Source organism: Pseudomonas sp. QTF5 (assembly GCF_000512695.2).
In the GTDB taxonomy this organism is placed as follows: Bacteria; Pseudomonadota; Gammaproteobacteria; order Pseudomonadales; family Pseudomonadaceae; genus Aquipseudomonas.
Window position 1 is genome coordinate 230,687 of the sequence record NZ_AZRW02000001.1, and the last position, 53,979, is coordinate 284,665.

Annotated in this window: 60 protein-coding genes, 4 tRNA genes and 1 pseudogene (2 of these 65 only partly in view); 14 read left to right on the forward strand and 51 right to left on the reverse strand. The window is 59.0% G+C overall.

The genetic code is table 11. The annotated features are described in order from the left end of the window. The 9 genes from lon to IC37_RS01195 all read right to left on the reverse strand — a co-directional run. Window positions 1–1,579 carry the 5' portion of an endopeptidase La gene (gene lon, locus IC37_RS01155; protein WP_030130871.1) on the reverse strand. Its footprint begins 818 nt before the window's first position, so 1,579 of the gene's 2,397 nt are visible here — the first part of the coding sequence; its start codon is at window positions 1,577–1,579; its stop codon lies beyond the left edge, outside the window. A 251-nt stretch (window positions 1,580–1,830) separates the two neighbouring features. Beyond that, a complete protein-coding gene (gene clpX / locus IC37_RS01160; protein ID WP_007901798.1) occupies window positions 1,831–3,114 on the reverse strand; it encodes an ATP-dependent Clp protease ATP-binding subunit ClpX in 1,284 nt (427 codons plus the stop codon). Between the two features lie 112 nt (window positions 3,115–3,226). Next, a complete protein-coding gene (gene clpP / locus IC37_RS01165; protein ID WP_008062468.1) occupies window positions 3,227–3,862 on the reverse strand; it encodes an ATP-dependent Clp endopeptidase proteolytic subunit ClpP in 636 nt (211 codons plus the stop codon). Window positions 3,863–3,955: 93 nt separating this feature from the next. Beyond that, window positions 3,956–5,266, reverse strand: a complete 1,311-nt coding sequence (gene tig, locus IC37_RS01170) for a trigger factor (RefSeq protein ID WP_030130870.1) — start codon at window positions 5,264–5,266, stop codon at window positions 3,956–3,958. A 129-nt stretch (window positions 5,267–5,395) separates the two neighbouring features. Next, on the reverse strand, window positions 5,396–7,099 hold the full coding sequence (gene ltrA / locus IC37_RS01175) for a group II intron reverse transcriptase/maturase (RefSeq protein ID WP_030130869.1): 1,704 nt from the start codon (window positions 7,097–7,099) through the stop codon (window positions 5,396–5,398). A 1,408-nt stretch (window positions 7,100–8,507) separates the two neighbouring features. Next, a tRNA-His gene (locus IC37_RS01180) sits at window positions 8,508–8,583 on the reverse strand. A gap of 75 nt (window positions 8,584–8,658) precedes the next feature. Continuing rightward, window positions 8,659–8,743: transfer RNA gene (locus IC37_RS01185), tRNA-Leu, on the reverse strand. Between the two features lie 57 nt (window positions 8,744–8,800). Further along, a tRNA-His gene (locus tag IC37_RS01190) sits at window positions 8,801–8,876 on the reverse strand. A gap of 32 nt (window positions 8,877–8,908) precedes the next feature. Beyond that, window positions 8,909–8,985, reverse strand: a tRNA-Arg gene (locus IC37_RS01195). 274 nt (window positions 8,986–9,259) lie between these two features. Between IC37_RS01195 and folD the strand changes: the two genes are divergently transcribed. Both folD and IC37_RS01205 read left to right on the forward strand, forming a co-directional pair. After that, window positions 9,260–10,114 (forward strand): bifunctional methylenetetrahydrofolate dehydrogenase/methenyltetrahydrofolate cyclohydrolase FolD, encoded by an 855-nt coding sequence (gene folD, locus IC37_RS01200; RefSeq protein ID WP_030130868.1) that lies wholly within the window; start codon window positions 9,260–9,262, stop codon window positions 10,112–10,114. Between the two features lie 335 nt (window positions 10,115–10,449). Then, window positions 10,450–10,728 (forward strand): hypothetical protein, encoded by a 279-nt coding sequence (locus IC37_RS01205; protein ID WP_030130867.1) that lies wholly within the window; start codon window positions 10,450–10,452, stop codon window positions 10,726–10,728. 205 nt (window positions 10,729–10,933) lie between these two features. Here IC37_RS01205 and IC37_RS01210 read toward each other — a convergent pair. The 34 genes and pseudogenes from IC37_RS01210 to IC37_RS01375 all read right to left on the reverse strand — a co-directional run bounded on the left by IC37_RS01210 (window position 10,934) and on the right by IC37_RS01375 (window position 40,214). Then, window positions 10,934–11,474: pseudogene (locus tag IC37_RS01210) on the reverse strand (lysis protein). Further along, on the reverse strand, window positions 11,465–12,124 hold the full coding sequence (locus tag IC37_RS01215; protein ID WP_030130866.1) for a glycoside hydrolase family 19 protein: 660 nt from the start codon (window positions 12,122–12,124) through the stop codon (window positions 11,465–11,467). Before IC37_RS01215 ends, IC37_RS01210 begins: the two are co-directional and overlap by 10 nt. A 55-nt stretch (window positions 12,125–12,179) precedes the next feature. After that, entirely contained in the window at window positions 12,180–13,220 is a 1,041-nt protein-coding gene (locus tag IC37_RS01220) for a phage late control D family protein (RefSeq protein WP_030130865.1), read from the reverse strand. Between the two features lie 72 nt (window positions 13,221–13,292). Next, window positions 13,293–13,502, reverse strand: coding sequence for a tail protein X (locus IC37_RS01225; RefSeq protein ID WP_030130864.1), 210 nt, complete (start codon window positions 13,500–13,502; stop codon window positions 13,293–13,295). Beyond that, window positions 13,477–14,322, reverse strand: coding sequence for a phage tail protein (locus IC37_RS01230; RefSeq protein ID WP_030130863.1), 846 nt, complete (start codon window positions 14,320–14,322; stop codon window positions 13,477–13,479). The genes IC37_RS01225 and IC37_RS01230 overlap by 26 nt, the downstream gene beginning before the upstream one ends. Before the next feature lie 9 nt (window positions 14,323–14,331). After that, window positions 14,332–16,839: a phage tail tape measure protein gene (locus IC37_RS01235; RefSeq protein WP_030130862.1), complete on the reverse strand. Its 2,508-nt coding sequence runs from the start codon at window positions 16,837–16,839 to the stop codon at window positions 14,332–14,334. A 132-nt stretch (window positions 16,840–16,971) separates the two neighbouring features. After that, window positions 16,972–17,289 (reverse strand): phage tail assembly protein, encoded by a 318-nt coding sequence (locus tag IC37_RS01240; RefSeq protein WP_030130861.1) that lies wholly within the window; start codon window positions 17,287–17,289, stop codon window positions 16,972–16,974. 11 nt (window positions 17,290–17,300) lie between these two features. Further along, window positions 17,301–17,804, reverse strand: coding sequence for a phage major tail tube protein (locus tag IC37_RS01245; protein WP_030130860.1), 504 nt, complete (start codon window positions 17,802–17,804; stop codon window positions 17,301–17,303). A gap of 12 nt (window positions 17,805–17,816) precedes the next feature. Then, window positions 17,817–18,977, reverse strand: a complete 1,161-nt coding sequence (locus IC37_RS01250; RefSeq protein ID WP_030130859.1) for a phage tail sheath family protein — start codon at window positions 18,975–18,977, stop codon at window positions 17,817–17,819. A gap of 67 nt (window positions 18,978–19,044) precedes the next feature. Further along, window positions 19,045–20,622: a phage tail protein gene (locus tag IC37_RS01255; RefSeq protein WP_030130858.1), complete on the reverse strand. Its 1,578-nt coding sequence runs from the start codon at window positions 20,620–20,622 to the stop codon at window positions 19,045–19,047. Window positions 20,623–20,676: 54 nt separating this feature from the next. Beyond that, entirely contained in the window at window positions 20,677–23,511 is a 2,835-nt protein-coding gene (locus IC37_RS01260; RefSeq protein ID WP_030130857.1) for a hypothetical protein, read from the reverse strand. Beyond that, entirely contained in the window at window positions 23,492–24,019 is a 528-nt protein-coding gene (locus tag IC37_RS01265; RefSeq protein ID WP_030130856.1) for a hypothetical protein, read from the reverse strand. The genes IC37_RS01260 and IC37_RS01265 overlap by 20 nt, the downstream gene beginning before the upstream one ends. Continuing rightward, on the reverse strand, window positions 24,016–24,654 hold the full coding sequence (locus IC37_RS01270; RefSeq protein ID WP_030130855.1) for a phage tail protein I: 639 nt from the start codon (window positions 24,652–24,654) through the stop codon (window positions 24,016–24,018). The genes IC37_RS01265 and IC37_RS01270 overlap by 4 nt, the downstream gene beginning before the upstream one ends. Continuing rightward, window positions 24,647–25,537, reverse strand: coding sequence for a baseplate J/gp47 family protein (locus tag IC37_RS01275; RefSeq protein ID WP_030130854.1), 891 nt, complete (start codon window positions 25,535–25,537; stop codon window positions 24,647–24,649). Before IC37_RS01275 ends, IC37_RS01270 begins: the two co-directional genes overlap by 8 nt. Further along, entirely contained in the window at window positions 25,534–25,860 is a 327-nt protein-coding gene (locus IC37_RS01280; protein ID WP_030130853.1) for a GPW/gp25 family protein, read from the reverse strand. The genes IC37_RS01275 and IC37_RS01280 overlap by 4 nt, the downstream gene beginning before the upstream one ends. A gap of 4 nt (window positions 25,861–25,864) precedes the next feature. Beyond that, window positions 25,865–26,071, reverse strand: coding sequence for a hypothetical protein (locus tag IC37_RS01285; protein WP_051414840.1), 207 nt, complete (start codon window positions 26,069–26,071; stop codon window positions 25,865–25,867). A gap of 56 nt (window positions 26,072–26,127) precedes the next feature. Continuing rightward, window positions 26,128–26,709, reverse strand: a complete 582-nt coding sequence (locus tag IC37_RS01290) for a phage baseplate assembly protein V (protein ID WP_030130851.1) — start codon at window positions 26,707–26,709, stop codon at window positions 26,128–26,130. Then, entirely contained in the window at window positions 26,706–27,254 is a 549-nt protein-coding gene (locus tag IC37_RS01295; protein ID WP_033864917.1) for a hypothetical protein, read from the reverse strand. The genes IC37_RS01290 and IC37_RS01295 overlap by 4 nt, the downstream gene beginning before the upstream one ends. Continuing rightward, on the reverse strand, window positions 27,229–27,609 hold the full coding sequence (locus IC37_RS01300) for a hypothetical protein (protein WP_030130849.1): 381 nt from the start codon (window positions 27,607–27,609) through the stop codon (window positions 27,229–27,231). Before IC37_RS01300 ends, IC37_RS01295 begins: the two co-directional genes overlap by 26 nt. Then, the gene (locus tag IC37_RS01305) at window positions 27,609–27,923 is read right to left on the reverse strand and encodes a capsid cement protein (RefSeq protein ID WP_030130848.1); all 315 of its coding nucleotides are present in this window, start codon (window positions 27,921–27,923) and stop codon (window positions 27,609–27,611) included. Before IC37_RS01305 ends, IC37_RS01300 begins: the two co-directional genes overlap by 1 nt. A gap of 69 nt (window positions 27,924–27,992) precedes the next feature. After that, on the reverse strand, window positions 27,993–30,059 hold the full coding sequence (locus tag IC37_RS01310) for a ClpP-like prohead protease/major capsid protein fusion protein (protein ID WP_030130847.1): 2,067 nt from the start codon (window positions 30,057–30,059) through the stop codon (window positions 27,993–27,995). Further along, window positions 30,040–31,530: a phage portal protein gene (locus IC37_RS01315; protein ID WP_033864919.1), complete on the reverse strand. Its 1,491-nt coding sequence runs from the start codon at window positions 31,528–31,530 to the stop codon at window positions 30,040–30,042. Before IC37_RS01315 ends, IC37_RS01310 begins: the two co-directional genes overlap by 20 nt. Before the next feature lie 5 nt (window positions 31,531–31,535). Further along, the gene (locus IC37_RS01320; protein ID WP_030130845.1) at window positions 31,536–31,751 is read right to left on the reverse strand and encodes a hypothetical protein; all 216 of its coding nucleotides are present in this window, start codon (window positions 31,749–31,751) and stop codon (window positions 31,536–31,538) included. Beyond that, window positions 31,742–33,802, reverse strand: coding sequence for a phage terminase large subunit family protein (locus IC37_RS01325; RefSeq protein ID WP_030130844.1), 2,061 nt, complete (start codon window positions 33,800–33,802; stop codon window positions 31,742–31,744). Before IC37_RS01325 ends, IC37_RS01320 begins: the two co-directional genes overlap by 10 nt. After that, window positions 33,765–34,319 carry a terminase small subunit gene (locus IC37_RS01330; RefSeq protein WP_030130843.1) on the reverse strand — a complete coding sequence of 185 codons (555 nt, stop codon included), beginning with the start codon at window positions 34,317–34,319 and terminating at the stop codon, window positions 33,765–33,767. Before IC37_RS01330 ends, IC37_RS01325 begins: the two co-directional genes overlap by 38 nt. A 186-nt stretch (window positions 34,320–34,505) precedes the next feature. Next, window positions 34,506–35,246, reverse strand: a complete 741-nt coding sequence (locus IC37_RS01335; protein ID WP_030130842.1) for a hypothetical protein — start codon at window positions 35,244–35,246, stop codon at window positions 34,506–34,508. Window positions 35,247–35,263: 17 nt separating this feature from the next. After that, window positions 35,264–35,587 carry a phage holin family protein gene (locus tag IC37_RS01340; protein WP_030130841.1) on the reverse strand — a complete coding sequence of 108 codons (324 nt, stop codon included), beginning with the start codon at window positions 35,585–35,587 and terminating at the stop codon, window positions 35,264–35,266. A gap of 256 nt (window positions 35,588–35,843) precedes the next feature. Continuing rightward, on the reverse strand, window positions 35,844–36,233 hold the full coding sequence (locus tag IC37_RS01345) for an antiterminator Q family protein (protein ID WP_030130840.1): 390 nt from the start codon (window positions 36,231–36,233) through the stop codon (window positions 35,844–35,846). 4 nt (window positions 36,234–36,237) lie between these two features. Beyond that, window positions 36,238–36,552 (reverse strand): hypothetical protein, encoded by a 315-nt coding sequence (locus IC37_RS01350; RefSeq protein WP_030130839.1) that lies wholly within the window; start codon window positions 36,550–36,552, stop codon window positions 36,238–36,240. Further along, window positions 36,524–37,852, reverse strand: coding sequence for a site-specific integrase (locus IC37_RS01355; protein ID WP_030130838.1), 1,329 nt, complete (start codon window positions 37,850–37,852; stop codon window positions 36,524–36,526). Before IC37_RS01355 ends, IC37_RS01350 begins: the two co-directional genes overlap by 29 nt. Further along, window positions 37,849–38,058: a hypothetical protein gene (locus IC37_RS30290; protein ID WP_030130837.1), complete on the reverse strand. Its 210-nt coding sequence runs from the start codon at window positions 38,056–38,058 to the stop codon at window positions 37,849–37,851. Before IC37_RS30290 ends, IC37_RS01355 begins: the two co-directional genes overlap by 4 nt. Beyond that, window positions 38,051–38,731 (reverse strand): replication protein P, encoded by a 681-nt coding sequence (locus IC37_RS01365; RefSeq protein ID WP_030130836.1) that lies wholly within the window; start codon window positions 38,729–38,731, stop codon window positions 38,051–38,053. Before IC37_RS01365 ends, IC37_RS30290 begins: the two co-directional genes overlap by 8 nt. Next, entirely contained in the window at window positions 38,728–39,501 is a 774-nt protein-coding gene (locus IC37_RS01370) for a helix-turn-helix domain-containing protein (protein ID WP_030130835.1), read from the reverse strand. The genes IC37_RS01365 and IC37_RS01370 overlap by 4 nt, the downstream gene beginning before the upstream one ends. An 11-nt stretch (window positions 39,502–39,512) precedes the next feature. Beyond that, complete coding sequence (locus IC37_RS01375) at window positions 39,513–40,214, reverse strand: phage antirepressor KilAC domain-containing protein (protein ID WP_256580609.1); 702 nt, start codon at window positions 40,212–40,214, stop codon at window positions 39,513–39,515. Between the two features lie 146 nt (window positions 40,215–40,360). Between IC37_RS01375 and IC37_RS01380 the strand changes: the two genes are divergently transcribed. Then, a complete protein-coding gene (locus tag IC37_RS01380) occupies window positions 40,361–40,681 on the forward strand; it encodes a hypothetical protein (protein ID WP_051414839.1) in 321 nt (106 codons plus the stop codon). Between the two features lie 31 nt (window positions 40,682–40,712). Here the strand turns inward: IC37_RS01380 and IC37_RS01385 are convergent, their stop codons facing one another. Both IC37_RS01385 and IC37_RS01390 read right to left on the reverse strand, forming a co-directional pair. Beyond that, window positions 40,713–41,135, reverse strand: a complete 423-nt coding sequence (locus tag IC37_RS01385; protein ID WP_030130832.1) for a phage regulatory CII family protein — start codon at window positions 41,133–41,135, stop codon at window positions 40,713–40,715. Between the two features lie 66 nt (window positions 41,136–41,201). After that, on the reverse strand, window positions 41,202–41,411 hold the full coding sequence (locus IC37_RS01390; RefSeq protein WP_030130831.1) for a hypothetical protein: 210 nt from the start codon (window positions 41,409–41,411) through the stop codon (window positions 41,202–41,204). A gap of 89 nt (window positions 41,412–41,500) precedes the next feature. On the opposite strand from IC37_RS01390, the gene IC37_RS01395 reads away from it, so the two are divergent. Both IC37_RS01395 and IC37_RS01400 read left to right on the forward strand, forming a co-directional pair. Next, complete coding sequence (locus IC37_RS01395; protein WP_051414838.1) at window positions 41,501–42,313, forward strand: S24 family peptidase; 813 nt, start codon at window positions 41,501–41,503, stop codon at window positions 42,311–42,313. A gap of 346 nt (window positions 42,314–42,659) precedes the next feature. After that, window positions 42,660–43,112, forward strand: coding sequence for a hypothetical protein (locus tag IC37_RS01400; protein WP_143519134.1), 453 nt, complete (start codon window positions 42,660–42,662; stop codon window positions 43,110–43,112). A gap of 50 nt (window positions 43,113–43,162) precedes the next feature. On the opposite strand, the gene IC37_RS01405 is transcribed toward IC37_RS01400, so the two are convergent. Both IC37_RS01405 and IC37_RS01410 read right to left on the reverse strand, forming a co-directional pair. Beyond that, complete coding sequence (locus IC37_RS01405; RefSeq protein WP_030130828.1) at window positions 43,163–43,474, reverse strand: DUF1654 domain-containing protein; 312 nt, start codon at window positions 43,472–43,474, stop codon at window positions 43,163–43,165. 861 nt (window positions 43,475–44,335) lie between these two features. Beyond that, on the reverse strand, window positions 44,336–44,854 hold the full coding sequence (locus tag IC37_RS01410) for a DUF1993 family protein (protein WP_030130827.1): 519 nt from the start codon (window positions 44,852–44,854) through the stop codon (window positions 44,336–44,338). 216 nt (window positions 44,855–45,070) lie between these two features. Between IC37_RS01410 and IC37_RS01415 the strand changes: the two genes are divergently transcribed. Next, window positions 45,071–45,433 carry a hypothetical protein gene (locus tag IC37_RS01415; protein ID WP_030130826.1) on the forward strand — a complete coding sequence of 121 codons (363 nt, stop codon included), beginning with the start codon at window positions 45,071–45,073 and terminating at the stop codon, window positions 45,431–45,433. Window positions 45,434–45,514: 81 nt separating this feature from the next. After that, entirely contained in the window at window positions 45,515–45,823 is a 309-nt protein-coding gene (locus IC37_RS01420; protein ID WP_030130825.1) for a hypothetical protein, read from the forward strand. Between the two features lie 65 nt (window positions 45,824–45,888). Here IC37_RS01420 and IC37_RS01425 read toward each other — a convergent pair whose 3' ends face one another. Then, entirely contained in the window at window positions 45,889–46,338 is a 450-nt protein-coding gene (locus IC37_RS01425) for a hypothetical protein (protein ID WP_030130824.1), read from the reverse strand. A gap of 129 nt (window positions 46,339–46,467) precedes the next feature. Here IC37_RS01425 and yejK point away from each other — a divergent pair, with 129 nt between their 5' ends. After that, complete coding sequence (yejK, locus tag IC37_RS01430; RefSeq protein WP_030130823.1) at window positions 46,468–47,475, forward strand: nucleoid-associated protein YejK; 1,008 nt, start codon at window positions 46,468–46,470, stop codon at window positions 47,473–47,475. A gap of 1 nt (window position 47,476) precedes the next feature. On the opposite strand, the gene IC37_RS01435 is transcribed toward yejK, so the two are convergent. Beyond that, entirely contained in the window at window positions 47,477–47,773 is a 297-nt protein-coding gene (locus IC37_RS01435) for a hypothetical protein (RefSeq protein ID WP_143519135.1), read from the reverse strand. Between the two features lie 101 nt (window positions 47,774–47,874). On the opposite strand from IC37_RS01435, the gene IC37_RS01440 reads away from it, so the two are divergent. Beyond that, complete coding sequence (locus tag IC37_RS01440; RefSeq protein ID WP_030130821.1) at window positions 47,875–48,237, forward strand: hypothetical protein; 363 nt, start codon at window positions 47,875–47,877, stop codon at window positions 48,235–48,237. Between the two features lie 533 nt (window positions 48,238–48,770). Here the strand turns inward: IC37_RS01440 and IC37_RS01450 are convergent. Then, entirely contained in the window at window positions 48,771–49,514 is a 744-nt protein-coding gene (locus IC37_RS01450; protein WP_143519136.1) for a hypothetical protein, read from the reverse strand. 347 nt (window positions 49,515–49,861) lie between these two features. Here IC37_RS01450 and IC37_RS01455 point away from each other — a divergent pair, with 347 nt between their 5' ends. The 5 genes from IC37_RS01455 (at window position 49,862) to pbpG (ending at window position 53,791) form a co-directional block, all read left to right on the forward strand. Beyond that, window positions 49,862–50,569: a morphogenetic protein gene (locus IC37_RS01455; RefSeq protein WP_030130818.1), complete on the forward strand. Its 708-nt coding sequence runs from the start codon at window positions 49,862–49,864 to the stop codon at window positions 50,567–50,569. A gap of 61 nt (window positions 50,570–50,630) precedes the next feature. Beyond that, window positions 50,631–50,819 (forward strand): hypothetical protein, encoded by a 189-nt coding sequence (locus IC37_RS01460; RefSeq protein ID WP_030130817.1) that lies wholly within the window; start codon window positions 50,631–50,633, stop codon window positions 50,817–50,819. 50 nt (window positions 50,820–50,869) lie between these two features. After that, window positions 50,870–51,301, forward strand: coding sequence for a hypothetical protein (locus IC37_RS01465; RefSeq protein ID WP_030130816.1), 432 nt, complete (start codon window positions 50,870–50,872; stop codon window positions 51,299–51,301). A gap of 228 nt (window positions 51,302–51,529) precedes the next feature. Beyond that, on the forward strand, window positions 51,530–52,723 hold the full coding sequence (locus IC37_RS01470; RefSeq protein ID WP_030130815.1) for a site-specific integrase: 1,194 nt from the start codon (window positions 51,530–51,532) through the stop codon (window positions 52,721–52,723). A gap of 129 nt (window positions 52,724–52,852) precedes the next feature. Further along, window positions 52,853–53,791: a D-alanyl-D-alanine endopeptidase gene (pbpG, locus tag IC37_RS01475; RefSeq protein WP_030130814.1), complete on the forward strand. Its 939-nt coding sequence runs from the start codon at window positions 52,853–52,855 to the stop codon at window positions 53,789–53,791. 57 nt (window positions 53,792–53,848) lie between these two features. Here the strand turns inward: pbpG and IC37_RS01480 are convergent, their stop codons facing one another. Then, window positions 53,849–53,979, reverse strand: partial view of a hypothetical protein gene (locus IC37_RS01480; RefSeq protein WP_081729360.1) — the 3' portion only. 94 nt of this gene lie beyond the right edge of the window; only the last 131 of its 225 coding nucleotides appear in the window; its start codon lies off the right edge, out of view — the gene reads right to left on this strand; it ends in the stop codon at window positions 53,849–53,851.

Sequence of the window (53,979 nt, forward strand, 5' to 3'; positions counted from 1 at the left end):
TGTCGCGGATCGCTTCGGCGTCGAATTCCAGCTCGCCTTTCTTCAGACCGTTGGCGGTAATCTGCTTCGGCGAAAGGTATTTGACGGCGATGTTGATCTTTTCGTCTTCGGTGTAACCCGGCAGGCGAATCACTTCCATCCGGTCCAGCAGTGCCGGCGGAATATTCATGGAGTTGGAGGTGCACAGGAACATCACATCGGACAGGTCGTAATCGACTTCCAGATAGTGATCGTTGAAGTTGTGGTTCTGCTCGGGATCGAGCACTTCCAGCAACGCCGACGCCGGGTCGCCACGCATGTCGCTGCCCATTTTGTCGATTTCATCGAGCAGGAACAGCGGATTGCGGACGCCCACTTTTGTCATCTTTTGAATCAATCTTCCTGGCATCGAACCGATATAAGTCCGGCGATGACCACGAATTTCCGCCTCATCGCGCACACCACCGAGGGCCATGCGCACGAATTTGCGGTTGGTGGCGTGAGCGATCGACTCCGCCAGCGAGGTTTTACCCACCCCGGGAGGACCGACCAGGCACAGCACCGGCCCACGAATCTTCTTCACGCGCTTCTGTACAGCGAGGTATTCGAGGATCCGCTCTTTGACTTCTTCCAGACCATAGTGGTCGGCATCGAGAATGTCTTCGGCACGGGCAAGGTCCAGACGCACCTTGCTCTGAGCTTTCCACGGCACTTGAACCAGCCAGTCGATGTACGAACGCACCACCGTCGCTTCCGCAGACATTGGCGACATTTGCTTGAGCTTGTTCAGTTCGGCCTGAGCCTTGGCCAACGCATCTTTCGGCAGACCGGCGGCATCGATACGCTTTTTCAGCTCTTCGATTTCGTTGTGGCCTTCATCGCTGTCGCCCAGCTCTTTCTGAATGGCCTTCATCTGCTCATTCAGGTAGTACTCGCGCTGGCTGCGCTCCATTTGCTTTTTAACGCGGCCGCGAATGCGTTTTTCGACTTGCAGCAGATCGATCTCGGCATCCAGCAACGCCAGAACGTGCTCGACCCGGGCCGACAAATCGATGATTTCGAGGATTTCCTGCTTCTGCTCGATCTTCAGGGCCATGTGCGCGGCCATGGTGTCTACCAGGCGGCCTGGCTCGTCGATGCTGTTAAGCGACGACAGGACTTCAGCGGGGACTTTCTTGCCCAGCTGCACATATTGTTCGAACTGAGCCAGCAGGCTGCGGACAAACACTTCCGACTCGCGCTCAGGCGCGTCGGCTTCGTCGATCAGCGAAACTTCGGCACGGCAGTGGCCGTCGACTTCGCTGAAGCGCTCCACGGCGCCCCGTTGCTCGCCTTCGACAAGAACCTTGACCGTGCCGTCAGGCAGCTTGAGCAGCTGCAGAACGGTAGCGATGGTGCCTACGCGATAAAGTGCTTCTTCACCGGGATCGTCGTCAGCAGGATTTCGCTGAGCCAGCAGAAGGATCTGCTTGTCGCCCGTCATCGCAGCCTCGAGGGCTTCGATGGATTTCTCGCGCCCCACGAACAGCGGGATAACCATGTGCGGATAAACCACGACATCACGCAATGGCAGGAGAGGCAATTCGATGGTTGTCTTCATGATTTCGCCTCTACGGCGGCCATAAGGCCGTAAACAGATGGAAGTAAGCTTGAAACCAAGATGGGGGCTGTTCTGGAAAAAAACAAGCTGATAAAAGTATCAGTTAAATGATTGGTGCTTGCGATGGCCCGAGCACAACCGAAAACAGGCAGCCTTCACTGGCAAGCCAGCTCCTACAAGCCAGCTCCCACGCCGGACCCACAATAGCAAAGGGGCCCGAAGGCCCCTTCTTTATTCCAGCCGAGTGACGCTTAGGCGTCCGGCGCTGCCTTGGCAGTCGGCTCACTGTTTTCGTAGATATACAGTGGCTTGGACTTGCCTTCTATAACGCTTTCATCGATCACTACTTTACTCACCTCGGACTGCGAGGGGATTTCATACATAGTGTCGAGCAATACACCCTCGAGAATCGAGCGCAGTCCACGGGCACCGGTTTTGCGTTCCAGAGCACGTTTGGCGACTGATTTCAGCGCGTCGGCCCGGAATTCCAGGTCCACGCCTTCCATCTCGAACAGCTTGGCATACTGTTTGGTCAGAGCATTTTTCGGTTCGGTGAGAATCTGCATCAACGCAGCCTCATCGAGCTCATCCAGAGTGGCAAGCACCGGCAGACGACCGACGAATTCCGGGATCAGACCGAACTTGACCAAATCGTCAGGTTCGACTTCACGCAGGGACTCACCGACTTTCTTGCCTTCTTCCTTGCTGCGCACTTCCGCGTTGAAACCGATGCCGCCCTTGGTGGAACGGTTTTGAATAACCTTTTCCAGACCGGAGAACGCACCACCGCAGATGAACAGGATGTTACGGGTGTCGACCTGAAGGAATTCCTGCTGCGGGTGCTTGCGACCGCCCTGAGGCGGAACGGAGGCAACCGTGCCTTCGATCAACTTGAGCAGGGCCTGCTGTACGCCCTCACCGGAAACGTCCCGGGTGATCGACGGGTTGTCAGACTTGCGCGAGATTTTGTCGATCTCATCGATGTAGACAATGCCCATCTGGGCTTTTTCTACGTCGTAATCGCACTTCTGCAGCAGCTTCTGAATGATGTTCTCAACATCTTCACCTACATAACCCGCCTCGGTGAGAGTGGTTGCGTCGGCGATGGTGAACGGAACGTTCAGCAAGCGGGCCAGTGTTTCGGCAAGCAGGGTTTTACCCGAGCCTGTCGGGCCGATCAGCAAGATGTTGCTTTTGCCGAGTTCGACGTCGTCATTCTTTTTGTCACGCTGGTTCAGACGCTTGTAGTGGTTGTACACCGCTACGGCCAGAACCTTTTTCGCACGCTCCTGACCAATCACGTACTGATCAAGGATGCCGCTGATTTCTTTAGGCGAAGGCAATTTATGCGCGCTGCTTTCGGCCTGGGCTTCCTGCACCTCCTCACGGATGATGTCATTGCACAGGTCGACGCACTCGTCGCAAATAAAGACCGAGGGGCCGGCAATCAATTTGCGTACTTCATGCTGGCTTTTGCCACAGAAGGAGCAATAGAGCAGCTTGCCGTTGTCCTCGCCGTTGCGGGTGTCAGTCATTCGTTCGATCCAAATCCGATAGGCTTGCAACACAAGATGAAGGCTATTGCGGGCTTTTTCAAGCCCGCTGGTGATCGGACCCGCCGACCAACCTTATTTTGAGCTGCTTATTTTAAGCGGGGCGCTGGTTGATCACTTCATCGATCAACCCGTATTCACGCGCTGCTTCTGCACTCATGAAATTATCGCGGTTGGTATCGCGCTCGATTTCTTCAAGAGTGCGCCCGCTATGCTTGGCCATCAGCGTGTTGAGACGCTCACGAATGAAGAGGATTTCCTTGGCATGGATTTCGATATCCGAAGCCTGGCCCTGGAAACCGCCCAGTGGCTGGTGAATCATCACACGCGAGTTTGGCAGGCAGTAACGCTTGCCTTTGGCACCGGCCGTCAGAAGAAACGCGCCCATGCTGCACGCTTGACCGATACAGGTGGTCGACACGTTTGGCTTGATGAACTGCATGGTGTCATAGATCGACATGCCCGCCGTCACCGAACCGCCCGGCGAGTTGATATAGAGATGGATGTCCTTGTCCGGGTTTTCCGCTTCAAGGAACAGCAGTTGCGCACAGATCAGGTTGGCCATGTAGTCCTCTACCGGACCAACCAGAAAGATCACTCGCTCCTTGAGAAGGCGCGAGTAGATGTCATAGGCGCGTTCGCCACGAGCAGACTGCTCGACAACCATCGGGACCAGGCCGCCTGCGGCCTGGATATCAGAGTTCTGCTGAATATACGAATTACGGAACATGCTCTGCAGTCACTCCCAAATAGTTATGTCTTGAATACGCATAAGCCAGCACGAAGGCTGGCTTATGGTGTGTACTTCTTACCGCAAAAACAATCAGTCGGCTTGTGGAGCTTCTACCGGCTTGACCGCTTCTTCGTAAGAGACCGATTTGTCGGTCACGCTAGCTTTCTGCAGAACAGTATCCACAACTTGTTCTTCCAGCACAACCGAACGGACTTCGTTCAATTGCTGGTCGTTCTTGTAGTACCAAGACACAACCTGCTCAGGCTCCTGGTAAGCCGAAGCCATTTCCTGAATCATCTCGCGAACGCGGGCTTCGTCAGGCTTGAGGTCGAATTGCTTGACCACTTCAGCCACGATCAGACCCAGCACAACGCGGCGCTTGGCTTGCTCTTCGAACAGCTCGGCCGGCAGTTGGTCAGGCTTGATGTTGCCGCCGAACTGCTGAACAGCCTGCACGCGCAGACGGTCGACTTCGTTGGACAGCAGAGCCTTTGGCACTTCGATCGGGTTGGTGGCCAGCAGACCATCCATCACCTGATTCTTGACCTTGGATTTGATCGCCTGCCGCAGTTCGCGCTCCATGTTCTTGCGAACTTCGGTGCGGAAGCCTTCCAGGCCGGTTTCCTTGATGCCGAATTGAGCGAAGAACTCTTCGGTCAGTTCTGGCAGTTTAGGCTCGGAAACGGTGTTCACGGTCACGGTGAACTCAGCGGTTTTGCCTGCCAGATCGAGGTTCTGATAGTCCTCTGGGAAGGTCAGGTTCAGAACGCGCTCTTCGCCGGCTTTAGCGCCAACCAGACCGTCTTCGAAACCAGGGATCATGCGGCCGGAACCCAGCACCAGCTGGGTGCCTTTGGCGGAACCACCAGCGAACACTTCACCGTCGACCTTGCCGACGAAATCGATGTTCAGTTGGTCTTCGTTCTGAGCCGCGCGATCGGCGACTTCAAAACGGGTGTTCTGCTTGCGCAGGACTTCCAGCATCTTGTCCAGATCGGCATCAGCCACGTCAGCGCTCAGGCGCTCTACGGTGATACCTTCGAAACCGGCAACGGTGAACTCAGGGAACACCTCGAAAACAGCGACGTATTCCAGGTCCTTGCCAGCTTCCAGGGATTTTGGCTCGATCGACGGCGAACCAGCCGGGTTCAGCTTCTGCTCAACCACAGCCTCATAGAAGGAAGACTGGATCACGTCGCCTACAGCTTCCTGGCGAGCGTCAGCACCGAAACGGCGCTTGATTTCGCTCATTGGCACTTTGCCTGGACGGAAGCCAGCAATCTTGGCCTTTTGGGCAGTCTGCTGCAGACGCTTGTTGACTTGGCTCTCAATGCGCTCAGCCGGCACGGTGACGCTCATGCGGCGCTCAAGAGCAGTAGTATTTTCAACAGAAACTTGCATGGATATTCCTCGTTGCACAGACGTTAGCCGGCCGTTTCCGACCCCAGAATGTCGGGTAGAGATGGGCCATTACTGGCCCACCTCCCCCTAAGAACCGTACGTGCGAGTTTCCCCGCATACGGCTCGGGCCTAATCAAAACCCCCGGTAAGGGGAGCCGGTTTGTTCACTGTCAATCCGCGAGCGTGTAGCCGCTGGTGACAAAGGGGGTGCAATAGTACCCGGTTATTTAGGGAGTCTCCACCGCCTTTTGTGCGGTACAGAATGTGGTGATCATGCCACCCCGTCTCCTTCGTAATCGGTAACTTACATATTGGACACAATCCTTTCTGACTCTGAAAAAGGCTCAAGATTTGCTTACGGTACGCCAGCCTTTTGAGCATCTGTTCCATACGCCTTTTCTCACCCATTTCCTCCATAGAAGGATCGAAGGGGTTGTACTCCCCACTCACCTTCTTGTGTCGTTCGATCGGAGTGCTCGCTAGCGAGTACAACTCGATCGTTCGCATCTCTCCCTTGTCATTCATCGTCGCGGTAGCAAACACCCCTTTCCGCCCCTTCATGGGTTTAAAGTATTTCGCTCCGATCCACTGGAGTGTTTTCTTAGGGTGTCGCCGTTTTGCCCAACGCCATAGAGCCAGAAAGATCATGTAATCCATGCGGCTATACGCTTTCTTGGCTACCACAGGCTGGTGATAGAACGCCCAGCCACGCAGTATCGGATTCAGCTGTCGGATCAGATCCTCCTGCCTTACCGTTTTGCTGGTACTGATGACCTCCCTTACCTTGCTATAGAACGCTTTCACGTTTTTCTTGCTTGGCTTGATCAGAAGCTTCCCATCGTACTTGCGGAAATTCCAACCTAGAAAGTCAAAGCCTTCATTTATATGGACGACACGCGTCTTCTCGAGTGACAACTGCAGCCCCCGCACTGCTAGGAACTGCTCTACCCAAGGTCTGACTTCAGTTTCCAGCACCTCTCGCGAGGTTCCGGTTATCACAAAGTCATCCGCATAACGCACCACATTGATTTTCAGCTTCTTGGCCTTGGTCACACCCAGATGTTGCTTAAGTTGTGACTCCAGCCCATCCAGCACCAGATTCGCCAAGCTGGGCGAGACAATCCCGCCCTGTGGCGTACCGGCATCCGTTGCCTGTAGCTGGCCTTTATGAATCACGCCAGCTTTCAACCATTTTCGGAGAACCACCTTATCCGTTGGGACGTTGGTGATAAGCCAGTCATGATTGATATGGTCAAAGCAGCCTTTGATGTCCGCCTCCAAAACCCATTGGGCCGAAACCTTCTTGGATAGGCATACGAACAACTGCCCCATTGCATCCGCCGTAGATCGCTCGATCCTAAAGCCGTAGCTGTTTGGATCGCCGGTGGTTTCTGCAATGGGTGCCAGAGCAAGCAAATACAACGCCTGCATTGCCCTGTCCGTCATGGTCGGAATGCCCAGAGGGCGCTCCTTTCCATTTGACTTCGGAATAAACACACGCCGTAAAGGCCGTGGTTTATAACCGTGGCGCTTCAACCCATTTGCCGCCTTCCATTTGGCATCGGGTGTATCCCAGAGCACGCGGTCGACTCCCGCCGTGCGCTTACCCTGGTTTTCAGTGACTCGCCGTACGGCCAAGTATCTGGCCGAGCGTGAGCGGGTCAGCATCCGCTGCAAGGCTTTCACCCTGCGCCAGTTGCCTTCCCGACAAGCCTTCGCAATCCGTATCTGCATCGCCCGGACATTCCGCTGAACACGCCACCAATCGATGTCATGCCATTGTTGCGGAGCGCCGGAAGGCGCAGACACGGCCAATTGGCTATGTTCTAACATGCTGCCTTCCTCTCAAGTTGCCCCAAGCGAAAGACGCACACATCCCCTGACGGGAATGGACGCTCCCGCCAGGGTTGGATTAATAGAAGATCCGTTACAGCTGGATCTCTAGGTTTATTGAGACAGGTTCACTCAGAGTTCATGCGACGAAAGACCACGCAGAAGTCTGCCCGGTTTCCCGTGGAGCGATGTTCCAGCCCCTATCCGGGCCATTACAGCCCGGCTTTCGCTTTCTCTGCGATCCCATACCCGCACAGCCAACGGATCACCTTGCGGTTCACCTGCCCGAAGGCAGCCATACGGGCTTACCACGTTCCCTGCCTGTCACACGACTGGGTTAGAGTCTGCCTATTCGCCGGCGACCTTATGTGACGACGTGTTCCGACCCTTGACCAGAACAACCGGTCGCATCACCTTTTTGGTTAATGCCTATCAGCAGATTAGGCACCGTAATGCTGACGACGTTTATTAGCAGTTCACTTGTGTTACCCATACCAGCCAGCCTAGCGCCTCAACCCGGTACTGCTCCGAGCATCTGCGCTCCGCCTCACGGCGAAGACGCACCCATACGGGGGCTACATTGTTGGAAGAGCTTCACACCCCACCGTTACCAGTGACGCATGTCTTCCTAGGCTATCGTTGGTCGCACAACGAGTCCGCTGCCACTCCGAACAGGCAATGGTTGGACAATGACAGACAGAGCTTTCGCTCATGTCTCCGGTTTGATGTGAACAGGGACTGCCGAGGCAGCATGCTCAAAGAATTGTTACCTCCTGTTTCAAAAGCAGGAGGGAACCCCAGCGGGGATTCTCTCCCGCATGGGTTTAGCCCTGAATAGGGCTGATGTGTAGTAGGCACTCCAATACCGGAAATCCAGTACTGCGGTCGAGCCACCGAGCGCTAATCGACCTTGAGTTTGCCACCGCCGCTGCGGCAAGTCCTTGAAGGCATTGGACTTCTGGGAGGGTTTTGTTTCTTGGGATTGGGCACCCAAGCTCTCGGCTCTCTTTCGAAAACCCTTCAAGATGACTCTACACCTCGAAGTTTAGGAGACACGCCACGCGTGTCGCACCAAGGGCATGCATTCTAGTGGGTCAAACTCAAGAAGTCACCCTACTGAAAACGGGTAAAAAAGCAGCAGGCAATTTATAGGCGGGGACAAACGGTTGTGCCTCGCCCTGTTAGCAAATACAGCTAGTCATGCCGGGGCTCTGCACCAACCCTTCTATATATAGAAGAGACTGCCAACAATCTCCCTGACAGCCGATCTTGCGAGCAAGGCCGGCGGGCAGCGCGGCATCATCGAGAAACATAAATACGACGAAATGCCCCGCCGCTGCGACCCAGAACCTGCGGCCACTGAAACAAAAAAGGCGCCAGACTGTTAAATCTGGCGCCTTTCGAAATATGGGGTGGACGATGGGGATCGAACCCACGACAACGGGAGTCACAATCCCGTGCTCTACCAACTGAGCTACGCCCACCATATTGCGTTACAAAGAATGAACGACTTCTTTGTTGAACCCCAATCATGCCACTGGCATGAGCGAAGTTTTATTTGGTGCGGATGAAGAGACTCGAACTCTTACGCCTCGCGGCGCTGGAACCTAAATCCAGTGTGTCTACCAATTCCACCACATCCGCGAATCAAAGCTGTTAAAGCAAAGGCGCCAGACTGTTAATCTGGCGCCTTTCGAAATATGGGGTGGACGATGGGGATCGAACCCACGACAACGGGAGTCACAATCCCGTGCTCTACCAACTGAGCTACGCCCACCATATCGCGCTACTTGTGCCAAAGCTGCCTAATGGCGCACCCGGCAGGACTCGAACCTGCGACCATCCGCTTAGAAGGCGGATGCTCTATCCAGCTGAGCTACGGGCGCCTTGTTAGCTGTAACCTTGAAGGACTACAAACTAAGTGCTTTTCAGTCTTGCAGAACCTTGATTCCGCTCGACCTTCTCAACCAGTGCTAGGCTGTGCCCGACAAGTGCGACGAATAGTATAGAGCCCCCCAAAGGGCGTCAAATCCTTTTTATAAAAAATTCATTTAATTAAAGGGGTTAGGGGAATTTGCAGACCAAGCGCCTTTGCCCTCACCTCATGACATGCGAGAATGCGCTCTCTTTTTTTCCCCTCTCGATGGTTAATCACGCGCAATGACTGCACAACTAATCGACGGCAAATCGATCGCCGCCAGCCTGCGCCAGCAGATCGCCAAACGAGTCGCCGAGCGTCGCCAGCAAGGCCTGCGCACGCCCGGCCTCGCAGTGATCCTGGTCGGCAGCGATCCTGCCTCTCAGGTTTATGTCTCGCACAAGCGTAAAGACTGTGAAGAGGTCGGCTTCCTTTCCCAAGCCTATGACCTGCCTGCCGAAACCACTCAAGAAGCACTGACCGATCTGATCGATCGCCTGAACGACGACCCGGCGATCGACGGCATTCTGCTTCAGCTGCCTTTACCTGAACACCTGGACGCCTCCAAATTGCTGGAGCGCATTCGTCCTGACAAGGACGTCGACGGTTTCCACCCTTATAACGTTGGCCGCCTGGCCCAGCGCATTCCGCTGCTACGCCCGTGCACGCCCAAAGGCATCATGACGTTGCTGGAAAGCACCGGTGCCGATCTATACGGGATGGATGCGGTCATTGTCGGGGCTTCCAACATTGTTGGCCGCCCGATGGCGATGGAACTGCTGCTGGCCGGTTGCACCGTGACCGTTACCCACCGCTTCACCAAGGATCTGGCGGGCCATGTCGGTCGCGCCGATCTGGTGGTGGTTGCCGCCGGCAAGCCGGGCCTGGTCAAAGGTGAATGGATCAAGGAAGGCGCGATCGTGATCGACGTCGGCATCAATCGCCAGGAAGACGGCAAGCTGGTCGGCGACGTGACCTACGAAGCCGCCCTGCCCCGCGCTGGCTGGATCACTCCGGTTCCGGGTGGCGTTGGGCCGATGACCCGCGCCTGCCTGCTGGAAAACACGCTGTACGCCGCGGAAACACTGCACGGCTGAGTTCACGCTTGCTTGCAGCGCCGCATAAAAGAACCCCGCCAATCGCGGGGTTTTTTTCGCCCACAGAAAAAGCTCGACCATCCGCCGGAAAAGCCTGTTTTTCTCAGGTTCAGAGGCACTTTCACCTGAACATCGAACAACCATCGACAGTTCTTCAGCCATACTCCTAATATTAAAAATGGGTTTTGCTGGGTTCCCCTGAGTGACAAACCCCAATGTTTATTGGGGTTTGCCTACCCTGCGACACCCACCAAACTGATGCGAAACACACGCAGTGGTACAAAAATTGGTACGGACTTCCGACCGCCCTCGGTTGATTTAACGTTGAGGCAAATATGGATATTGAAAAACTCTCGCTCCTGCTGAAACCCTGGCTACGTGTGGACACTTGGCATACCGGTCATCCGATGGACGACCAGCGCTTCCACCGTGCGTTGAAAGCAGCATTTGATGAGCTTGGCGTACAAATAAGCTCGGAGGATTTTCGGAAAGCAATCGCGTCCTGCCTGAAAGAGCACCGCCCAGGGGACGTGGGGGCATTCGAAAGCGATATCGAAGAGTTCGCGCAACGTGGCGAGTATATTGCCAGTTACCTGTTTGACCTGAAACCTTAGGAATTCGCAGTCGCGGGCGGTTCTGGGTACCACCATGTCAAGGTGACCATGAGGCAGACGTAACCTATTGATGTAAAGGAAAATGAAGGGTATCGGCGGAGGTACAAAACAGCCATATAGCTCTATAAGAATCAATAACTTAGCGTTGGATATTCCTACAGTAGTCTCCCTTATCTCCGGCGTCCTGCCGACCGAAACACAATCCCTATTTATGCAGTTCCCGCACGTACGCTTGGCACGCCGCCAACGCTATCAGTCCTTGGTCGCCGGCGTCGGTGATGGCGACAATTCGTTGAGCATGCGCGGGGTCAAGTTCGGCTCTTGTGGCTCCATGAACCACGCCGCTGGCGCTGGCAGTTGCTGACAGCCCGTCACCGCCGGCTCGGCCGGGGCCGGTGGCAAGAAGGACTGACAGCCGGACAGTAGCAGTGGCAAGGCCATCAGACAGGCGTTGCTGAGTTTCCTTTGCATCCTTGAGCACCTTGTAGTGGGTTTCATCGCTGGTCTTTAGCCGGCCCTCCAGTGCCAGCCGCTTGCCCTGCTCGATCGCCAGCGCGGCCAGGGCATCCTCGGCGCGCTTGAGCGCCGCCTGATCGACCTGGCCGGCCTTGCTCGGCCAGTTCCTTGCCATAACGCCAGTCCTGCACCTGCCAGGCGCCGCTAGCGGCTGCGCCGGCGATCGCCAGCAGCACCAGGGCCACTGCCCAGGGTCGCAGCGCCGGCGGAATCAGATCGATCAGGCGCATAGCACCGCCTTGGCCTTAGCCCACAGCTCGCGGCGCTCGGCCCGGCCATTGCCGCCGCCGTTGATCATGCTGCTGATGCCGTCGAACATCCCGAGGTCGGCCTTTTCGCTCAAGTTGCGATCCCACCAGAACCAGGCCGCCGACAGCGCCGCGTATTCCGCCTGCTCCAGCAGCTCGGGTTGCTCGACCAGGGGCACACCCAGGGCCTTGCCGCACAGCCGGTAGTTGTCGTGAAAGGTGATGCCGATCAGGCCGCGCGCGCGGTACTTGTAGCCGTCGCCGGACACCTCGGGACCGTTACCGTAACGGCCGCCATAAACCCGGTTGGCCAGCTTTTCCGAATTGCGCACATAACCCTTGGCAAACTCGACTTCGGCCGGATCGACGCGGCCGTTGTGGTTCAGGTCAAAGCCATACTTGAACAGCTGCGCGACCCGCTCGGCGTCCTTGTAGTACAGGCTTTCCGACAACTTGGTCAGCTGCGCCGACTCGTGGCCGATCTGCGCCAGAAACGCCGCCTGGCGTGCCCGGGTGTTGATATCAAAGCGGGCCATGGCGCGGTTGAGCGCCGGCAGGAAGACACCGACCACCGGCCGGCAGTTGGGCAAGATGGCCAGCAGGTGCTGTTGGGTAAGCGGAAGGTAAGCCATTGCATGAACTCCAGGCATAAAAAAACCGCCCGTAGGCGGTCAGAGAAAAAGGGGATCACAGCGGGGAAACGACTCTCAGCGGCGTGGCGGGCTTCTTGCCTTTAGCCTTGGCCTTGCCCTGCTTGCCGCCGTTGCATTCAACGGTGGTCGACCAGCCGGACTGGGTGAATACCTGCTCCAGGGAATCCACCAGGTACTCACCATCGAGCCCGACCTTGAAGCCCGAGGCGTTAATTACCCGCTCGGCAAACAGGTCGGTACGCCCGGGCATTTCCAGGCGCACGGCGGCAGTCGAGCGGTTGAACGCGGCCAGGCGTGCCTTGACGGCCTGCTCGGCGGCGGTCTTGTTCGGGTGAATATGCCGATCGGTATGCACCGGCGGCAGGCCGTCCGGTGCGTCGGCATTGCCCAGGCTGACCACCGTCAGCTTGCCGGTGGCCTGGTCCTGGTACTGGGCGTTAACCGCCTGGTGGGTCGAGCGATCTCCGAGGCGGAATGAAAAGCGGCTGACATCGGCCCGGGTGATGGTCACGACGCCAAAGGCCTTGCCGCTGGCCGTGATGCCACCCTGTCGCGGCATGACCAACAACTTGCCGTCCGCCACCTTGGCGGTGCAATCGTGCTGCCGGGCCAAGCGGGTGATGAAATTAAAATCCGATTCGCCGAGCTGGTCAGCCCGGGGCACGATCGTGCCCACGGTACAGGCCGGCTCCCAGCCGTTGCGCCGGGCGACGGTGGCCACGATCGCCGCCAGGCTGACGCCTTCCCAGCTGCCGTTGCGGGTGGTCTTGCCACTGCCGCGCATGTCGCTGGCCTTGCCCCGGATCACCAGGGTATCCGGTGGGCCGGACAGCTCGATCTCGTCGACCGAGTAACGCCCCAGGCGCACCAGGCTGGTTTCGGCATAACCTAAATAGATTTCGATGCTGGCCCCGCGCTCGGGTAGCGACACGGCGCCGTCACGGTCATCAATGCGCAACTCGAATTCGTCCGACTCCATACCGGGCTTGTCCAGGGTGCGCAGCAACAGCAGGCGGTCGTTGATCAGGCGGGTAATGTCGCTGCCGTTGGCAACGATACGAAACAGGGGGGTCATGGCGGCTCCAAGAAAAAGCCCCGCACTTAGGCGGGGCTCGGGGGAATTTCAACAGGTCGTTACACGTAACGCTTAGGACCACAACTGGATCACCTGGTCATCGCTGGCCCGGGCCAGCTCGGGCAGCACGATCAGCAGCCCGCCGCGATACGGCTGGACCTCGACCGACAACCCGGGGTTGGCCTCAAGGACCGCCTCGACGCTGCCGTCCAGGTGGCCGTAATAGTTGTGACAGAGGGTGTACAGCACGTCCCCGTCAGAGGTTCTGCAGGTCCTCGCCATAGCGGACAAACTCCAGGGTAAAGGCTTGTTTGCGCGGGATACCACCCTGCAACAGGGCGCTTTGTTCTTCCTCGATACTGGTCAGGCACCAGTCGCCCAGGACCAGCCCGTAACCGGTAGTCAACCCCAGCGGCAGCAACTGGTTGCCGATGCTGCGCAGGGTGTCCAACTGCTTGAGCCCGCCCTTGTGCCCGGGAAAGATCGCGCCCTTGAGGGTCATTTTCTCATCGCCGATGCCGACCGCCTGTTGCGCCTGGCGCCGCGTCAGCCGCTCCTGGCTTGCCCAGCGGAACGCGCTTTGCCGACGCAGCTCGTCAAAGGCGGCCGTGTCCAGGTTGAAGTAATACGGCTGCGCGCTGGTCTTGTGCGGCTGAAGAATCAGCAGGTGCGGAAAGGCCTTGATCGCCTCCACCGCCGGCGTTTCGTTCGGGGCAAACACGCTGGTGGGCAGGATGTCGCCCAGCGCCGGATTGAGCTTGCCGGCGATCTGGTTGATCGCGCTTTTGGCCCGGGCCGCCTGCACGCCCAATACGCCCAAACGCTCATCGATCTGCGAGACGGCGCGCGTGGCCTGGTTGTAGACCGCCACCACCCGGCCGACATTGGCCTGGGCGGTGCTGATGCCGCGCATCACCCGCTGTAGTTTCTCGCCAACGATCGGCCCCACGATCGGCAGGCTTTCCAGCTCCGACGCGGCGCCGGTGATTTCGCTGATCGCGCCGTTGACCGGACCCAGCATGCCGTCCAGGCTGCGCCGCCCCGCCTCACCGGCCGACGCCAGATAACCGAGGGTGCTTTGCATCTGTTCCATGTAGGCCATGGCACCTCCTTACCCGACGTGCGGGCTGTCGTACAGTTGGCGAGCATTGGCCCGGCGGGCCGAGTCTTCCAGCTCCCGCGAAAAGTCGCGGAATCGGTCCTGTAGCATCGTGTCCAGCTGGCGGGTCAACTCAGCCGGGTCCTTAACGTCGCCCTGGATCGCGATCGGCATATGCGGGGCAAAGGTGATTTTCTGCTCGATCGGGGCCGGCTTGATCTCCGGCTTGAGCAACAGCGGCGATGGTGGTTGCGGCGGGCCCGTCTGCGCCGTCATCGAGCGCACGACATCCCCCGGCGCCGACTCACTGCCAAACAGCGACTTGGCGAACGTCGACTTGCCCAGCATCGCCCCCAGCGATTCGCCCCCCATCGCGCCCAGCATGGCGCCGACCATGCCGCCCACCGCCGTGCCAAGGATGGGCACCACCGAACCGATCGCCGCGCCGGCGGCCGCACCGGCCATGCTCCCCGCCAGGCCGCCGGCGGCGGCGCCGTACCCTTCGCCCTTTTCGTCGTCGGTCTTGGCCGTGTTGAACGTCTCAAAGGCCTTGATACCCGCCTCAAACACCGCCTCGCCCGGGAGCGCCTTGCCCAGCTTGCCCATCTTGCCCACCGTCCCGGCCACATCCCTGAAGCCCAACCCGGCGGACGTCGACGGTGCCGCCGGGGGTGGTGGTGGCGCCCCGGGGCGCCGCGACCGACGCGGCGCGCGACGACTGCCGCCCCCCGTACCCGGCCCGCCGAAGTCCCCGGCGTTGACCACAAACACCTTTTGAATGTGCGCGGCGCCGGCCGTTTCGCCCGGCTTGCCCCCGCCCAAGGCATCGCGCCCAGTCCGGCCGGTGTCCACCGGATCACGGCGTGCGCCGGCTCGCGGCGCCGGCGAATCGGCGTCCGGGGCCCCGCCGTCACGCGCTCCCAGCCGACCCCGGCCGACGTTGAACACGCCCCGGCCGATCTTGATGGTTTTCAGCACCGTCATGGCCGCCAGCGCACTGGCGCCCAGGCCGGTCAGGCCCATGACCAGCATCGGCGACGCATCGCTGATGCTGGTAATGCCCTTGGCCGCCGAGGTCAACCCGCTGGCCAGCGCGTCAGTGGCGGGCCGAATCGCATCACCCACGCTGCGCAACGCATCGTTGCCCGCTTGCAGCGCCTCGTTCCACTTTTGCGACGACGTATCGCGACGTTCGGCCAGGTTCTTATCGAGAATGCCCGAGGCGTTACCCGCATCCTTTTTCAGCTGGTCATACAAGGCCTTGTTCTGCACGTAGGCGGCCAGCGCCGACTTGACCTGCATGTCCGCGAAAATGTCGCCGGTGCGCAGCATCTGCTCCAGGTTGGCGAGCATTTCCTTGGCCTTGGCCGGGTCGGTCTCCTTGTTGATCTTGGCCGTCGCCTCGGCCATTTCCCGGGCCTTTTTCGGGTCGGTGGTTTCGATGTACTTCTTGGCCAGACCGAAACTCGCCTCCAGCGTCGACATGCCGTTTTGAATGCCGTCGTTGAGCGACTTCTGGTAATCAATGCCGGCGTCCTGGTAAGCCTTGACCACATCCCCGGAACCGATTTTTTCCATCCAGTTCTTGAGGTTGTTGGCCGCCTCATCGGCGCTGCCGGCGGTCTTCATTTGCACCTGGAGCATCGAGCCCAGTTGCGTTACCGCGTCCATGCCGGTGATGCCCTGCTTCTGCATGCCGGCCAGCAATTCCGGGAACCAGCGCGCCATGTCGCTGGCCTCAAAGCTGCCCGCCTGGCCTTGGAAGGCGACCGCCTCCAAGGCCTTTTCCAGCTGCTTGGGGTCGGTGATCTTGGCGTTGCTTTGCAACGCATAAATCATCTTGGCGGTGTCGACCCCGGTCGAACCCTGACCGACCACAAACTTGGCGGCCACCGGGGCGAACTCCAGCGCCTGGCGCAGCTCCATGCCGGCGCCGACCAGCTGGTTAACCACGTTGGCCACGTCGTTGCGGCCCATGCCGACGTCCTGCGACGTCTGAATCACCCGGCGCGACATCTGCGCTTCTTGGTCGGTCTTAGCCACCCCGGCCTTGATCGCAATGTCCCGGATGATCGCTTGATAGTCCGCGCTGATCTTGGCCGGGATCGCCACCACGCCGGCGCCGACAGTGGCCTGCGCAATGCCATTGCGTAGCCCCTGCTTGCCCTGGTCAATCTGGTGGCGCCCCTTGGCCTGCAACTCAGCGCTGCGCCCGGCCCGGCCCAGGCGGTCATACTCCCGAGCCAGGCGGCCGACCTCGATGCCTTCCTTGCGCAAGACCGTGAGGTTGTTTTCCAGGCGTCGTAACAGCCCGGCGGCGCCTTTTTCGCCCGCGTCGTGGGCCTTTTTCCACTCATCGCGCAGGCGCATGGTTTCGCCGATGGTGCTTTGCAGCACCCGCGCTTTTTTGCCCTTGTCACTCAGTGTCTTGACGCGGTTTTCCACGTCCCGGAATGCGGCGCCCACGGTCGAGCTGACCGCACCGCCGATCACCAGGCCGAGCGCCATCTTGTTTGCCATAGGAATGCCCTGTTACGCGTAACGAGAGGGAAGGCTCAATCCGTGAGCCACCAAAGCATGCGGTCGAACCGCATGGCTTCGATTTCGCTGGCCGAGAAATGGAACTCTCGGGCCAACTGCTTGGCCACCGCTTTAAGCGTCGTAGGGGTAAGGTTCATCATCTTCGACCAGGCGAAAATAGCCGGCCTGAATGCGGTTGTAGTCCACGATCGTCAGCGCCTCCAGGTCCTTGGTGCCGGCGTCCGCCAGGGTGGCAAACAGGATCAGCTCGCGCTTTTCCGCATCGCCACCGGCTTGCAGGGTGGCGGCGCGCAACTCGGTCACCGTGGGCGAGCGCAGGCTAACGCGCTGGACTTTCACCTGGTTGATCTCCGAAGCGGTGCGCAAGGTGATGTTCGCGCCCTCATCGGTCAGTTCCAGCCAGCTTGGCATTTTCTTGGCAATCGTCATCGTCTTAGTCCTTAAATGCCCAAGGCGGCGCGTTCAGCGGCCAGTTGATCCACGCCATCAATGACGCGTACGCAGTTGACCGGGTCGATTTCGAACATCACCCGGCCGTCGATTTCCAGCTTGTAATAGGTCACGGAGACCGCGTATTTGAACTCGGCTTTTTCGCCCGCCTTCCACTCCCCCGGATCGACTTCACGCAGGCCGCCACGCAGGGTGGCCACCACCGCCTTGGTCGTGCCCTTCTGACCCTTGAACGCGCCCCGGAACGAAGCGTTAAAGCCGGTCTGATCGAAGGCGCCGAAGTGCTTCAGCACCTCGCGGCGCACGCCGTTGGTGGTAAAGCTGGCCTCCAGTTTCTCCAGACCCATGTCCATGTCGATCGGCGCATCCATACCGCCGGCGCGGTATTCCTCGACCTTGACCGAAAGCTTGGGCAAATTCAGGCTCGGGACATCGCCTTGCAGGCTGATACCGCCGACGAACATGTTGGTGTTGTGCAGTACTTCAGGAATCATGTGCGCGCCTCCTTAGGCTACGTCGAGAACTTCGGTCATCCACTGGTTGGTTACCTCGACTTCGAAAATCGGGTTTTCCGCCGGCGGCACATCAGAGAAACGAATCGACCAGACCACCTTGCCCTGCTCGATCTGGGTCGCGGTGTTGCGCTCGGGGTCGGCAAAGACCTCGAAGTTGATCACCGCGCCCTGGGCCTTGAGGTCGCGCATAAAGGCATTAAGGCCTTCGGTCACTTCCTTGATGTAAGTCTTGGTGATACCCAGGTCGACCGCCCAACGGTGGCCCGCCTGAATCGCCGCCATAACCATGTCCACGGTGCGCACCCGGGTGACAAACGACCATTTCGCGTCGCTGGACAGGGTGCGGTTGCCCCACAGGCGATACCCGCCGTCGCGAATGATGGTGGTGATCTTGGCGTTGTTGAGGATGTTGGCCCGGCACGACGGATCGTTGTCCAGGTACTCCACGGCGCGGCCGGTGCCGGTGATGCCGGCGACTTCCTTGTTCGACGGCGACGACCAGAAGCCATAACGCGCATCGGTCTGCGCGAACAGACCGGCCACCATGGCCGAGCCTGGCAGGATCTCCTCCGCCTCGGTGGTGGTGTTCCAGCGCTTGATGCCCGGGTCGACCAGGAACAGGCGCTTGCCGCTCAGCTCGGTGGCGTAGGCAATCGCGGCCTCGTCGGTCGTGCCCGGACCGTCGACGATGCCGATCGCCCCCAGCTTGCCCACCAGCACGCCCATGGCCACGGCCACCGCTTCGGTCGCGCTGTGCTTGGGGGCCACGACCAGGCGCGGCTGAAGGTTGAACAGGCTCTTGCCGTCCAGCAGGGCTTGCAGGCCGGTGCGCTTACCGTTCGCCTGGACACCGCCGATCACTGCGCTGGTCACCGCCGCCGCCTCGCCCGAGGACGTCACCCCAACCGCCACAATGGCCGCCGCTGCCTGGTCAAAAATCGTCAGCGCGGCCTTGGTGATCGGCGAGTCAGCACCAAACGCGGCCACCGCCTCGCGGGGAGTGGTCAGCAGGGTGGGCACGTTGTCCTCAACCAGACCCAGCCCCGGGGTAAAGGTGTCGACTAGGCCGATGATCGACGACGACGGCAAACTGATAATGCGGGCGCCGGACTCGACCAGGCTGGTCGTGACACCGTGAAAGAAGCCACTCATAAAACGCTCTCCTAAAAAACGAAAAAACCGCCAGTCGGCGGTTGCGTGAAACGGGGTATTGCCTGAATTACATCGGGGTCAAGCGGTAGCCCACGGCGAGCCAGCGCACGCCGAAGTTCTGCACGTTCTGGTCATGCTCAGTGAAACTCAGGGTGAAGCCGGCGGTGGTCAATGAACCTTCGTTCATGGCACACGTCACCGTCGCGGCCGCCGTCCGGCCGCCAGCCAGTTGGGTAATCACGGGAATCAAAATAAAAGGTGCCGTATCAAAGCCCCAGTTGAAGCCGAACGCCACATTCCACATCCCGCCGGGCATGTCCCCGAGTTCGCGGACACCCCATTGCACAAACAGCCCGGTGTTTTTATCCCACCAAAAACCATTAGCGCTGTGCCACAGCGACGCCGGCGACGCGGCGCCAATATTCGCCCGGGCCGACGCCGCGTCCCAGCCGCCGGTGCCACCGCGCCACAGCGGCAGTTGACCCGAGACCATGGCGCTGGCATCCAAGCCGGCCAAGGTCAAACCAATGTCCAGGTTCCCGGTGCCATCCATCCAACCCCCGCCCGTCGCCGCGCCGCTGAAGGTCAGCGCCCGGGGGTTCTGCCACTTGGTCGCGGACCCGGCGTTGCCGGTGGTGGGGCGGCTCAGGGTGCCGGTGGTGATCTTGCTCGCATCGAGCGCCGGAATGTCCGCCGCCGTCAGTGCCAGGCCTTCCACCACCAGGCCCTTGGCATTGACCCTGACCTTGCCGTAACTGCCGGCCGCCACGCCGCTGTTGCCCAGCGTCAAGTTGATGTCCACGTTGCCCGAGCCGTCGAACAGCCCATTGCCCGCCAGGTCGCCGCTGTAGCTGATCTTGCGCGCGGTCTGCAACTTGGTCGCCGTGCCGGCGTTGCCGGTGGTGTTGCGGTCCAACGTGCCGCTGGTGATCTTGGTCGCATCGAGCGCCGGAATGTCCGCCGCCGCCAGATTGCCCGCCGATTTCACCCGGCCTTTGTCGTCGACCGTGACCTTGGTGTAGGTGCCGCCGGCCACGCCGGTCTTGGACAGCGCCAGGGCAATGCTCAAGGCCGCCGTGCCGTCGAACTGACCCTGCCCCGTGGCGTCACCCGTGAGCGCGATGGTGCGCGGCGTCTTCAGCTTGCGCGCGCTGGCCGCTTCGCCTTGGTCGATCGCTTCCTGCACCACCCCGAGGGTCGCCGTGACCGTGTTCGGGTCGTTGATGATTTGCACGGTGGCCGTGCTGCTGATCTGGATCACCAGGCGGATCACCTGGGTGCGTCCGCTGCCCTGCTCGCGCACAGGTTTGTAGGTAGCCGGGTAGCTGGCCACCGCGATCAACAGCCCGGCGTCGTCGTACAGGCCGACCTCGCGCACCCACCAACCGCCCATCTCGGGCAACAGAATGCCCTCGGCGACGATCGCCGATTTTTCGCTCTGCACCGTCAACCGGTTGAGGCCGAAACGAAGCTTTTCGTTGATCAGCTTCTTTTGCAATTTCGACGGGAGCGGCGTCACCCCATTGCCATCCCCGACCGCCATCCTGGGGATTTTCCACGGCGTGCCGTTGGCAATGGACTTGGCCAACTGCGCCGCGCCCACCTCCGTCAGCATCGCGATATAAAGAATATCCTGCTCTGCCATACCTGCGCCTTGTCTTGAAGTCTGCGCCCGCCTGACCGGCCGGGCCTTGAATGGCTACGCCGGGAGCGGCGCGCCGTAGATGTTCGCCCCCGCCCCGAGGGTGCGGTACTGGATGTACAGGCTCAGGCCGCGCAGGATCTCCCCGGCCCAAAAGCCGAAGAACATGCCGTTATCGGTGCCCAGGCGTACCGCCGGCGACCAACTGCCGTTCATGGGCTGGCCCGGTACGGGCGTAACCACGTAGTGCTGTTGCAGCTCGCTGACGCAAGCCTCAATCAACACGTCCAGCTCTGCCACCTGACTGCCCGCCAAACCCGCCAGGCAGGCCCCAGCTAGCCACAGGCCGGACGTGTGTCCGGTGAAGTCGTCCGGCACCGGTTGCGGCACGCTGGCCATGGGGAAATCCGTGGGCAATACACCGTCGTGCGCCTTCACAAACTGAATCAACCAGGTGATCCAGTTTTCCGCGTAGGCGATCAGCTTGGGCGGCACCGGCTTGCCCTGGTGCACCAGCTCATACCAGGCGCGACAGGCGCCCATCATGGCCCGAGGCTGGTAGCCGCTCCAGGCGGTGCCGGTGCCCCAGTGGTGCATGGTCCAGGTGTCCGGGTCGCCGTACTTGTAGTTGTCCCAGCGGTTCCACACGTAGGCCGAGGCGCCCGGGCCGAGTTGGCCGAACCGCTGCTGATACCATTGCTGCGAGTCGTACAGAAAATCGACCATGTGCTGCAGTTCGGCGCCGTACTGATTCAGCGGATCGACGCAGTAAATAAACGGGTACTGATAGCCCGGGTAGGGCATACCGTGCCACGCGCCGATCTGGTCGGCGCCCTCCGAGTAGATGTTGGAAAACGGGATCACCCCGGGGCAATAGGCCAATGAATCGTTGCGGTAATCGCGGATCGTGCAATCGCCCACCAACGCCCGAAACTTCGCCTGGCCGCTGACCGTCAACCGATATTGCAGCGTGTAGCCGTCTTCCTCGGCGAAGGCCGGCGGCAGCTCGTTAACGCAGTAATATTCAAAGGTCAGGTTGGTATCCGAGGAATCCATCAAAATGCTGAATCCCTCGATCTGCGAATACACCGGCGCCGCCGGATCAGGCCGCCCCGCCGCGCCCGGCTGATAGCTCGACAGCATCGCGTCCTCCGGTCGAATCTGCAGGGTGACAAAGGCGCCGTCAGTCGGCGGCAGCATCCACCACCAACGCCAGCCGTCGTCATCGGAAAAGCGCAAGTTGAAATAGCCGTCCGCCCGATAGGTGATGCTGTGCAGCGGCGCTTTTTCGCTGGCCAGCAGGTAATGCCCGATCGAGTACCAGCCCTCATCATTGGGGAAAAACGATTTCACCACCGTGCCGGCGCGCCCTTCAAAAATCGCCGGTTCGTAACCCTCCACCGAGACGATATCGTCCGAACTCGACACGGCGCGCAGGTCGGCCATGATGTACTCGCTGCCGTCGTCCTTGGTCAGGCGGGTGAACTGCGACAGCGGTATGTCGTGCGTCACCAACTCGACGCTGGACACTGACTTGGGCAGCGCACAGCCGTACTTGATGCCACTGCCCTCGGCCTTGTCCTGGGAAATGGTCAATTCCACCTTGGCCGTCAGCGGACCGTTGTTGATGTCGACGCCGCCGTAACAGGTGCGCACCAGCGAATCCGGGGCAATGCGAAACCATACCGATTGCTGCTCGATCGACACCTGGGCCGCCGCGTCGGTCTGAATCGTGATGTACCCCAGCGAGTCGCGGCCCAGCACCGGCGTGATCGCCTCCGGGTAGGTGAACTCATAGGAAATGCCATCGGTAAACGGCGTACCCGCCGTCGTGCTCTGCCGAAAAAAGCGGTCGGTCGAGTCGATCTGCGTGTACTCGTGCGCGGTAAAGCGGCACGCGTCCATGGCTTTCTTGTAGCGACTTTCGCCGGTGATCCGCCACAGCAGATAACAGGCGTCCATGTACCACTCTTCGCCGTCCGCCGCGTTGCCCATCTGGTTGACGCTGCCCAGTAGCGGCACATGCAGCGGCCGGTTGTGTTGCACCGCGTTACGCGGGATCAGGTAGCCGCCATGCTCGACCGGTTGCCGGGTCGCGTAGTTGAACTTGTGCACGCCGTTGACGCCGGTGTTTTTCAGCTGCACCTGGCCGCGTTCGGCCAGCGGATGCCCCTCCGACAACACGTCGCCGTCCAGGGTGATTTTCTGCCCGGTCCAGGCAATGATCCAGTCGACGTCATACTGCACGCCGCCCTGGTCCCAGTCGGTTGCACCGTCCGGTTTCACGCCCTGGACTGACGCGTTGATCGCATCCCAGGCCAGCACCCCGTCAAAGGCAAACGTGGCCTTGTCCAGGTACTCGCCCCAGTGCGGCGACCCATGTGGAATCGCCAGCGCGCCGTTGCTGAAGGTGAATTCCACGCCCTTGAACCCGCTGTGCGTGGGCTCGGCGACGTTGATCGGCCAGTTGGCCAGCACCGGCTCCTTGGCATTGACGATCCAGTTGGCAATCCGTCGTTGCGGCGTGTCGGGGATCGGTTGGCCCGCGTAGAAATACGCCTCATAGGCTTCCCAGTACCACACCGCCGCCTCCAGGTAACGCGGGTCCCGCGTGGCCAGGTAGGCATGCGCATAACCGAGGATCTGCAAGGACTGTCCCTCGGTGGTGCCGTCGCCGTTGGGCTGATACTCCATCTGTGAGTGCGCGATGAAATGCCGGTTATTCGCCAGCACGCCCTGAGTGTTTTGCACGTAGTGCTGCAGCGTGGCGTCGGTGGTGTCGCCGGTGTTGCGTTGCAGAAAGCGGTGGTGCCCTTCGATCATGCTCAGGGCACTGGCCAGCATGGATTTCTGGCTGGTCGGGCGCCGACTGTTAAGCGGGACTTGAAACATTGAACCAGCTCCCCTCATGTAAACCGATCAACTGCGCGCCGTCCCAGGTGAACGTCACCAGGTCGGCCGCGCCGGCTTCATACGCCAGCAGCGGCGGCCGATTGCCCGACCATTGAATGGCGGCCGGAAACGTCACCTGGTTGGCCCCGGTGCCTTGCACCAGGCGCACGGTAAACGACCAGGTATAACCCGCCGGCACCGCCGTATTGAGAAACGTCAGCGCGCAGTTCGGCTGATCCAGGGTCACGTCAAAGAACGACACCCCGTCGGTATAGGCCACGTCCAAGGCCAGCGCCGCGCCCGCCGAAGCGATCGCCACACGGCGCGGCAGCAACAGCCCGCCCACCAGATTGAGAATCATCCCGGACAGCGCCTGAAAGGTCGGAGTCGGCCCCGACTCGGTGTCGACGACCTCCCCGGCCGGCTTGTGCACGATGTCGTGCGCCACTTGCGCCGCCGCCTCCAGCAATTCGATGGCGGCGCGCTGGCGGTCTGAAAGTTCGCTCATGTAACCCTCATCAGTCCGGGTAATAGTTGGTTGCTGAAATAGTTCAGGTCGTTGGCCAGCATGATCAATTCAAGGTCGAGGAAGTCCCCCGCCATCAGCTCCGGCGACAGGATTTCGGTTTCATCGCCCGAGAACACGGCCGCGCCCAGGTGGAACACCCCGTTCGGGCTGTAGGTGATGCTCAGGCCTACCAAGTGCCGGCTGACCGGCTTGGTGTCGATGATCATCCGTTCCAGCTCGGTAATGCCGCGATCGCTCAGGCCGGTATCGAGCAACGCCAGGCCAAGGCTAAAGGTGCCCGGCGGCCCCATCGGTTCCAGCTGCCACCACTCGACAATTTCGATGATGTCGGCGAACGGCTCGACCACCTGGCGCAGCGCCGCGATCGTGCCCTTGCGCTTGTGAATCTCGAACGACGCGCGCACCGCCTTGCGCTTGATGTCCTCCGACCAATCCGGGTCCCAGCGGTCCACGCTGCGTTCAATGGCCAGCCAGGGCAGCATGTTCGCCGAGCAATTTTCCGGCGACTTGGTGTCGCGCAGCACGTCCGCCAGCCCCGGGTTTTCCAGGCCCACTTGCGCCAGGGCCTGCTCCAGCGGCGTGCGGTTGGACGGCAACAGGCTGGCATCATTCATCGGTGCCCCCGATCGTCACCAGCGAGCTGATGCAGTTGGCCGCCTGGTGATCGGCGATCACCACATCCGCCGCCGGTTTGATCAACTCGACCCGCTGCACCCGCGACACATGCAGCGCGGCATGGATCGCCGAGCGCCGAATGTCCCGACCCAAACGGCGCTGGGTGTTGATGTAGCGGTTCTTGGACGCGTTGGCCTCGATCAGGCTCAGTTCGTTTTCCGGCCCCGGGTACAGGTACAGCACCGCCTCAATCTCGTAATCGATCAGCTCGGCCGACTGCACAATCACCCGATCGCCGACCGGGCGAATGGTCTCGTCGCTCAGCGCTATGCGGACCTTGTTCAACAGGTCTTCGGTGGCGACGCCACCATTGAGCCGGTTGAGGATGCTCACCAGCACCGTGGCCGGGCTTGGACTGCTGGCCTTGGCATCGGCCACCCGACCATCGGCCGACAGCGCGTGAAACTCATAGGCGCCGCTCGGCCCCGCCACGGCCATGCCCTCGAACGCCAGCAGTACCCGCTCCATCAGCGAATCGTCTTCCTCGTACTGCGCCTCGATCGGCGGCACGGCCGTAGGGTCGGCCTCGATCACGGTCAGGCGCTTGACGTTGTAGTTGGCCGCCAGGTGATCGAGGTCGGACTTGCGCGCAAAGGCCACCAACTGCGCCTTGGCCGCGTCGTTGATCCGCGCCCGGGTCATCAGCTTTTCATAGGCCGCCCGCTCCAGCAGCTTGACCACCGGGTCCGACTCCAGGGCGGCGTTCCAGTTGGCACCCATCAGCCCGCGAAACTCGGTCAATGCCTGCTGGTAATACTCTTCATAGCTCAGCGCCTCGATCACGGTCGGCGCCGGCAAGCTGGCCAGGTCCAGAGTGCTCATGCGTCCACCTCTGTATCAATCTGCGAATCGTCGAAGGTGCCGCGCAAGCGAAAGCGCACTTGCCCATCCAGCACCGCCACCACCTGGATACTTTCCAGCACCAGGCGTTTTTCCCAGCGTCCCAAGGCGCGGGCCGCCTCGGCCTGCACCGCGCTTTTCCAACCGGCGTTAACCGGCAGGTCGACGAAGCGGCGCACCTTGCTGCCGTACTCGGGCAACATCACCCGCGAGCCCAGTGGCGTGCCGAGGATGTCGGCAATGGACTGGCGCAAATGCTCGATGCCCGAAATCGGCAACCCTGTATGGCGGTCCATTCCGATCATGGGTTTACTCCGGCAAGCGCTGGAAAGCCGGGTCTTTGTCGAGGAACGCCAGCGCCTCGGCGTCGGCACCGCTGACCGTGACTTTGCCGGCGGCTACCGCATGCTGTCGGCCACTGCTCATGATCAGGGTCCGCGACGTGAATGCGGTGTCCTGGTAAGTGATCGGCCGCGGGCTTTCCGCCTCGGCCTTGGGGGGAGTGGGATTGGCCACAGTTTTCTCCAGGTAACAAAAAGCCCGCACGCGGCGGGCTGGTTAAAGGGTTGCGTTTAGTGCTGATGGTTCGCCGTGTTGCCGGCGGTGTCGATGATTGATCCCCCGCCGAGAATGTCGGCCGTTACGCGTAACGCGCCATTGACCAACACGTCACCGTAAATCGTGACATCACCGTCCAGGGCGATCGCGCCGGACGTCACCACCACGGCGTTATCCGTCACGGTCGCGGCCGAACTGCCGACCTCGATTTCCACCGACCCGCTCGGCAAAACAATGCTGTAACGCTTGGCCTCCCAGTCGTAAGTCAGCGAGCCGCCATCGTCGAACAGCCAGCGCTCGACATGGTCGCGGCTGTCCGGGGCCGGTCCCGCGTTGCCGTACAGCCCCGGCACAAAGGTGCCTTGCGACACGTCACCGCTGGTACTGATCAGCACGCCCTGTTCGTTCATGCTGGGCACCCGCCAGTGCCGCGCCTTGCCCGCCGCCAGGCTGTGCCAGCGCACCCAGGCGCTGACCCATTCGCCGTCCGAGACCCGACACGCCGGCGGCACCGCTGCCAGGTCCAGGGCGACCACGTAGCACGGCTTGACCAGCCCGGCCAGCATGCGGTCATGCTCGGCGCCGGCGTAACTCATGCGTCCTCCGGCGCCACCAGCGGCGCGTCAGGATCAACCGCGCCCGGATGAATGGCGAACAGCAGCGAGCCGGGCGGCTCATCTTCCCAGGCCCATTCAAGTTCGCCAAAGTGCACGACTTGAAACCACTCGACGACCCACACGCAAAATTGCGCCAGCTCCGGCACCGAGCCGTCCGGCTGCACCTGGATATGCGTCGGCGCTTCCACAAAGTCCAAATCCCAGTGCTGCCCACGCAACACCACCGCCACGCGGCTGGCCAGAATGGCCGCTTGCAACGGCGCCCGGGTACGGGTTGCGTCGACCAGCACCGCCGCCTGAAACCGGCAATTCAAGGCGGTTTTGCCGGTGCCGGTGTCCGGTGCCGGCGCGGCCCCGGTCATCGCGAACAGTAACGCCGGCTCGCCCATGTCCTTGCCCAACTCGGCATAGGCCTCGACATGCTTGAAGGCCGGTATGCGCGCCTTAAACTCGGCCTCAATGGCCTCATGCAACGCCGTCAGTTCGCTGACAGCGGCCTCATCGGATGTCGTCTGCTCGCTCATTGTCCGCCCCCAGCACCAGGTCAACCATGCCCGCGCCATCCGGCTCAGGCCTGACCAGCTTGTAACGCCCGCCGCCGTCTTCGGGCGTCAGGTCGATGGTGATAAATGCCCCACGCGGCACCTTGGCGGCATCCACCGCCCGCACCGTGAAGGTGGGCTCTTTGACCTGGTCAGTGTTGATCGAGGCGCCCAGGCGATAACCGCTCGCCTTGGCGCCGATCTGCGCCCCGAGGAAAGGCGACGCAAACGCGCCGCGAATCGTCGAGCCATCGGCCAGGGTGGCCTGATCGCCGAGGCGATCGACCAGCACCGCGTCCATCCGCGCCGCCCGCTCGCGAAAGCGATCAGCCGCCATCAGGGGATCAACAACGCGGTGGCCATGTTGCTGACCATGTCGCTGGTCAGCTTGCCGAACGGCACCGAATCGGCGGTGGCCGGGGCCACCAGCACCCCGGCCTTGACGTTGACTTTCTGCCCCGTCGTCAGCGCGCCGCTTGCCGCCACGCGCCACTCACCACGGGTAAAGCCCACCAACTTGGTGCCGACCGGGCCACCGCTGATGGGGACCAGCACCAGGTCATTGATCACCACCGGCACGCCAGCCACTGCGCCACCCGCCGGCGCGATAAAGTCCAGGGTCTCGCCGCTGCTTACACCATTTTTAGCCATGTACCATTTCTCCTGTCTTCAGAAACAACAAGCCCCGCTCTAGGCGGGGCTTTGGGAACTGCTGCGCGATTAGGCGCCGTTCGACCTGTTCAGGCCGCGCGAATCCAGCGGCGCCACGCCGGCATCAATCCGCACCTTGGACGTCACACCGTCGATGGTGAAGCCCTGCTGCTGCTCCAGATACGGCAGCTCGACACCGTCCAGGTACGCCACTTCGATGGTGTCGCTGCCCTTCTTGGCCGCCATGTACCAGGCAGTCGCCGACGCATCGTCCAGGCGCGGCTCGGCGATCACATCGGCAAAGTTGCGGATCGGGTTGTCGATGCCGGCATTGGTGTCGGCACCCGGTACCGACGCCGAGCGGATCAATTGCTTGGCCTTGTCTTCCAGTGCCACCGGCACCAGCACGAAGGCTGGGCGGATGTTCAAGGTACGGGCCCGCTCTTTCGAGTCCTTATCAACCTGGCCTTTCTGCAGGGCCATGGCGGTCTTGGCCTTGCTCAGCGCATCGATCGACAGCGCCGAACCGGCACCGGTGAACAGGTTCTTGTGCGACGCTTCGAACAACGCCTTGCCGTCGCTCATCGTCGGGTTGTTGATCAGGGTGTCATACACCAAATCACCAATGGTGCCGCGTGCGGCCTCGCCCATGCGTCTTGGCACGGTGGTCAGCTGATCCAGGTCATCGTTGAGGATGGCCTGGCGGGTGATCGAGAACAGCTCACCGTAGGTGGCCAGGCGAATGGTTTCGCCACGGTCGCCGGTGGTGATGTACTTGTATTCAGCGCCCGGGCGCACTTCGCGCAGGCTGGTGAACTCGCCCATGCCGGCGCGCTTGGCGGTCTTGAAGTCGCTCAGGCGACCGGTTTTGGTCCACAGATGGAAGGTTTCGGCGGCTTCCTCCCAACCCTGCAACACCGACTTGGCGGCAATGTCGATCAGGATGTTGCCGAAGTCGCTGGAATCATGGGTAAACGCCATGCCAACCATCTGCATCGGGGCCAGCGAGCCGACCAAAATGCCGCGATCCTGCAACGACGCACGGGCCAGCTCGCGCAGGCTCATATGGTTATAGGCGTTATCCGCCTGGGCTTCGCCTTGGCCGGTACGGCTGACCAACGACGCCCGCACCGAATCGCCCACCAGGTTGCCGTTGCCGACATGGCCGGGGTGACGCGCACCTGGGCCGCCGGTCGGGGTAGTGTTCGCTCCCAGGGCGACCAGCAGCTTTTCACGGGCCACGGCCACGCTGCACTCCATGTCGTTCAGGCAGGTGTTGAGCAGCTCCGCATGGCCGGTACCAAAACCACCAAACGCCGCCGTGATTTCGTTACGGCGGGTGGTGTTTTCCGCCATCACCTGCGCCCGGATCTGCTCCGGGGTCAGGACCGAACCGCTGGGGGCCGGCGCGGGAGCGGGAGCCGGCGCCGGTGCAGGTGCAGGCGGGGTAACCGAACCGCGCGGGTTGAATTGAGCCTTGAACTCGGGGGGCATATTGGTGAACTCCTGAATGCGGTTGGAATTGATTTGGCCAAAGGCCGTGAGCGGATCGAGAACCTTGTCAGCGAAGCCGGCCGCCACCGCTTCGCTGCCAAACATCCAGGTTTCAGCGTTGAGCAGCGCATGGATGTCTTCGGCGGTCTTGCCGGTTTTGAGCATGTAGGCCTGGACCAGCGAGCCCTCAACCTGATCGAGCAGGTCGGCATACTTGCGCATGTCGTCGGCGTCGCCGCCCTGAATACCCCAGGGCTTGTGCACCATGATCGCGGCGTTTTCTGGAATGCTGATCACGTCACAGGCCATCAGGATCACGCTGCCCATGGACGCCGCCAGGCTGCCCACGGTGCCCTCTACGCGGGACGGGTGATGCTTGAGGATGTTGTAAATCGCCAGGCCGTCGAACACGTCGCCGCCCGGTGATTGCACGTACAGCTTGATCAGCGACACATCGCCCAGCGCCTTGAGGTCTTTGGCGAACTGCTTGGCGGTGATGCCCCAGGCGCCAATTTCGTCTTCAATGCGCAGCTCAGCGACACCGGCCGCCGCGCGCATGGAATACCAGCTTTGCGACTGACCACTGACGCCCGCGACCGACGCCCTGGGCGACAGCAGCGGCTTACTTTTCTTTCTTTTCATCGGGTTTGTTCTTCCCGTAGTACAGGTGATAGGCGTCCGAGCTGAAAACCAGCCCTTTCTCCCGGTTGGTTTGAATCTCCGCCGTTCGCGTGCGTTTAAGCTCCTGAGGGTTGCGCTGACGCGCCCGAGCCACCTCGGCCTCATCGGCGAAGCCCGCCTCCACAAGAATTTTCCAGGCGTTGGCCTCATGCACCGGGTTGATCCAGGGCATCACCGGCCCCTGATAGATCGCGCCGTAAACGGTGCGCGGATCGACGTCACCCGGCACTTTCAGCACGCCGCTCACAATCGCGATCCGCAACCACTCGCGGTACACCCGGCGACACCAGTAGTCGATGAATTCGTGTTGCAACAGGTCGTAACCCAACTGCCCCTCAACCAGCTCCTGACGCTGCGCCGAATAGGTGCCGTCGTAGCTGCGGGCCACACTGGAATAAGTGCCCCGGGTGCCGGCCGCCACCGCCTTCAGCTGACCGTTACGGAAGCCCTCCAGAAACGGGTTAGGTCGATTGCTTTCGATCATGCCGACGTCTTCGCCCGGCAACAGCGTGTCGACCACCACCCCTGGCGCCAGCGGAAAGGTCCTTTCCGGCGCCGTGGTCTTGGCGGGCACGAAGTCATCCGGCGTGCCCTTCTTGATGTACATGGCCAGCGCGGCACTGATCCGCGCGGCCACTCGCTCGCTTTCCTCGTAATCCTTGATATCCGCCAAACGGACCAACACCGCGTGCAACAACGGCTGGCCACGGTTCTGGCCAATCCGTTTGCGGTGCGCGATGTGAATCATCCGATCGGCCGGCACGGCCTTGGTATCGAGCGTCAGCCCGTAGCCCATGCCATCGCCCGGATGTTGCTTGAGCAGGTGAAAGGCCTTGACCCGTCGCCAGCTGTTGCGCTCGATGCCCTGGACAATGCCCTTGGCCAGGTCCGTGTAACTCCACGGCAGGTAATCGGGCTCCAGCAGCTCCAGGGCAAACGGCACCGCATGCAGATGCTCATAGTTGGCCACTCTGCCGATCAGCATTTGCGCCAGGCCTTCACCGTCGCGTAACCAGGTGCGACACATCAGGCGTTCCATCTGCGGCCGCGACAACTCGCCCGAGGTTTCCGGCGACAGCGACCATTCCGACCAGGCCGACTTGATCGCGGCGGCAAAGTCCAGGTGCACATCGCCGGCATGCGTCAGCGGAATGGGCTCGACTGAAATGCCTGGGCCACCCACCACGCGTTCCTCCAGGCGATCAAACAAGCCGGTGACAATGTCGTGATCCTCGTCCAGCTTGCGGCACTGCTCGCGCAGGGACACCGCCGCTTTCTGTAACGATTTATTCGCACTGCCTGACTGTTTTTTAGCCTTGTGCGTGCGGGTCACGTCCGCCGCTTCAAACGCCTGAATCACATTGCGCGCCCGCAAGCGCTGGGCCACAGCCCCGGGAAACACCGGCGCCAGGACGCGATCGAGCAGGTTCATGCGGCTCATTCAAACGTCGCCAGGGAATAACCCGGGCGCCCCCCGGCGGCGGCATTCTGCTGTGCCGCCAGGCGGCGCTCCCATTCCAGCCGACCCGCGCGAATCTGCGGCAAGTCGGCCATCACCTGCTTGCGGCCGGCGAACATAATTTCCTTGCCCTCCAGCACGGCCAATTCGGCCTCCAGATAGCGGTCGACCATCGCCTGTGCATTCACAGCCATGCGCCTTGTCCTGTAGTGATCCAGCCACCGGCAGGCGCCGGCTCAGCTGCGGGTTGAAGGTCCGCCGGTTCCGGCACGGGGGCCGGGGCGGTTGTCTCGATAGGCTCAGCGGCCGTTTCCAACTGCTCGATTTCCGATTGCTCGTCGTCGGGCTCGTCGACGGGCTGGGCGTGGGCTTGCGGCAGCCCCTTGGCCAGCTCGTCCAGGTCCAGGCCGAAACGCTGCTGACTGATTCGCAAGGCCGCGAGCACGTACACGAAGTTATCCAGGGCCTCGTTGCGTTTCTTGCTGGCATCCCAGCGGAACACCCGCCGCCCTTTAATCACGACCCACTTCTTGGTCTCGGACGTGAGCTGTTTCAGCTCGTCGTCGTCGCAAATGTCGTCATTGAGCGGGAAGTGCACGCAGCCAGGCACCGGCTGGTCGCCGTTGGGCGGCAACTTCAAGCGGTTGTAAATCAGCTCTTTGGCGTTATCCGTGCCCACCTCGGTCAGGTAGGTTTTGCTTTTCTTCTCTTTCTTGCGCGGCATGTTGGCAATGGGCTTGCCGTAGGTGCTTGCGCCGAAAATTGGAATCACCCAGTGCACGCCATGCTTGCGGCTCTCGGCCCGGACCTCATCGGAATAGTGGCCGCCGGCATCCCAGCACCAACGCTCGACGCCCATAACCTGACCATCGGCCCGCATGAACTGGCGATGCAGCTCGATGCCCACCTTGCGCCGCAACTCGACGCTGGCCGGGTCGCCATACAAGATGAACCGGTGTACCAGCCAGCTTTCCTCACCAGCGCCAAACGCCCAGACTCGGCCCTCATAGCGGTCATCTTGGGTATCGACGGAACCGAACAGCGCCACGCCTCGGCCAGGCACCTGCGCGTGATAGCGCTCGCGACGATCGCGCAGCTGCTCCCAGCTGACTTTCTCCGACTGGTCTTCCTCCCACACCTCGCCCAGGGTGGTGTTGACGAAGGTCTTGAGCTTGCCCAGGTCCTTGCCGACTTCCAGCCGCTCGGCCGCAATGTCGACCCAGGTGGTGAACGTCGAATAGATCGTCCAGATATGAAACGTGACCGAACGCGGGGTGTTGATCGGCTGGTCATTCTTGCCGAACCACTCCATGCCGTTGCGGGTCCAGATGCCGGTGTAATCGCAGATATACCGGCCGGTGTTCGACGCCTCGACCATCTCGTGATATTCGAAGGTGCCGCCCTGGCAGTGCTCGCACAGATACCAGGCGCTTTCGACTTCGCCCAGTTCGTCCTTGCGCCACTTGAGCCCATAGGGGTCGTCTTTGCCGCCCCACTTTAGGTATTGCTCGCCGCCACAGCAGGGCGGCTTGATGTGAAAGCGTAAGAAGTGCGGCGACTTCTCGGCCGCTCGGCTGATCTGGCATTGCCCGGCAATGCCCAGCGTGGAACCGCGTATGGATTTCTTGTAGGTCGCCCCCTCAAGGCGCTTGTCGCCCAGGGAAGTCGGCGAGCCCTCCCCTTCAATGTCGTGGTCGAATTTCGACAGCTCGTCGTAAATCACCTCGTCCGGGCTTTTCTCCCGGTAGTTGCGGGCCGCCTTGCCACCCAGGCACCACAACATTTTTTGGTTGTCGAAACGCTTGGCGTCTTGCGTGTTGTCGCTGTTCTTTTTGCCCGACCAGGGCGCCAAGGCCAGCAGCACCGGTACGTCACGAATCATCGTGTCGACGTGCCGTTTCATCAGCTCGTCAGCGTCGGGATCGGTCGGGCAGTAGCTCAGCACGTTGCGTTTTTTGTGCTGGATCTTGTAGCCGATGTTCGCCATCAACATCTTGGTGTAACCAACGCGGGCCGACTTGTGCAGGTTGAACACCCGGATCAGGTCGTTGCCCATGGCGTTGAGAATGGCCACCTGAAACGCGGCCGTCTCCCAGCGCCCTTGCTGGTAGGAGGATTCCGACGACAGATAAAAATGCTTGTCGGCCCACTCCACCGCCGTCATCGGCGGTTCTTTGTACAGCGAATCAAGTCCCCGGCGAACGGCCTCAGCCAGGCCCCTGATCCAGGGTGGCGATGTAGTCATCCAAAATCTCCGGTATGGCTTCGGACAACCCAACCGCCTCGTTACGCGTAACGGCAATTTCGCGCTCGATCCCTTCCATATGCCGGATGGCCAGGTCGGGATGTTTGCGTTTTAGATTCTTGGGAATGGTGTCCAGCTTCGAGCCCAACAGGGCGGACAAACGACCCAGGGCAAACACCATAAAACCCACGGGCACCAGCTCCTTTTCCTGGACCTGGTTTTTGCGCTCCTGGGCATCGGCCTGGGCCGACGTCAGGCGCAGGCGTTCTTGCTGCAAGCGGTAATCAATGAGCGGGTCGATGATTTCGCCGTCAGGTCCGGTCGGTTGTTGTTTGTCGCCCTGGTGTTTAAGCCGGTTATCCAGCACCGAACGCACGTCATAAAACGACTCGCGTCCGATCTTGGCGACCGGCTCGACGCCCCATTTATCAAAGGCCTGGACAGAAATATCCAAGCTTTCGGCCATCTGCTTTTTGTTAAGCCAGCCCGGCTTTCGTGCGATCGAAGTAATGGCCATAACTAAACAACAACCAACCTCTGAAAATGCCTCATACATAGCGAAAGAGCGGGGCCCGAATTACCCCCTATGCCCCACCCCCCCGGGAGGACCCATTGCCCACGGGCCAGCCCCGACCAAACCCCGACCGTCAAGCGAAAAACGCACGAAAACCGGATCTTTTCGATCTTTCTCGGGGTCGACGGGTCAGGGCCTGGCCGTGGCCATGGCTTGCCCCAGCGCGCCGGCAAACTCCTGGTCCTTGTTGGCCTTGACGATGTTTTCCGCGATCTTGAAGAACGGGAAGATGGTGCGATAACCCGGCGGGCCATCGCTGAAGATGAACACGGGTCGAACAGCATCACCCCACTTCGTGTTCATTCGCTCCCAGACACCCGTCTCATCACCGACCACACCACCAAAGAAGCGCCTATTGCCCTTGCTCATGCTGCGCTTGCTGTCCGTGGCGTTGGCCGCATAGCCGCGACCCGACTCGGCCGCGCCTAAACCGGACAGCACCTTGGTCATCGTCCCCCGCGATACGTTGCCGTACTGATTGAGGAACGATGCAGACGGCAGCGCATATTGGCCTGCCCGCATGATGCCGCGTGCGATCAGCGACTTTTCAAAGCGCTTATGCGGCCGCAAGCCACCGAACACCGCCTGTTGCAGGTAGGTGTCGGCCGGTATGCCTGACGTCCATTGGTCCTTGAAATAGACCTGCGCGGGCTTGCCCCTGGTCGTCGCTGCCTTGACAAACAGGCTATTGAGCGTGGTCGGGGTTGGCCGATCCAGGCGCTTTTTCAGCACCGACAACTCGCCTTCCTTGACCCGCTGGGCCAGGCGCGTCGCGGTGAGGACCAGAGCAAAGGGGATATGCCGCCGCTGCAACTCCATCGCCGACTTGGTCAGCGGTGCGTCATTGACGCCGATGTCGAGCTTGAACATTTCCCCCCCTCACCTCCCTATGAGTTACGGGAGTTAATACCGGCTTTCTTAGCCAGGAACTGGGTGTAAAGACCGCCCGCCACGTCTGCACCGATCACCGCAGTAACGATGCCTAAGCCAGCAGCCAAGTAGATGTTGCTCCACAGCGCCATCGCGAGCAGCAACGTGGCCATACCCAGTAGGCCAGACGCGAGAAAGCGCAAGGCCACTCTTTGGAGGATCTGCCGAAGCCCAAGGTCGGTTCCGGAAGCCCTTAGCATTTCTCCGGACAAACCGGCCATGCTCAATAACACCAACAGCCAAAGGGGGACATCGGCGAGAGCTTGATGCTCTGTATTCATCTGTAGTCCTCGAATAGGTCCGGCCTCCATGTCACTGTCATCCGCTTGAAGCAAAGAGCCAGGCATGGGGCCGAAAAACGAAAAAGCCCTGCTCGACGGCAGGGCTTATAAATGGGAACAAAAAACCCGACTCGATGGCCGGGTTCTTGAAAGCGTCTAGCTGCGTTCACAGCAATACACGCTGCTATAAAAACAAATCTATTCCGCGCGGAAAAGGTCTTTTTTCGGGTGGCTAAAAACGGTTTCGCTACTCACGTCAAGCAGCTGCTCTGATGTCACTCACAGCGCAGTCAATCCAAGCAGCCCCTGCCCTTGCCAACTCTCTGGCCTTGCCTTCGCTAATGCCATAGTGCTTGCCCACACGAACCATCGGCCATTTCGCACCGAAATATAGCCAGATTATGTCGCCCATCTGCTGATCTCGCAGTGACAACCTGGCAACTGCATGGTCAATCGCAATCGCCCAATCGTCCGTGATGCAATAGTTCTTGCTCGCCACCGGCTGTGCTACCGCTTGGCGCATTAGCGCGAGAGTCGGTGATGTGTAACCAGGCACTCCCATTCCATCCATCCGCCACCAGCCCCACTGCTCAAGTAGGTATTCGGTGTCTCCCAATGGTCGACCTGCCGGCTTTCGAATCATCATGCTCTCAATCCCCTGTGTAATTTGTGCCGCCCGCCCCCAGGCGGTTCGATTTTTCGTGTAGTGACATGGCTACGTTGGCCGAGGCCTTCAATGCCGCAATTTCACGCTGCGTCTGCTGCAGCTTGAAACTTAACTGGGTAACCAACTCGTCTGAGGAAAGCACCAACTTACTACCCCTAACAACCCAACCTGAGCCGTTGCAATCAGTGCAAACCAGCTCATAAAACACCCCTTTCACTACCGCTCTCCCCTCGCAGATCGAGCAAGACTCCAGCTCGATCCGCTCTCGCTTAAAGCCAGGCACCCGTGCCTTCTGCATGATTTGAAACCTCGCCTATGGTTGATTCTTGATTAGCCTTGCAGGCGTTGTCCTGTGCGGCCTCCAGAGGTTTACCGGAATCTCCGAATCTAACGCCGGTCAACATATGAATCTGGTCAAAGCCCTTCGTATCTAGATGCGCGTGCCACTGCTCCAGGGCATCCCGCTTGCGAGCCATCACGTCCGACTGGATGTACACCTTCACGTTGTGGCCCATCGCGTGATTAATCAGCAGCTCACCGATCAGGTGGTCGATGCCAATATCGGCCCATCCAGTCCGAGCCACTTTGCGCAGGTCGTGGCTGGTCCACTCGCCCTGACCCAGACGGGTGAATACGGCGCTGGCTTGCCCTTCACTGAGCGCTTTGCCATTACGTGCAGGGAACAGAAACTGGCCGTCATAACCATGGGCCTGCTGACTCTCGCGGTACCGGATAAGGATCTTGCACACCTGCTCAGTCAGCGGCAGATGGTGCTCAACTCGGGTCTTGGTGTGCTCGGCCGGAATGAACCACTCACGCTCAGCCAAGCTGATGTGCGACCAGCGAGCCATGCGGGTTTCCCCGATGCGCGTGCCGTGGCAGAGCATCATCAGCGCAAGCATGGCGTCAGGCTGATTAGTGGTTATGACCCGGGCCAATTGATCCAGCAGTTCCTGCAACTGGACACCACGCAAGCGGGACGGCTTGACCTTGATCTTGGTCTTTGAAAAGTCGCTGAACTTGATGCCCTCCAGCGGATTGTTTGTGATCAGGTCCAGAGCGAAGGCCTTGCGGCACGCCACCACCAGCAGACCGAAAATCAGCCGCACGAAGTCGAGCGAAAGTGTTTCCTGCAGCGGCCACATGAGCTGACTGTCGAGGGTTGCCTTACTGATGTCGGTCAGCGGCAGGCCGCCCAGGCGCGGGATCAGATGGCATTTGATCGCCGAGGCGCCGGTCTTCTTGCGCTTATCGGATAGGTTGCGGTCGCGGGCCATGCGCTCTGCGTACCAGTCCAGCAGCTCACCGGTGGTGACCCACTTCGAAATGGTCGAACCTTCACCGGCGGCGACGCGCAGGCGAGTGGCCGGCAGCACAGCAACGATTTGCTTGGTGCTAAGGTCCGGGAATCCGCCGATACGGTGCCAGGTGCGCTTGCTGAGCAAATACCAGGAGCCTCGGGCGCGGTTCTTCGCGAAACGGAAGTGCAACGCCGGGTGGCTGGCATCCCGCAGATCGCGGATGTGAAGCTTCTTGGCGTTTCGCTCGATCTCGGCATCCGACAACTTCACGGTTAGAGTTTTGATTTCAGCACTCATACAGAGGCCTCCTTTTTAGCAAGCAGATCGACCACCTGGAACGTACCTGGCCACATCCTCGCACCGTAGATTTTCGCCATGTCTTCTTGGGCGAAGAGCGCGACGGCATGGTCTGGATACGAACCGAGGTCCATTTTGAAAGAGCAGCAGTGCACGGCGTACCGATAGAGAGCTGGGTCTGGCACAGCAAGTATTGGATCAGCCACGGGCAGCACCTCCACGCTGAGCTCGTAGCAACGCAAGAGCGCCGTTACCAACCTCAGGGGTGATGCTTCGACCGGGAGCGGGCAACTGCGCAACGGGAACAGGTGGTAGAGCTTCGCCGCGCCAAATCTTCCGGCACTGCTCCAGATACTTCTGTTCGAAGCGGAGGATGCCCAGCTCCCGGCTGAGTGATTGCAGACTGTGAAAGCCAGCTGCAGCCGTGGCGTGATAAATCGCCGGATGGAACCACTTACCCCTCCCTTCCATGCCTGGGTGCGAGTTGCGGAGCGCTTGTGAGTAAGCGATCTCGACGCCGGGAAGGCCCAGACCCTCCGGAGCAAAACACCAGCTGACAAAAACACCTGGAGCCGGCACGAAAGCAGACTTGCTGGCACTGACGACGCGCATCCCATGACGTATCTGTTCCATCGAATGAATCCCGGAGCGCATGAACTCGGCGAGCCATTCAAGCTTGGACGCATCCATGATCTGTTGGTTGGGCCAAGACTGACGCCACGCACCGCAGGCACCCTGCAACCGAAGAAAAAGTTCATCGATCACTTTCTGGGTCGCTGGATCAATTTCAACCGCGCCAGTAGGTTCCGGGGTGTATGTGTAGCTCGGGTCTGTTTTGCGTGTGGCCACAAGGTAGCCCGCTCGTTTCGGTCCATTCACAACACCACCCCCTTGGCAGCCCAGTTGCCTTCAGCAGCTGGCTCAACTCCGACTGCGTTGCCAGCGGCAAGTACCCGCTCACGTTTAATCCAACTCATCAATCGGAAGCACCACCCCCCAGCGCTCTCAACGGTGGAGGGCTTGGCCACGTAGAAACCCTTGAAACCGGCGATCCGTTCCGAAGTTACGGAATCAGCCGGCAAACCAGCAATGGCGAGTTGATCAGCCAGAGCGTTCTCTGCTGGCTCCCAGGTGGCGAACATGGCAAAGCGTTGGCGAGCATCGACAAGCTCAAGTGCTTTTCGATCTTGCTCGGCGATGACCTCCGCAATCTCGCGCTGCTGCTCTTCGGTTACTTGATGGTTAAGTGACGTATTGGGTGCAGCTGCTGCACCCCGTTCTGTCGTGAGATGCACCCCGTTCTGTTCTGAGCTGCACCCCGTGCTGTCATTTGCACCCCGCTTTATACGAGGTGCAGCATTTGCACCCCGTGAGAGCTGAAGGTCATACACCGTTGGCCGACGATCACGGCGATCGATATAGGCGGCAGCAATAGCTTGATTGCCTTCCTTGATCAGACCTAACGCCTCCAACTCGTCCAGCTTGGAGCGGACGGTACGTTCAGAAAGACCGGTGTCACTGCTGAGGGTTAACGCTGACGGGAAGGCGCCACGGCCATCACTGCCGGCGTAGTTGGCCAAGCACAGCAAGACATGCCGGGCGGCTGGATTTTCGAGTGATGCTTTGGGCAAAGCGAGCGCCCAGGTCATTGCTTGAACGCTCACAGCGCGATTCCTTGAATTTGTTCAGCCAACGCAACGATGCCGCGACGGGTCACCATCACTTGTTCAACGACTTTCAGCTCCTGCCCTTCCCCATCCCCCACCTTGACCAACTTGTGCTCGAGCAAGCCGGAAGATAGGCGTGGCTGGTAGGCAGACCATCCGGAGAAGTTCGTGCGGCGATAGATCCAGCGGTTGTCCTTCATCCACTTGAACAGCTTCAGCGGGCCAACGCCGAGTTGCTTCGCGGCATTGGTGATGCAAATGGCGTCTTGGGTATTGGCGAGACGATTCAGGGCCTCGACCTTGAGCGACTGCTTTTGGATGACCGCCTGGAGTTCGAGATTCTGTTCAGCCTGCAATGCGGCAAAACGCAAAGCCTCGGGCAAGTTGGTTGGAATCGAAACATCGTGTCGTGACACGTTTTCGAGTTCGCGCAAACGTGTCACGACACGATGACGAAGCGGAATGCTGTAACCGGTGAGTAGCGTCTCAGTGACGCCGCGATCAATGACGTACTCGGTCTGGCTGCGATTGAGGTCGTCGAGATAGATGCGCTCAAAACTGAGCGGATCTAAATTGAGTGCCCGCAGGATCTTCAGAGTGTCCCGCTTGACGTTCTTGTGTTCCTTTTCGCAGAGCCGGGCAATCTCCCGGCTCGACATGGTGACCGTATTGCTTGGAGCAACGATCGTGTTCATAATGGGCTCACATTGTTTTATCGTTGTTGAAAGAACCGGGTTGCAGCCCGGTTTTTTTATGCCTGCGATTTACCGGCACTACTAAGGTCTGAACCTCGCTGGTACGCTGCAAAGTTCTTACGCAAAGCAGTTACCAGGAGATTCAGATGGAACGGATGGGAATCAGTGCCGTAGGCATGTTGTGGTTCAGGAACACGGCTCAATACGCTGAGTACATCGCGATTTTCGAAGACTCGACCGTGATGCCCACCAGCTACTCCAAGTGGCAAAAACGTGCGACAGAGATGTACGAGAACATCCTGCGCAAAGGCGGGGTTGTCATAAAAGTTCACGCAAGCCCGGATGAGTTCAGAGCCTGGTGTGTGTCGAACGGCAAAGGGCTCAATGCCGATGGTCGAATGGGTTTCGCAGCCTTCAAGGCTGCTGAAAAGATCAGACAAACTCATGCCGGACATGAAGACGCTTGAGCCTTCTTGGCGCAGCTCGATCTGCGCCATATCAGGCTGCCCTCAGTGATTCGCGCAAAACTTGAAGCGCATCTATTGCCTCGAGGATCGCTTTCTCCCCTTGAGCCTTTTCGTGCTGACTGATGTGGTTGTCTGCGGTTGCATCGAAAATCAATCGACCCACGTCGCCGCACTCGGCGGAGAGATGACCCAGCGCGACCATCAGCGGCTTAGCGACTGGCTTCTCGCGAGCCACTAGGTCGAAACCGAATTGGTCGGCGAGCGCCATCAACGGGCGCATGTCTTGGGTGTGAAGCAGCACGCCGAACAAATGTTCAATGGTCAGGTGATGCGCGGCGTTGTCCGGATTCGAGCGCTGAAGCAGGCTCACGTGTGCCATGCACATTTTCCCCGCCAGTTCCTCTGCCCCGCTTTCCTTGACGGTGGTGTGGCAAGCCCTCAAGAAATCTTCCATTCGTAAAACCTCAAATTTGTTTCCGTGGAGCCCTTGCAGGGCTTGAGCGATCATTTGTTCAGCGAGTTAGGCGGCCGTGTCGTTGAGCGCTTGGGCCGGGTCGTCTTCGCGCCGAGCAACCAGCGCGCCGCCTGACTCTTTCTCCAGAACGCACTGCATTGGGTAAGAAAACCCGCCCGCTGTACGGCATTGCGATACCCGGCTACCAGTAACGCGAAGGGCGTCCCCGATAGCGCGGCCGGTGCGGAAATGTTTCAGGGCTTCGTCGTAGGTCATGGGGTTGTCTCCATTGTCTTCGTCGAGTTTAGAGTTCTTAACAATACAAGGCAAGTTATCTAAACAGTGAATTGTTTAGAATCCTAAATATGGAATTTAAAGATCGCGTGACCGCGCGCATGAGGGAGCTGAACCTCAGCGCTACAGACATCAGCAAGCTGACTGGCGTGTCAAAGGCCACGGTCAGCTTTTGGGTGAGCGGAACAAACGGTGCAAAGGGTAAAAACTTGCTTTCCCTGGCACGCGCACTTGGTTGCTCGCCTGACTGGCTATCTGAAGGCACCGGCTCGCCAGACGTTTCCTCGTCCGAAAGCCGATTGGATTCCGGCGCATCTGCCGCTGACATGGTCAAGCAGATGCTCGCAAAACAAGGGAAGTCTCTACCCGAGGCTGCGCGTCAACGCTTGCTTGCGGCGGCTGAGGCCAACGATGGCGGTGGTGTAATCGATCTCGACTATTACCGCCCCGGCGTTGTAGGCGACGAGGTATGGATCGCGCATTACGACGTCCGTGCGGCAATGGGTGGCGGGCAGATCCCTCACGACTACCCTGAGATGTTTCAGGACGTGCGCGTTAGTCCCCAGCACCTGCGCGAGATGGGTGTCGAGTTCAAAGAGCATTTCCATCTGAAGATGGTGACAGGCTGGGGGCAATCGATGGCGCCCACGATCAAACACCGCGACCCGCTCCTGGTCGATGTCAGTGTCCGCGAGTTCGCCGGCGATGGGATCTACATGTTCTCTTGGGAGGGCCATCTCTACATCAAGCGCCTTCAGTGGATTGGCGATGATCAGATCAAGATGATTTCTGATAACGAAAGGCATCAGCCGCAGACGATCAGGGCGGACGAGACTTACATCCACGCCCGGGTGCTGCTGGTGTGGAATGCACACCTGGTTTAATTCCGCGGAAGTCGTGCATTGCTGCTTTTAAGAATCTCCAAAAATTTTCAAATGGCGGCCGGATATGGATAATTTAATAATCACCTACGATGAAGCTGTACGATTCTTTACCAATGTCACAAAAGTCGGGAATTGCCCGATGTGCGGAACGGATGGCTGGTCAATCTCTATAGACGGTGAAGACACAAGATTATGTTACCTCCAGCCTTCTGGATCTCTTCATCATGGAAAGCCGGGTTTCGACCTCATTGTGGATTGCGCCAACTGCGGTTTTCTAAGGGTGCATAGGGCGAACACCATAAAGCGCTGGCTTGATGCAAATCCCAGCGCTAAGGGGTCAGAGTAATTGAGCTTTCAGCCAATCGTTGTTACAGAGGAAAACTCCTCGAGTTTCACTAAAGGTGACGAGAATTCTCCCATACCTCATACTGCTGCCATGACAGACATTACTCGCGAAGAACTCAATGCCAGACTCGAAAATCAACAACTGAAGGTTGACGCGCGCCTCAAGGAATTCGAGGGTAAGGTCACTGATGGTCTAACTCAGATGAACCATAGCCTCCAGTTGCTCGACAAGGATCTCGCAGGCGTGCGTGGTCTGAAGGGTACGATAATCCTCAACTCCATTCTGTCGGTGATCGCCATTGTCGGAATCGTGATCGCTGTGATGTCCTATGGAGTTGCCAACTTTGATTCTGGTCGTGATACATCAGAGGCGATCCAGGATATGAAGCAGCAGTCACTGGAAACCAGGGCTCTGCTTGAGCAGATCAAGGCGCATCAGACCCCGAAGCAATAGATACTGCACCGCCAAAAGCCCGGCCACTGCGCCGGGCTTTTTAGTGCACTTCAGAAAGGCGCCGGCTCCTCGACTGGCTCGCAAACCTCAACCGGCCGATCCTCCACCGCACTCGCCTCCCACTTCAGCGTCACCGACTCATCGTCGTTGAGCGTCATGTCTATGCCATCTGTCTCGCTTAAAAGACCCATCACCTCCTCCCATTCCCGATCGCCGTCATCGTCCAGGCGATGGATCGTCACCCAGCGCTGAATCTGCGCTACGGGGTGATTGATCATCGACGATACGCGCAGGCCAAGGCGCTCAATTCCGCTTACCTCATGCCGCACTGCCGGCTTTTCTGTCTTCTTTGCCTTCGCCATTTTCCGCCTCCGAATGCTGTATGTATATCCAGTTATAGCGGAGCATACGCCAGCATTTTTTAAATCGTAAGCCTTGATTTTTCCAATTTGCTGAGACGGAATTTCGAGGACCTTGTTAAGTTTTCTTAAAATAAGTATTGACGGTCTCTGTTTAGTTTTCTAAATTACATCCATCGCAGCGAATACAGACGCTGCGTAGCACCACCGCTCTTTAACAGTCAGAAATCTTCGCGGATCGATCCCCGGCAACGGGCACAGCGCGAAACACAAATTTCGATCTCCATGCCAGCTCTGGAACTGGCCGGGCTCCCCAATGAGAGCACGCGAAGCTGCACAGCCACCCGATGCGACGCCAGTTGCGGCAGCGGGCAGAGAGAGGACTCCGGCGGACGTGCAGCGAGACACGGAAACAAATTGCACCTAACTGGAAATTTCTTTCCGGCGCGTCAGCCTGACGTTAACTGCCCGATCCCTCGAAAGAGGCTGCATCGGAATGTCGGCGCCCCATGAAAAAAGCTGATCCAGGCCAACTGTTTGTATACGAACGGGCGGACGTAGTTAGGCATCTTGGTCAGGACCGACATTCCAATGCAGCTTCGATAGGTGGCCACTGCCTGCCCAGTGAGCGAGCGATAGGAGCTACCGCCATGAAGTAGACCACCGCTTTCCCCGTGTGGCACAGCAAGCCTGAAGGCTGCGCCCAACACATATCCAGGCAGCGGACAGTAGGCCGCCGATGTCACCGCGCATCGGCCGGAATTCCGGCAGGCCACCCCAGCGCACGAAGACAACTTGATGCTGCAAACCCAGGCCGTCGCCAGTTGCGGGCCTGGGCCGTTCGCCAAACTTCAAGCGGAGAAGCTACGGTCGCAGGTAGGCAAACATGTGCTGTACATAATCGGCTTTCCCGAGAGGTACACCATTATGGCGCAAGATGTTGTATGCCGTGACCAGGTGAAAGTAGAACTGTGGAGCAGCCCAGTTCACAGCGTATTCACTGCCGGTCATATCGAAGACTATGCCATTAGGTAACTCTATAGTGATTTTGCGCTCAGCCCCTTCCTCTATTTGAGCCCGGTCCGACGAATCAAGAACTGCCAAAGTACGTTCGATTAGTACCTTCGCTGCCGCCAAGTTTTCGGGAGGAGTGAGTGATCGCACCGGCTGTTGTGTAAGTCGCTGAACCGCCTCCTGCGCTTGCGTGCAAGCGTACTGAATTTGTCGGGCTAGATCATGCATGTCCGGTGCTAGTCGAGATCCAAGCAGAATTTGCGGGTCGTAACCGCGCTCTAGAGCAGAGGCCTCGCCCTTAGATAAAAGAGACGATAACGCTCGCAGCATTTGCGCGAAACAGGGGATGGTAACTGAGTAAACCGACATATCTTTTCCCTAAGTAGTCATTCAATGTGAGCAAAAAGGATCAGTCTTTCTCCCGATCAGCTGGCTGAATCCTAGCAGACCGTTGAACTTCTTCCGCCAACACCCCGCAGCCCCTACCCCGTCTCTATTACGTCAGCACTCTCCCCTGCGCCCAACGGCAACCAGCAGATGGCCCGAGTGCTGACGAATACACGCAACCCACATCGAGGATTCGCCATGAACCAAACCATCAGACAGAGCCAAGCAATTCTCCATGGGTTGCGGCTTAGAACTTCGCTGGCCACCGCGGAGATGTACCAGCGAATCGGCCGAGATGAGCCCGTCCGCGCTCCACGCTTCAACGTCGTACCCCGGGGCAGTAACACGTTCGAAGTGATCGAGCGTTCCACCGGCACGACAAAGGGCGAACGGTTCGGTCATGACAGCGCCTGCCAGCTCGCCCAACAGCTCGAGGAAAACGCCGACTTTTTCGCCGCGCGCTGCAAGTCGATGAAGAAGTTTTCCCGCACGCTTCTGCGCTGGACTGCCGGCGCGGCGCTGATGCTGATCGTGTTTGCCTACTACGGAGCTGGTCATTGAGGCGCATCAACAACCAGGTGCGACAGCGCAGACGACAAGCTTGGCTGGATATACCAACACACGGAATCGAAGAGGCAGGACATGGCCAAGAGCAACGCGGAAATTCAGAAGGACAAGCGCGCCAAGGAGAAAGCTCTGCTGGATCGGATCGGTGCCGAGAAGCGCACGCTGATTGTGTCGAAAGCGTTAGCTGATGCGCTTCAAGTGCTAGGCGAGCGCCACGGCTTCGAGGAATGGCAGGAAACGGTGTCTACCTTTCTGATCAATCTGGCCGCCGCACCAGCCAAAGAGTCCGCCCGCTTCGCCACGATGTCGCGACCTGAAATCGTCGTGACTAAAAAATGGTCGCGGCAGCTTGAAGAGTTCGCCAAGACCGGCATCGAAATATAACATCGCGAAGCCCTACGCATTTGTCATGACGAACAACTTCTAACATTCAGCCTAAACGAAACTGGTCAGGCCGGTAGCGCTTGTCCTACTACTGTTGCAGGTGCTTCTATAACAGCGCGAAGCACAGAAGTGAAAACCTTGTAACTATAGTGATTGTCTTCTCCATTGACGACTGTCGTACCCTCAATATCCACAATCGATCCGTCTCGACGGATTCTGAAGCGGCCAATTTCCGATTGGGCATTACCGACTTTACGACTTAACAGGACCGCCTGTGCGTATCCAATCTGGTCTTCGGCTATAGGGCTGAGTTCTATAGTAAAGAGCTTGCCCAAAACTTCCCCTTTGATGCTATTTCCCTCAGTGCTTACGGACGAAATATTTGCGAAACTTTGTTCCGATAGATCTCGCCAGTGCTCTACGAGACCAAGAAAGTCTGAAGAAGCCCGAGTCCAGTCACGCTTGACTGAACTTATGTAGGCGACGAAATCGTCTGGGTCATGCGTGAAGTCCATTGCAAATGCTCCTGTTAAGTCCATTGACGGGCCAATCGAGCCCATCTCTTTGTAGCTCACACACTATTAAGTTGCCACCCCACTGTCGCATCCGGTCACGGAGGGCGGCGCCTACCCGAGGAATTCGCAATGCCCGTTCTCCACAGCGTGATTCATAAGATCGACAAGAAGCCCGACGGCAGCCCGGCTGTCCTGTTCCTCGGCGGTGCCGAGCAGGTTGAGAGTCAGGTCCGCGACGATCTTGTCCAGCAGCTCAATGAGAGCTACAACGCCACCACCGGTAAGGCTTGGGCCTTCTTTCATCATGAGTCGGGCGCTCACCCATTCAGTGGATGGCTCGCCAAGTACCTGGCAGGCGGCTCTGATTTCCTCGAGTTCAGCACCATCGCCGTCGAGCACCTGACCAAGCTGATGGAAGAATCGAACCTGACCACCGGCGGGCACGCCCTCTTCTGCCACTACCAGCAAGGCCTTACCGATTACCTGATCATTGCCCTAGTGCAGGAAACCGAAGCGGTGACCATGACCGAGGAGCTGCACCTGATGACGGTCAAGCGTCTGGACTTGGGCCATATCCGCCTGGCCGCGCGCATCAACCTCAGTGAGTGGAAGAACAACCCACAGTCGCGTCAATACATCTCGTACCTCAAGGGCAAGCAGGGCCGTAGGGTCAGCGATTACTTCCGTGACTTCATCGGTTGTCAGGAAGGGGTCGACGGCCCAGGTGAAACCCGCACCCTGCACAAGGCGTTCAGCGACTTCGTTGAAAGCGAAAACCTCGGCGAAGATGCCACCCGCGAGAAGACCGACACGCTGGTCAGCTATGCGATGGCCCAAGCCAAGCTTGGCAAGCCCATAACTCTCGACGAGCTATCCGAAGTGCTCGACGACGATCAACCAAAAGCGTTTGCCGACTTCATCCAGGATAAAGACTACGGCCTTTCAGCCTCGATCCCGCCGGACAAGAAAACCCTGAACAAATTCCGGCGCTTCACCGGCCGTGCCGATGGCCTGTCGATCAGCTTCGAGCAGCACCTTCTCGGATCAAAAGTCGAGTTCGACGAAGTCGGCGGCACCCTGACGCTGCGCAGTCTTCCGACCCAGCTCACCGATCAGCTCAAGCGAGCGGCTGCCTGACTCACGGAAGCGACGGATCTGGCGGATACGGCCCCATCAGCTTGTGGATATTTGGCCAAACCATAAACGCTTGGGTCACGCGTCCGCCACGGGTGCAATAAACCAAGAACTCGGACTCGCTACCGCTGCTGACCCTATATCGGTACTTGCCACAACCATCCACATCAGCCTCAGAAAGAGCTCGCGTGATACTCGGATTGTCGGCCTTGATCCACGGCGCTGGGTACTGTTCCTCCAATGATTTGGCAGATACTGCAATAGGCAGCAGCCCGCACAAAACAAGCATTACTCGCTTCAAGATCTAACTCCTTGATCCGGCTCCATGCCGGTCCGAACACAAATACCCCACTTCAACGAATCACGCCAGCCAGCGAGGCCGGCGCCTGACTGGAGATAGCCATGAGCACGTTTGCCGTTTTCGGAATGAATGAGCACTTCGCCCGCGAAGAGGCGAAGCGCAAGGTTCGCGACTTCAAGATTGAGAAAGGTCAGCGTATCGAGCTGTCCATGAGCCAATGGCTTCAGGCAGTCGAGGATCGCGTGATCAAGATCATGGATGGCAAGCGGGTTGCTCAGCTCAGCAGCATGTTCGATGCCCCCCAGTACGCAGCCGACTACGCCGAGCGTATTCGCAAGCTTGGACGGTGCCGAGACGTAGTCATCAGGGCGAAGGTCAAGCTGCCGCAGAATGATATGAGGCGGAAGTCGGCGACCAAGCTTTCGTGGATGGACTACTCGCCTGAATCAACGGCAGCTGCCTGACCCACCCTCACCTATTTGGCTGACCGCTTAGAACTTCCCACCTCTCCCCCCGAAAGTGTCCTTCATCAGCTTATCGATGGCGGATTTCATTGCGGACTCAACGTCAGACTCGCTAACTACATGACCACACCCGGCGCAGCTTAGGCCGGAAAAGTCAGCGATCGAATGAATTTCCCGTGGCTCCGTGCCTGCCATAACGAAAGGCTTGTTCCCACATTTCGGGCATGCCAGCTCCACGTCAGCGGCTCTTTCAGGGGTATCGCTCATTCCAAAGCTCCTTGATCCGGCCACATGCCGGGCCATCAACCAATAGCCCACAAACTCAAATCACGCCACCGCCCGGGCATGACCCGGCATAGGACGCCCCATGCCCACAGAAAACAAACCGGCCAAGGCCAAGCGCAACATATTCAGTCGAAACCAACGACTCAACGCAGTTCGCAACGTCCAACATTGAGATGCAAGGTGGTGCGGTGCTAAGGAGCTGACATCAACCCCCACCAAGATACGTTGAGGGCGGATTAATCAAGTCCTCACTGTTTGGGCTGCGTTACAAAAACCATCACCTCCCCCTTGTTGAACACCGCAGGCACGAGCTTGTCAGTTTCGAGCGCCGGTTGGTACAGATAGATCCACGCGGGCAGCGCCTTAGAAATTCTTGAAAAATTCTCGAGATTAGTCTTCTTTTTATTCCAATCAACGATGACAGGAGCTACAACGTAGATCGGGCCATATGCTTTACCGCCAACGAATGCGGGAGCATCAACCAGTGGAGGGGGAGTGAATACGAAAGATTGAACAGGATTTAAGAACGTGTTCATCCGGTTATCACCGTACGGCATGCGCCTTGGTTCTGCCTTCCAACTCCACTCGTGCTTAAGGTTATTATCAAGCTCTGGCCAGAAAGATTTATTCTCCAGTAGTGCCTTTGTCTTGGCGACCGCTTCTTCACTACTAGCCGCTTCTGATTCGGGCACCCAGACCACGAACTGACCGTAGCCACCAGACACTGCCTGTCCAATTAATCCTGTGAAGCCACCTAGCGCACCGATGGCGTAATAATCGAGCGCACCATCGATCAACCCGGTCTTTTGAGCAACCTGGCCTTTAGTACCGCCCTGTTGCACCTTTTTATAGGATACGTCACGCACGCCTTGGATCTGTGCCTCGTTAACTATCAGCATCGCACGAGAGGGCGACTCATCCTGGGGCATCGAAGTGCAGCCGTAGAGTGCGACTGAAACTAATCCCAAGCAAAACATTTTTTTTAAGTTCATGTTCGTATCCCAACGATAAAAACTACAGATCCATCATGGATATATTTATTAACATTTCGGCAACACAATAAAAGAGCCACCCCCTGAGTTTCATCAAAATTCCTTTTATTGTTTTACATCTATTTTTCTCTTATTTAGTTTGAATTTGTACAATTAGTTAGCCGGCACACCAGACAGTCACCCAATAGTAGCAAATTGACACGTTATTTTGACCAAGGACACTGAAAGAACTCCATCCATTCGAAACGACTGATCGCGCTGCGCCCGACGCGAGGAAAATACTGTCCGGCCCCCATGCAATACCCCTCCCCCTTCAATGTCAGCCGCTATAGCGGCAAAGGATTCCCATGTCTGAGATAACGGAACGGCCGATCTTGTTCTCGGCCCCGATGGTGCGCGCCATCCTGGAAGGCCGGAAGACTGTCACGCGGCGGGCAGTGAATCCACAACCAGTGCTTACCGATGGCTCTGGTTTTTCTTGGAAAGGCCATCTGTTCGGTAGTGGCTCAGACTCACGCGAGACATCTCGCAACTTTTCCCGCCATTGCTGCCCCCATGGCAGGCCCGGCGACCGGCTGTGGGTGCGCGAGACATTCGCGCTGCTCGGCAACGAAGACGGTGTATGTGTCGACTGGAACGACAAGTTGGTCAAGGGCAATGAGCGCGATGCCGCCCGGATCTTCAGGGCAAGCTGCACCGTCGGTGACTATGGTCTCTGGCAAATTCCAGACAAAGCCGCGTGGAAACCTGACACAGACGAACTTCAGTACGAAGGCGCCTGGCGGCCAAGCATCCACATGCCTCGCTGGGCCAGCCGCATTTTGCTGGAGATCACCGAGGTGCGTGTCGAACGGTTGCAGGACATCACCTACGAGCAGGCCGCAGCCGAAGGTGTTCACCGAGGTCCGCTACGCGAGTGGTGCGCGAGCGACGAAGGTGGCGCATGCCACAAATACCCAGTACCAGCATTCCGCGACTTGTGGCAATCCGTCGGTGGCGACTGGGAAGCCAACCCTTGGGTCTGGGTCGTCGAATTCAAGAAGGTGACGCCATGATCCTGCTCACAGCGCCAGCCCTCGCCTACATGGCCTGGCTCATCTACAAGGGGCCACGGCGATGATCCTGCGAGACGGCTTCATCCGGCGTAAGTTCGAGGTCGCCCTGATCCGCTTGGCGATCGCAATCCTCATGGGGCGCAATGTTCAGCGCTCCCTGGTCGTGTCACGCCGCGACAACAACGATATGTGGTACATGGCCGAAAAGCTCGACTCCATCGCCAAGCGCATCAGCAAGAAATACCCCTAACCCCTCTTCCACTACGAGCCTGCCGGTGAACGGCGGGCGAGGAATTCTGCATGTCTGAGAAAACTGTTAAAGCCATCATGGAACAAGCCCAGGTATTCGCCAGCAGCTGGTCAATGGTTGGCGGGCCGTTCGCCGCCGACGACCAGCTTGAGCGGGCCCAAGATGAAAAATTAGAGCTCGAGCAATTGGTCACCGGCGCAATCGAAGGTTCGGTCGGCGCTCCGCAGGAAGTTGGCGAAATGATCGAAGCGCTGCTGGGCTGGCACAAGCGCCAAGCCGACCAGTTGCAGCTGGTCAGCGAAAACGCAAAGGAAGGCGTGACTCTGCAGCTTGGGACTGATGACCCTATCGAGATTGTGCTCACGAAAGATATGGCCAAGGGCTTACGTATCGGCCTCGTTCTGGCTTTGGAGCGCTTGGGCAAATTGCCTATCAGCGTGAGTCACGATGGTGATCACGACCCAGATTCCGACGACGAATAAACCTCCCCCACCTTCTGCCGCCACGCGCGGCATGGAGACAGCTATGTCAGTGAAAGAAGAGCTACCCGAAACATACCCCTTCGACAAGGTCCCGGAAGAGCGAATGGCCATGTTACTGGACACCACTAAGCGCGCGCTCGAAGGAAAGCGCGCACGCGGAATCATCCCCGAAGGGGTGTGGAACAAGATCGATAATCGGGTTTTTTATAGCATTAGGAGATATGAGGAATGGCTAGAAAGCCAGTGGGAATGCCCGCAGGAGTTGAGTTTGCAGGTCAGTCAATCCGAATCCGGTTCACGTGGAACGGTGAAAGACGCTGCGAAACTCTCGCCAATCCCCAGACGCCAAAAGGCATCAAGGCGGCAGCAGATCTACGCGATCAGGTAATCAGCCTGGCCAAGCATGGGGTTCTGGACGAAAAGCGCTACGCCGAACTATTCCCGAACACCAGCTATGCCGACCAAGTCACCGGCCTGACCTTTGCCGAATATGCTCAGACCTGGATCGACAGCCTGGAAATCGTTCCAGGCACACGTCGCAACTATAAGGGCTCGATCAACATGTACTGGATGCCAGACCTGGCTACGGTGCCGATGACAACCATCACGCCGATGCTGCTCAGGAGGGTGATTGGGGAAACGCAATGGGATAGCCCGACAATCAAGCGGACGGCGATATCGCGAGTCAGCGCCCTGTTCAAGGCTGCTGTGCGGGACGAGGTGATTGAGCGAAACCCGGCGACTGCCATACAGCTGCCTGGCCGGACCAAAAAACAAATTGATCCGTTCACGGTTGCTGAAGCTGACACCATCATCGAATGGATGTACGCCAACTTCACCACCAGGGCTACGCAGATCTATGCGGCCTACTTCGAGTTCGCTTTCTATTGCGGGATGCGGACGGGAGAGCTCAGGGCTCTTCGCTGGGATGAGATCGATCTGGAGAAGCGCGTGGCGCACGTCTGCCGGATCGTCGTAGATGGGAAAGTCGAGGAGCGGACAAAGACCAAGTACGCCCGCACGGTCATGCTCAACAGCCGGGCCATTCACGCGCTGACTGAAGCTCGGAAGGTTGCCGATGCGCGCCTGACCCAGCTCCGACGGAAAAGGCAGGAGTCGCCATACGTCTTTCCGCCATCTGGCGGTTCCGAGTACATCCTTTCGTCGACAACACCAGGCGGTCACTTCGCGAGTGCCTTAGAGGCTTTGCAAATAAAGGCGCGAAGCCAATATAACTGCCGACACACGTACGCTACGATGTGCCTAATGGCAGGCATGAACCCCGCGTTCATCGCTGGACAACTGGGACACAGTGTCCAGGTGTTACTGTCGACATACGCTCGCTGGCTGAGCTCCACCACCGACTGGTCAGAGGTCGGGAAGCTGGAAAGCCAGATTGGTACAAAATTGGTACAGCATTAAAAATAATTCATCTTTGACCCTGTGTTTACAGGCGGCTTTGGCTTTCCTAGCACATACTCCTAAAATGCGTCGTTTTAAAGAAACAGCCCGTTACAAAACGGTATATCCACCCTTTATGAGTTCGCCAGCGTGAAAATCCGTCTTTCAATCCTGAGCCTATTTTTTGCATTTACAGGGACTTTCACCACGCCAACGGTCAACGCCGCAGAAACCACCGCGGCACCCCGAGACATTTCACAACTGAAGATCGCTTCCGGCAGCGCTTTGCTGATGGACATGCAAACCAACAAAGTCATCTATGCCAGCAACCCTGACGTCGTAGTGCCAATCGCGTCCGTCAGCAAATTGATGACCGGCCTGGTGGTGGTAGAAGCCCGGCAAAACATGGACGAATACCTTTCCGTCAACATCAGCGACACCCCGGAAATGAAAGGCGTGTTTTCCCGAGTCAAACTCAAAAGCGAATTGCCGCGCCGGGAAATGCTGCTGATTGCCCTGATGTCATCGGAAAACCGTGCTGCCGCGACGCTGGCCCATCACTATCCGGGCGGTTATGTCGCGTTCATTGCCGCCATGAACGCCAAAGCCAAAGCGCTGGGCATGACCAGCACCCACTTTGTCGAGCCGACGGGTCTCTCTCCGCGCAATGTGTCCACCGCCCGCGACCTGAGCAAATTGCTGATCGCCGCACACAAGTACCCGCTATTGACTCAACTGAGCACCACCAAGGAAAAAACCGTCAGATTCCGTAAACCCAACTACAGCCTGGGCTTTCGCAATACCGATCATTTGGTCAATAAGCCCAACTGGGACATCCGGCTGACCAAGACCGGATTCACCAACGCAGCGGGCCATTGTCTGGTACTGGTCACCCACATGGGCGACCGTCCGGTTGCACTGGTGATCCTCGATGCCTTCGGCAAGTACACGCACTTTGCCGATGCGAACCGGATTCGCAGCTGGATGGAAACCGGCAAGAGCGCCAACGTGCCGTCCGTTGCCCTGCAGTACAAGTCTGACAAGAACCTCAAACATCGCCAGAGCGGAGTGGTTGAAGCGTCGAAGTAAGATCAAAACCTCTGCAGACGAAAAGCCCCGAATAGTCGGGGCTTTTTTTGTCCAGAGTTAATCATTAGGCAATGGCATCTGATCGTCATCCGGAATGCCATCCCCGGCACCGGGGTCTTTCCAACCCTGCGGATGCTTTGTCGGCACCACGGCCGGTCTGGCCAAGGGGTCCCTTAACGGGCTATCCG

What these genes read in the sequence shown, in the direction of transcription:
- clpX (WP_007901798.1), bottom strand. Translation starts at nt 3,114, where the DNA reads ATGACTGACACCCGCAACGGCGAGGACAACGGCAAGCTGCTCTATTGC.
- clpP (WP_008062468.1), bottom strand. Translation starts at nt 3,862, where the DNA reads ATGTTCCGTAATTCGTATATTCAGCAGAACTCTGATATCCAGGCCGCA.
- tig (WP_030130870.1), bottom strand. Translation starts at nt 5,266, where the DNA reads ATGCAAGTTTCTGTTGAAAATACTACTGCTCTTGAGCGCCGCATGAGC.
- ltrA (WP_030130869.1), bottom strand. Translation starts at nt 7,099, where the DNA reads ATGTTAGAACATAGCCAATTGGCCGTGTCTGCGCCTTCCGGCGCTCCG.
- folD (WP_030130868.1), top strand. Translation starts at nt 9,260, where the DNA reads ATGACTGCACAACTAATCGACGGCAAATCGATCGCCGCCAGCCTGCGC.
- IC37_RS01205 (WP_030130867.1), top strand. Translation starts at nt 10,450, where the DNA reads ATGGATATTGAAAAACTCTCGCTCCTGCTGAAACCCTGGCTACGTGTG.
- IC37_RS01215 (WP_030130866.1), bottom strand. Translation starts at nt 12,124, where the DNA reads ATGGCTTACCTTCCGCTTACCCAACAGCACCTGCTGGCCATCTTGCCC.
- IC37_RS01220 (WP_030130865.1), bottom strand. Translation starts at nt 13,220, where the DNA reads ATGACCCCCCTGTTTCGTATCGTTGCCAACGGCAGCGACATTACCCGC.
- IC37_RS01225 (WP_030130864.1), bottom strand. Translation starts at nt 13,502, where the DNA reads ATGGCGAGGACCTGCAGAACCTCTGACGGGGACGTGCTGTACACCCTC.
- IC37_RS01230 (WP_030130863.1), bottom strand. Translation starts at nt 14,322, where the DNA reads ATGGCCTACATGGAACAGATGCAAAGCACCCTCGGTTATCTGGCGTCG.
- IC37_RS01235 (WP_030130862.1), bottom strand. Translation starts at nt 16,839, where the DNA reads ATGGCAAACAAGATGGCGCTCGGCCTGGTGATCGGCGGTGCGGTCAGC.
- IC37_RS01240 (WP_030130861.1), bottom strand. Translation starts at nt 17,289, where the DNA reads ATGACGATTGCCAAGAAAATGCCAAGCTGGCTGGAACTGACCGATGAG.
- IC37_RS01245 (WP_030130860.1), bottom strand. Translation starts at nt 17,804, where the DNA reads ATGATTCCTGAAGTACTGCACAACACCAACATGTTCGTCGGCGGTATC.
- IC37_RS01250 (WP_030130859.1), bottom strand. Translation starts at nt 18,977, where the DNA reads ATGAGTGGCTTCTTTCACGGTGTCACGACCAGCCTGGTCGAGTCCGGC.
- IC37_RS01255 (WP_030130858.1), bottom strand. Translation starts at nt 20,622, where the DNA reads ATGGCAGAGCAGGATATTCTTTATATCGCGATGCTGACGGAGGTGGGC.
- IC37_RS01260 (WP_030130857.1), bottom strand. Translation starts at nt 23,511, where the DNA reads ATGTTTCAAGTCCCGCTTAACAGTCGGCGCCCGACCAGCCAGAAATCC.
- IC37_RS01265 (WP_030130856.1), bottom strand. Translation starts at nt 24,019, where the DNA reads ATGAGCGAACTTTCAGACCGCCAGCGCGCCGCCATCGAATTGCTGGAG.
- IC37_RS01270 (WP_030130855.1), bottom strand. Translation starts at nt 24,654, where the DNA reads ATGAATGATGCCAGCCTGTTGCCGTCCAACCGCACGCCGCTGGAGCAG.
- IC37_RS01275 (WP_030130854.1), bottom strand. Translation starts at nt 25,537, where the DNA reads ATGAGCACTCTGGACCTGGCCAGCTTGCCGGCGCCGACCGTGATCGAG.
- IC37_RS01280 (WP_030130853.1), bottom strand. Translation starts at nt 25,860, where the DNA reads ATGATCGGAATGGACCGCCATACAGGGTTGCCGATTTCGGGCATCGAG.
- IC37_RS01290 (WP_030130851.1), bottom strand. Translation starts at nt 26,709, where the DNA reads ATGAGTTACGCCGGCGCCGAGCATGACCGCATGCTGGCCGGGCTGGTC.
- IC37_RS01295 (WP_033864917.1), bottom strand. Translation starts at nt 27,254, where the DNA reads ATGAGCGAGCAGACGACATCCGATGAGGCCGCTGTCAGCGAACTGACG.
- IC37_RS01300 (WP_030130849.1), bottom strand. Translation starts at nt 27,609, where the DNA reads ATGGCGGCTGATCGCTTTCGCGAGCGGGCGGCGCGGATGGACGCGGTG.
- IC37_RS01305 (WP_030130848.1), bottom strand. Translation starts at nt 27,923, where the DNA reads ATGGCTAAAAATGGTGTAAGCAGCGGCGAGACCCTGGACTTTATCGCG.
- IC37_RS01310 (WP_030130847.1), bottom strand. Translation starts at nt 30,059, where the DNA reads ATGAAAAGAAAGAAAAGTAAGCCGCTGCTGTCGCCCAGGGCGTCGGTC.
- IC37_RS01315 (WP_033864919.1), bottom strand. Translation starts at nt 31,530, where the DNA reads ATGAACCTGCTCGATCGCGTCCTGGCGCCGGTGTTTCCCGGGGCTGTG.
- IC37_RS01320 (WP_030130845.1), bottom strand. Translation starts at nt 31,751, where the DNA reads ATGGCTGTGAATGCACAGGCGATGGTCGACCGCTATCTGGAGGCCGAA.
- IC37_RS01325 (WP_030130844.1), bottom strand. Translation starts at nt 33,802, where the DNA reads ATGACTACATCGCCACCCTGGATCAGGGGCCTGGCTGAGGCCGTTCGC.
- IC37_RS01330 (WP_030130843.1), bottom strand. Translation starts at nt 34,319, where the DNA reads ATGGCCATTACTTCGATCGCACGAAAGCCGGGCTGGCTTAACAAAAAG.
- IC37_RS01335 (WP_030130842.1), bottom strand. Translation starts at nt 35,246, where the DNA reads ATGTTCAAGCTCGACATCGGCGTCAATGACGCACCGCTGACCAAGTCG.
- IC37_RS01340 (WP_030130841.1), bottom strand. Translation starts at nt 35,587, where the DNA reads ATGAATACAGAGCATCAAGCTCTCGCCGATGTCCCCCTTTGGCTGTTG.
- IC37_RS01345 (WP_030130840.1), bottom strand. Translation starts at nt 36,233, where the DNA reads ATGATGATTCGAAAGCCGGCAGGTCGACCATTGGGAGACACCGAATAC.
- IC37_RS01350 (WP_030130839.1), bottom strand. Translation starts at nt 36,552, where the DNA reads ATGCAGAAGGCACGGGTGCCTGGCTTTAAGCGAGAGCGGATCGAGCTG.
- IC37_RS01355 (WP_030130838.1), bottom strand. Translation starts at nt 37,852, where the DNA reads ATGAGTGCTGAAATCAAAACTCTAACCGTGAAGTTGTCGGATGCCGAG.
- IC37_RS01370 (WP_030130835.1), bottom strand. Translation starts at nt 39,501, where the DNA reads ATGACCTGGGCGCTCGCTTTGCCCAAAGCATCACTCGAAAATCCAGCC.
- IC37_RS01375 (WP_256580609.1), bottom strand. Translation starts at nt 40,214, where the DNA reads ATGAACACGATCGTTGCTCCAAGCAATACGGTCACCATGTCGAGCCGG.
- IC37_RS01380 (WP_051414839.1), top strand. Translation starts at nt 40,361, where the DNA reads ATGGAACGGATGGGAATCAGTGCCGTAGGCATGTTGTGGTTCAGGAAC.
- IC37_RS01385 (WP_030130832.1), bottom strand. Translation starts at nt 41,135, where the DNA reads ATGGAAGATTTCTTGAGGGCTTGCCACACCACCGTCAAGGAAAGCGGG.
- IC37_RS01390 (WP_030130831.1), bottom strand. Translation starts at nt 41,411, where the DNA reads ATGACCTACGACGAAGCCCTGAAACATTTCCGCACCGGCCGCGCTATC.
- IC37_RS01395 (WP_051414838.1), top strand. Translation starts at nt 41,501, where the DNA reads ATGGAATTTAAAGATCGCGTGACCGCGCGCATGAGGGAGCTGAACCTC.
- IC37_RS01405 (WP_030130828.1), bottom strand. Translation starts at nt 43,474, where the DNA reads ATGGCGAAGGCAAAGAAGACAGAAAAGCCGGCAGTGCGGCATGAGGTA.
- IC37_RS01410 (WP_030130827.1), bottom strand. Translation starts at nt 44,854, where the DNA reads ATGTCGGTTTACTCAGTTACCATCCCCTGTTTCGCGCAAATGCTGCGA.
- IC37_RS01415 (WP_030130826.1), top strand. Translation starts at nt 45,071, where the DNA reads ATGAACCAAACCATCAGACAGAGCCAAGCAATTCTCCATGGGTTGCGG.
- IC37_RS01420 (WP_030130825.1), top strand. Translation starts at nt 45,515, where the DNA reads ATGGCCAAGAGCAACGCGGAAATTCAGAAGGACAAGCGCGCCAAGGAG.
- IC37_RS01425 (WP_030130824.1), bottom strand. Translation starts at nt 46,338, where the DNA reads ATGGACTTCACGCATGACCCAGACGATTTCGTCGCCTACATAAGTTCA.
- yejK (WP_030130823.1), top strand. Translation starts at nt 46,468, where the DNA reads ATGCCCGTTCTCCACAGCGTGATTCATAAGATCGACAAGAAGCCCGAC.
- IC37_RS01440 (WP_030130821.1), top strand. Translation starts at nt 47,875, where the DNA reads ATGAGCACGTTTGCCGTTTTCGGAATGAATGAGCACTTCGCCCGCGAA.
- IC37_RS01450 (WP_143519136.1), bottom strand. Translation starts at nt 49,514, where the DNA reads ATGAACTTAAAAAAAATGTTTTGCTTGGGATTAGTTTCAGTCGCACTC.
- IC37_RS01455 (WP_030130818.1), top strand. Translation starts at nt 49,862, where the DNA reads ATGTCTGAGATAACGGAACGGCCGATCTTGTTCTCGGCCCCGATGGTG.
- IC37_RS01460 (WP_030130817.1), top strand. Translation starts at nt 50,631, where the DNA reads ATGATCCTGCGAGACGGCTTCATCCGGCGTAAGTTCGAGGTCGCCCTG.
- IC37_RS01465 (WP_030130816.1), top strand. Translation starts at nt 50,870, where the DNA reads ATGTCTGAGAAAACTGTTAAAGCCATCATGGAACAAGCCCAGGTATTC.
- IC37_RS01470 (WP_030130815.1), top strand. Translation starts at nt 51,530, where the DNA reads ATGGCTAGAAAGCCAGTGGGAATGCCCGCAGGAGTTGAGTTTGCAGGT.